Genomic DNA, 41,216 nt, shown 5'->3' with positions numbered 1-41,216 from the left:
TGGTGCTGGAGGAAGGATCTGGCGGAGTTCCGGGGCTTGTCGGCCCGGGAACGTGCTGGATTTCTGCTGGTGCTGGAATGGTTCGAGAACTTCCGGCTGCGCAACGAGCTGTCCGCCGGACGCGTGGGACCGGATGGCCGGGGGCCGGATCGCGGGTGATTGAAACCGGGCTTTCCGGGTCGCGGGAGACAGGAAATCATCGAGGCGGGATTCCCGGAAGCTGATTCCTAACACCAATGGCAAAAAAATTTTCCCGTTAAACGTGCTGAGACGACTCGCCAGGTCGAAGGATTTCGATTTGGCTTAGCTTCTTTTTGGGTCGTTAGCTGGATGTCGGCTTCCGTGACTGAAACTGGAGACGGTGGCGGGTGGTGACAGTCCTCCTTGGACCCAGTCCACCAATGCCTCGGATCCTGCGCCCCCCACATTGAGTGCAGTGCACCATCGCCTTGGGTCCGCTCCACCCATCTCTTGGGTCCACCGGACTCTGTCGATGTGTCCCGCCACGTCTTTCAAAGGAGAGATTTCCAAATCTCCGAAAATGGCGTGTCGGGTTCTGCCCGAGAAACTCGTCTTTCAATTTAGAGGGCGGTCTCCCGTCCCCGATCCAGAACAACCCACTATCTCCTGATGAAACCCAAAGTATTTGCTCATAAAGCCCTCGGACGCACCACGCTCCTCGCCTCCCTCATCACCATCAGCTTCGCAGCGCAGTCCGCATCGGCGGCGAATTTAGTGCTCAAGGCAAGCGACGCCGCCACCACTTCAAGTTTGACCAGTCCTTTGACAGGGGCCGCCGCCGGTTGGGTCACGACGGTTGGGACCGGGACCGGTGTCGCGGCGGTAGCTGGCAACAATTACTCCATCGGAAGTGGAATCGGTGTGCGGACTCCCGCGGCCACCGCGTCGGGAAACACCTACTCCTTTGTCGGCGACCAGTTGTCCGTCGAGTCGGGTGGCACGGTCCTTGGGAAAACTGGCAACAACGTGTTCGGCAACTCCGTGTCCGCCACCATCTCGGTCCCGGTTCTCATCCTGAATGGCGGAAACATGTTCCAAGGCGGCAGCAACAGCGACACCTCCGCCCTGACGGTGACCGGGACCATCGCGGTCAACGCCAACTCGGGGATCGGCGCCCTCGGGGCCGGGGTCAACGGCAGCGCCAGCTTCGAGAGCCTCAACATTGCCTCGACCATCAGCGGCTCTGCGAATTTGACGGTGGCCGGATCCATCAACGCCGGCGCGAACAGCGGGGTGGTGAGGCTCAATTCCGCCAATACCTACAGCGGCACGATCACCGTCGCCACGCCGGGCAATGGATTCGTCGCCAGCGCGGTGAACCGCCTGCTGCAGCTCAACAATCTGAACGCCCTGCAGAGTGCGACGCTCAATCTGACATCGGTGCCCAACGGCCTGTCGTTCGCGAACGGAGTCAATAACGGCACCTACACGATCGGGGCGCTTTCGGGCACCTCCAACCAGACCCTGACCGATACCGCCAGTGTTCCGGTGAAGGTGAATCTGGGTTCGAACAATGCCACCACCACTTACTCGGGGATTCTCTCGGGCTCCGGGTCCGTGACCAAATCAGGCAGCGGCACGCTGACCCTTTCCGGCAACAACACCTACACCGGCCCGACCACAGTCAACGCCGGGACCCTGAGCCTTGCCTTTCCCTATTTGAAAGACACCGCAACGGTATCGATCGCCAGCACTGCGATCTTGAACCTTTCGCACTCATCCACCGATGTCGTCGGCAAGCTGGTGATCAACAATACCGCGCAGCCCGATGGGGTTTACGGAGCCGTTGGCTCGGCAGCCCCCAACCAGACCGCCGCGATTACCGGCACGGGATTTATCCAGGTGACGACTCCAGCCGCTCAGAATGTTTCCCTAACCGCCACTGACCCGTTCGGAGGCACGTCTTTCAATACCGACCTGCGTTGGTCCGACGCGTCTCCTCCGAGCGCGCTGAACAACTATTTCACCGGAGCGTTTGGTTTGCGGACGCCATCCACGTCAGGGTCATTCACCTTTGCCGGCGCCTCATTGACCATTGATCCCGTGGGCGGAATGATCGGCAAGGGAGCTGGAGGCAGCACCACCCAGACCATCACCATCAGCAACCTCATCCTGAACGGTGGCTTGCTCTATCAAGCCCAGACCGGCAGCGACACCGCGGTGATGAACGTGCAGGGCGCGATCAACGTGATCGCCGCCTCCAGCATTGGCGCCCTTGGTGCCGCTGCCGACAACAATGTCAACTTCGAAACGCTCAACGTTGCCGCCCCGATCTCCGGTTCCGCCGGATTGACGGTGGCGGGCACGGCCAACAGCAGTGGGAACACCGGAGTCGTGAAACTGAGCGCCGCCAATCCATTTACCGGAAACATCACGGTCGCTCAACCAGCCAACATCGCTAGCGCGACCGACCGCCTCCTGCAGTTGAACCACCTCGACGCGCTTGCGAATGCCACCCTTACCCTCAACACCACGACGGCTAACGGCCTTTCGTTCGCTTCCGGAGTCAATTCGGGAGCATTCAACGTCGGTGCCCTGGCCGGAACCGCCAACCAATCCCTGACGGACACGATCGGTGGCGTGATCACCCTCAACGTCGGCGGCAGCGGTGCCTCCACCACATACTCCGGCATTCTATCAGGTGCCGGGGCTTTGACCAAGTCCGGAGCTGGAACCCTGACCCTCGCCGGCGTGAATTCATACACCGGTGCCACCAACGTCAACGCGGGCACGCTCGTCCTCACGAATTCCTACCAGTCCATCGGCAATCTAACGGTAGCGGACGGCGCGGGTATGGGCGTCAAGGTCGCCACGCCGGATGCATACGCGACAACGACAGGCATCACCCTCGGCACGAGTGGTCCAACCACCCTGGCATTCGATTTCAATGGTCTCGATACGACAGGAGGATCAGCCCTTCTGAACACTGGCGCCTTCACGGCCAACGGCAGCGTCAACGTGACCATGGCCAATGGCAACTTTCTCTCCGCCGGCACTCATCCCTTGATCGGATATACCTCGTTCTCCGGAACCGCTCTGGCCGGCACCTTTGCTCTCGGCCCCCGCAGCAATGGAACTCTGGTCAACGACATCGCCAACAATGTCCTGAAGCTCAACGTCACCGCCGACGTGCCGAAATGGACCGGACGCGACAATGGCAACTGGGTGGTCGGCTCCACCGGCGCTAACAGCAACTGGAAACTCGTCGCGGCCAACACCCCGACGAATTACCTCGAAACCGACGTCGTGCTGTTTGACGACTCGGCCATTGGCACCAAAAACGTCGTCATCTCCGCGGCCAATGTCACTCCCGCGAGCACGACCTTCAACACCGACGCGGGATATACCTTGGGCGGCGCGTTCGGCATCGCGGGTTCCGGCCCCCTGGTCAAGGACGGCTCGGGCACACTGACGATCACGAACGTGAACACCTTCACCGGAGCCACCACAATCTACGCGGGAACGCTGCAATTTGGTGATGGCATCACCGACGGCAGCATCGCAAGCACTCCTAACATCGCGAATGAAGGCACGCTCGTTTACAATCGTGTGGGCTCGTTCAGCTATGGCGGCGTGATCAGCGGCAATGGCAGCTTGGTGAAGAGCGGCCCCGGCACGCAAACCCTCACCGCGGCAAACACTTACTTCGGCACCACCACCGTCACGGCGGGCTTGCTCAAAAACGGCATCAACAACGCCCTCCGCACCACCACCGACCTGACGGTAAACGGCGGAACCTATGACCTCGCAGGTTTCGATCAGACAGTCACCAGCCTTTCAGACGGCGGTTCCAGCGCGGGAACGGTGACCAACAGCGGCGCGCTCAAGACCCTTGCCGTCGGCGGAGGTGACTCCACCTTTTCCGGCGAAATCAGCGGTGCCTTGAGTTTGAAAATCCAAGGTGGTGGCAAACTCACCCTGCCCGACTCCAACAGCTACACTGGAACCACCCTTGTTTCCTCCGGAACTCTGTCGATCGGCAACAACGCAGCAGCAGGCACGGGCACCCTGGACTTCGGAGGCGGCACGATCCAGTCAACCGACAGCACGGCGAGGACGATCATCAACCCGATCAATTTCTCGGCCAGTTCCAGCTTTGCCGGCACGGGCAATCTGACCTTCACCTCCACTCCTCCCGCCAATGGCACCGACAAGACTCTGACCGTCGACAATCCACAGACCGAGTTTTCCGGAGTCCTGGGCGGAGCGAGCGGACGCACCAAGGAAGGCACCGGCCTGCTAATTTTCAGCGGGCTCAACAACTACACCAAAGCCACCACCGTAAACGCCGGAACCTTGAGAATCACACATGCGGTTCTCGCCGATGCGGCACCTCTGGTGATCGGAGCCGCTGGTGTCCTGGATCTTCCTTACAGCGGCGTCGACCAAGTCGGATCCCTCACCATCAACGGCGTGGTGAAAGCTAACGGCACCTACAGCGCCACCACCGACCCGGGCTTCATCACCGGCACCGGCAAGATCCGCGTAGGACCCGAAGTAGTCGGCTACGACAGCTGGAAATCCAGCTTCGCCTTCACCGCTGGAGTGAACGACGGCGCTCTGAATGACCCGGATGGCGACGGCGTCAGCAACGTCCTCGAATACGTTCTCGGTGGCATCCCTATCGGAGCCGGCGCTGGCAATCCATCGATCCTGCCGAGCCAAACCCTGACCGCCACCGATCTGATCCTCACCTTCAAGCGCAGCGATCTATCCGAAGCCGATGTGGTGCTGAAGGTTCAATGGTCCGCCGATCTGGCGACGTGGAACGACTTCGCAACGGTCGGCGCGGTTGATGCGCTGCCGGCAGTGGATGTCACCGAGGATTCGCCGACCGCGGATATCGATACCGTGGTGGTCACCATTCCACGGAGCGTCACGGGGGGAGGGAAACTCTTCGGTCGTTTGCAAGCGGTGAAATAAGCGGCAATGTCATGCGTTCGGGTCCATGCCCGGCCGCAGACAGCTGCATGATTCTTCCATGGAAAAATTGCCGGTCGTCGCGGGTCTTGGGTTTCTCCGCGGCGGCCGGCATATTCATGCCTTCCTTTATCAAATGACTTCAAAAGGATTCACTAACACAAAGTTCGGACATGCCGCGCTTCTTATCGCCGCCATGACTATCAGCTTTGTCGCCCAGCATGCCGGGGCGGCCAACATTGTCATGAATGCCAGCAACGCGACAAGCACGTCGGGTTTCAACAGCGGCACCGGCTGGACAGGAGGAGCGCCCCCCGCGGGAGGCAACAGTTATTTCACCGGTGCCTTTATCCTGCGCACCCCGGCCGATGCGACGAGCCCGAGCTTCGCGGGGAACTCGCTGAGTATCGATACCGGCGGGCGCTTCCTTTTTAAAAACACCGGAACGACCGCGGTCATTACCGTGAACAATCTCGTTCTCAATGGCGGCACGGCCGATTTTGCAAATACCAACGGCGACAACCATGTCGTCACTCTGGCAGGTGGCATTGCCGTAAACTCCGCCTCGTATTTGGGCGCACTTGGTGCGGCATCCAACTCCAGCGCGAGTTTCGAGACACTCAATGTCAGCGCATCGATCAGTGGATCGGCCGGACTGACGATTGCCGGCACCACTAACAGCGGAGCCAATACGGGTGTCGTGAAACTCAGCGCGGCCAATTCCTACAGTGGCACGATTACCGTGGCGACACCGGGCAATGGATTCGTCGCCAGCACCACGAACCGTTTGTTGCAACTCAACCACCTGAACGCCCTGCAGAATGCGACGCTCAATCTGGGTTCGGAGGCCAATGGAATCTCGTTCACTTCCGCAGCCAACACCGGCGCTTTCAACATCGGCGCGCTTTCCGGCGCATCGAACCAGTTACTGACCGATACGGCGGGAAACGCCGTCACTTTGAATGTGGGCGGCAACCAGGCCAGCACTACTTATTCCGGAATTCTATTAGGTTCCGGAGCGTTGACCAAATCCGGCAATGGCATACTCACCTTATCAGGTTCGAACCTTCACTCCGGAAATACAACGATCCAATCAGGAACGTTGGCATTGAGCGGGGGTGGCACGTTGTCCTCGCCTAACATCAGCGTATCAACCGGAGCCACCTTCGATGTTTCCGCGCAACCCACCCCGACCTTGGCAGCCAACCAGTGCCTCCTTGGCAGCGGCACGGTGAATGGAGCACTGACCGTGGCTCCGACTTCCAAAATCTATCCCGCCACCGATGGAACCGCGGGCACGCTGACCTTCAACCACGGCATGACCATGGCTTCCGGCGCATCGTTCAACATGGACGTCAGTACCTCCGGCAGTTCTGGAAATGACACGGTGAACGTGGGCGGAGCGTTGGCACTCAACAACACGACATTCCGGCTCCACGCTTTGAACGGCACGGCAAATCTACCGATCAACGCCGACTATGTGCTGGTGACCGCCGCCAGCATCTCGGGCGGTCCCAATCCGGCCGTAACCTGGGTTGGCACGCCGCCGGCCAACGCGACCGACTTCCGGATTGTCGCCACCCCCACCCAAGTGAAACTCCACCGCGGAGGGTCGCCGCTTTCCGCTGTTGGATCTGTCAGCCCCGCCAGCATTACCGGCAGCCAGCCCGTCCTGCTAACAGTCACCATTACACCCGGCACTCTGCCAACCAGCACCGGCATCGCGGTCACCGCGGATCTGACTCCGATCGGTGGTTCATCATCCCAAACCCTATACGACGACGGCACCCACGGCGATGCGGCTGCGGGCGACAACACATTCTCCTTCAATGCGACCCCGACAGCGACTCCGGGCAGCAAGAATCTGATTGCAAACGTCACCGATACCGAAAACCGCAATGCTTCGGCGACGGTTTTGCTAACAATCCTGCCGGTCATTTCGACGTCCTATATCCCCGCTTCCTTTCTGCCTGTCACTGAAACGAGCGCCACCGGTTCGTTTCCTCTCGCCGCAGGCGGGCAGACAGCTCCCATCTACTATAGCTCCGGTGATGCGGCGGTGGTGGGCATCGCCGCCAACGCCTTGCGCGATGACATCCAGCGGGTGACCGGATTGCTTCCAACCGTTTCCACCGGCTCACCTGCGGCAGGAAACGCGGTGTTTGTCGGGACCGTGGGCAGCAGCGCATTGATCGATAGCTTGGTAGCTTCGGGAAAGATTGATGTCAGCGCGATCCAGGGAAAATGGGAGGCCTACACGGCGGCCGTGGTGGTGAATCCCGTCGCCGGTGTGAGCCAGGCATTGATCATCGCCGGAAGCGATCGGCGCGGTACGGCTTATGGAGTCTTCGGCCTTTCCGAAGCCATGGGCGTATCGCCGTGGTATTGGTGGGGCGATGTTCCGGCGCCGCAGAAGACGGCGTTGTATGTGGGCGGCGGAACTCGCACCGAGCCGTCACCGGGCGTGAAGTATCGCGGCATCTTCCTGAACGACGAGGATTGGGGACTGCTTCCCTGGTCCACGAAAACCTTCGAACCCGCCAACGGCAGCGTCGGACCTAACACCTACGCCAGAGTGTTCGAGTTGCTGCTGCGTCTCCATTCGAACTACTGCTGGCCGGCCATGCACGAAGCCACCAAGGCGTTCTATCTGTTTCCACAGAACAAGGTGGTGGCCGACAACTATGCCATCGTCATTGGCACCTCGCACCATGAGCCGATGCTACGCAACACCTCAGAGTATGATCCCAACACCCTCGGGGCCTACAACTACTGGACCAACCGGACGAACGTTTACAACTTCTGGGACCAGCGCGTGGCGGAAACCTCAGGTTATGAAAACATCTATACGGTCGGCATGCGGGGACTGACGGATGACGGCATGATCTCTCCGGCCGGGACAACCACCGTGCAGAAGAAAGACATGCTGCAGAATTCGATCATCCCGGATCAACGCCAGATGATCGCAAACCATGTGAACCCGAATCCCGCGCTGGTGCCACAGGTATTCGTCCCCTACAAGGAAGCGCTGGTTCAATATCAGGCGGGGTTGCAGCTTCCGGACGATGTGACTTTGGTCTGGCCGGATGACAATCACGGTTACATCCGGCAGCTTTCCAATGCCGCCGAGCGCGCACGCGGCGGCGGCTCGGGAGTTTACTATCACTTGTCCTATTGGGGATCGCCGAAGAGTTTCCTTTGGTTGTGCACCACTCCGCCTGCGATGACCTGCTCGGAAATGACCAAGGCGTGGGATTATGACGCCAGAAAAATGTGGCTGGTGAATATCGGCGACATCAAGCCCGGAGAAATCGGCATGGAGTTCTTCCTGCGTCTGGCACGGAATCCGGAAGCGTTCCGCAACTTCAATCAGCACGAATATCTCACCCAATGGGCCGCGCGGACTTTTGGTGCGGCGAATGCCGAAGCCATCGCGACGATCATGGATGAATATTACCGGCTGAACATCGTCGTTCGTCCGGAGCATCTCGACCGCACCACCAGCGGCTTCGATTTCACCGGCAATGGCGACGAGGCCCAGCAGCGGCTCGACGAATTCGCGGCGCTAACGGCTTCTGCCGATGCGTTGTATGCGCAACTGCCATCGGAACTCAAAGCGGCATTTTATGAAACGGTGCTTTATCCCGTTAGGGGTTCCAATCAATTGAACCGGAAAATTCTTCTGGCGGAGCGTAGCCGGTTGTGGGCGGCACAGGGTCGCGCGGCGACGTCCATCCCCGCGACCGCTGCCCAGACGGCGGACACTGCCATTCAAACCGAATCGACGTTTTACAATCAAATCAATGTCAGCGGGAAATGGGACAGAATGATGACACGAACGACCACTCAGGAAGCGTCCGCACCTTATCTCATGCCTGCTGTCGGCAGTTACTCCGTGCCCGCCGCTGCCGGTCTGGGCGTGGCCGTCGAAGGTTCGGCCGCCGTGCTCGCTACCGGCATCCCCGGCGTATTGCCGACATTCAATCCCGTCGCTAACAAAAACTACTTCGTCGATGTCTTCAATACGGGTTCCGCGGCCATGTCGTGGACGGCGCAAAGCAGCGCATCGTGGATCACCCTCAGCCAGACCGGCGGAACCGCGGACGCGCGGATCGCGGTCGGCATCGATTGGACGAAAGCGCCGCGCGGCCATGCCATTCCTGGCACCGTGACGATTCAAGGAGCGAACACGACCCGCACCGTGAGCATCAAGGCGTTCTATCCGCTTTCGCTCGATCCCGCGACGCTCCCGCCAGCGGTGGAGAACAACGGCGTTGTCACGATCGAGGCCGAGAATTTCACTTCCAAACAGGATGCCGCCAATGGAACGGGATGGCGCAAAGCGGAACGGGCAACGGCGTCGCGCGACGGCATGACGATCCAACCGGCCACCGCAGCGAGCATCGATCCGGCGGCCATTTCCAACAACACGCCCTCGCTGACCTATCAGTTTTATACTTTCAGTTCCGGCGCGACAGTGGTGCAGACGGCCTGTTTGCCGACTCACAAGATCACCTCGGATCATGCCGGTTGCCGTTATGCCATCTCGTTGAATGGCGACACTCCAAAGATTGTGGACATCAACGCGGACGAATACTCCACCGCGTGGAACGTCAACGTTCTGCGCGCCACCGCCTTGGGCTCGTCAAACCACTCGATCGCGACACCCGGCCTGCAAACGCTTAAAGTCTGGATGATCGATCCCGGAGTGGTGCTGGACAAGCTGACCCTTACCGTGAACAGCGGAGTCTATGAGGCCGAGAACCTCGACTCGACCTTCACCGGCCCCTATCACACTTTTGCGGAAGCCACCGCGAGTGGCGGCGGCGCGGTGTCCCTGGATGCGACGGCCATCGGCCAATCGATCACCCTGGCTTTGCCCGACGTCGCGGCAGGCACCTACGATCTGACAACACTCGTGAAAAAAGGACCGAGCCGTGGAATCGCGCAATTGTCCGTCAGTGATACCGCCAACGGAACATTCACGAACCTCGGAGGCACTGTGGACTTTTACAACGCATCGCTGGTTTACACCGACCTCGCCACGGTGCGTGTGACCTTCGCCACGTCCGGCACGAAGTATCTGAGATTCACTGTGACCGGAAAAAACGCGGCCGCGTCCAACTATTGGATCGTTCCGGACAGATTCACGCTTGTTCCTGTTAGCGGCACCTCAGGCCCGCTGGAAAGCTGGCGCTCATCCTACTTCGGCACGGGTGACGGTTCCGGTGTCGCTGCCGATGCCGCCGACCCCGATTCCGACGGTTTTTCAAACCTGCTGGAATACGCGACGGGCAGCTACCCGACCGCCTCCAACGCATCGATCTGGACAAGCGCAATTGCGAGCGGACACCTGACCCTGACATTTCCACGGCTGAAGGATGCCACCGACATCACCTATTTCGTGCTGGCAAGCAATGATCTCGCACAAGAAAACGAGATCTGGTCGAGCGCCACGGTGCCTTATCCGGGAGGGTCGGCGGCGAGTTTTCTCACCACCGTGATCGACCCTCAGACCACTGCTGCGGCTTCGTCACGTTTCCTGAGATTGAAGGTGACACGACCATGACTCCCGCCGGCGAGGCATCAGACCGGTTTACCACCCACTGACGCTCCTTCTCCGTTTCAGAATGCACATCACACCGATGACACCTAGCAGTGCGGTGCGCGGCTCGGGGATGACCAGGGCGATCTGGTTCATGCCGGGACCGTAGTTGTATTCGATGTGATAGTCCGCCGGGAGATTGTTGATTGTGCCGAAGAGATTGTTGCCAGCGCTCAGGCTGCCGTAGGTGGCGAAAACGTAGGCGGACTGGGTGAGTGTCCCACCCAGGCTGGAGAAGGTGAGGCTGGAGCCGCTTTGGAGCGAAAGCAGGTTGGTGACATCGACATGGTCGATGAAATTGGAAGTGCCGTCCCACTGGATGAGCATGCTGTTGACGAGATCGAGACTGTTGAGTCCGAGATTGCCGATCTCCGCGTCTTCCCCAGGCGTTAGAGTCCCGGTGACCGTCACGTTGCCGCCAATGTTTCCGGCTCCGCCAAGAGTGGCTCCGGCGGCAACGCTGACGGCCGTGTTTCCAATGGTGCCATTCACAAAGAGCGTGCCGGTCGAGACGGTGGTGCTGCCGGTGTAGGTGCTGCTGCCAGTGATGGTGAGAGTGCCGAGGCCTTGCTTGACCAGCGAGCCGGTTCCGGCGGCTCCGAGCGCGAGGGTGGAGCCGAAGGTCACATTCTGGCCATTTGTGTCGAAGGTGGCGGTTTTCCCATCCTCCATGACGATGCGGGGGCTGTAGTCCACGGTGTTGGCGGCGGAGAACTGAAGCGTGCCTCCGTTCATGGAAATGGTGCCGGTGGAGCCGAGTGCGCCCGGGCTGGCAAGGGCGAGTGTGCCGAGGGAATTCGTTGTGCCACCTGTGTAGCTGTTATTACCCGAGAGAGTCAGGATTCCGGTGCCTGTTTTCGTGAGGGCCACGGTGCCGTTGCCGTTCTGGAGGGTGCCGGCGAAGGTGCTGGTCTGGTCGTTGGCCCCGGCAGTTAGACCCACGCTTCCGGTCTTGGTATTGGAGACCGTTCCGGTGCCCGAGAGGCCGTTGGTAACGATGCTGAAATTGTTCAGATCCAGGGTGCCATCGACGGTGAGGTTGCCGTGACCGGCTCCGGATGCCATCGCCAGAGTATTGCCAATCTGGAGGGTGCCGGAGGAAATCAGCGTGTCGCCGGAATAGGTGTTCACGTTTGTTAGCGTGAGCGTGCCGGAGCCTGATTTGACGAGACTGCCGGTTCCGGAACCGTTGTCGGTGATGACGCCGCCGTAGGTAAGGGTCTGGTTCAGCGCGACATCGAGCCTGCCGGTGCCGGATGCGCCGACGCCCGCGGGGCCGATGACGATGCCGCGTTTCGGATCGAGGGCGAAGGTGTTCACTGCGGAGAGCGCGCCGCCGTTGAGGACGATGTTGCCGGGAGTGTTTGCCAAAGGAAGGAAGCCGAGGACGTTGTCGGCCGTGATGGCCAGGGTGCCGCCGGTGACGGTGGTGCCGCCGGAGTAGCTGTTGAAGTTGGTGAGGGCGACGGTGCCCGCACCGGTTTTGACGAGGGCGATTTTGGAAATGCCGTCATTGAGCGTGCCGCCGAAGGTACCGGAGCCGCCGCTGGAACCGGTGGTGAGGGTGACATCGGCCGCTCCATTGTTCGTTAGGGATCCGGTTCCGGCGAGACCGTCGATGGCAATGACGCGGCCGTTGAGATCGAGGGTGCCCGCGCTGCCGATGGTGAGGGTGCTGCCGGGGGAAAGGGCGGTGGCACTGCCAATGGTGACAGAACCGGCGGAAATGGTGGAGGCCCCGGTAAAGGTGTTGTTTCCTGAGAGAGTTAGATTTCCGGTGCCGGTCTTGGTAAAGCCGATGGTGCCGAGGCCGTCCTGGATATTTCCGATGAAGGTGGAGGTCTGGTCGTTCGCGCCGAGTGAGAGGATGGAAGCTCCGGCGTTGTTGGTAACGAGACCCGCGCCGGTGAGACCGTTGAGGGTCATGTCGTAGTCGTTGAGATCGAGCGTGCCCGGGGCGGCGATGGAGATGTTGCCCTTGTAGGTGCCGGAGGCGAGGGCGGCGGCGTTGGCGATCTTGATCGTTCCGGAGGAAATGGCGGTGTCGCCGGAGTAGGTGTTGGCCCCGCCCAAGGTGAGGGTGCCGGTGCCGGTCTTGGTGAGTGAGGTGGTGCCCGCGCCGTCCTGGACGACACCGGTGAAGGCGGAGGTGGCGTTGTTGTCGCCGACAGTTAGAAGGACCGGCGCGCCCTGGCTGTTGGTGACGGTGCCGCTGCCGGAGAGGCCGTTGAGGGTGAGGCTGAGGTTGTTGACGTCGAGGACGGAACTGCCGTTGACTGCGACGTTGCCTTTTCCCGTGCCGGAGGGAATGGCGGCGGCGTTGGTGACCTGGAGGGTGCCTGCCGTTAGAGTGGTGTCGCCGGTGTAGGTGTTCACCGAGGAGAGGAGCATGGTGCCGGTGTTCGACTTGGTGAAGCCGCCGCTGCCGGAGATGACGCTGCTGACCAAGGCATTTCCCGCGCCGCCGACGGTGAAGGTGCCGGTGGTGACGATGCCGCCGGTCTGGAGTGTTAGCATTCTCCCGCTGGAGGTGATGTCGATTTCCCCGCCGCCGTTGTTGACGGTGAAGCCACGGGTGAAGGCGAGGTCGGCGTTTCCGGTGTAGGAGAGGATGCCCTTGTTCGATAAATCACCGAGGATGATGGCGCTGCTGGCGGTGCCGAGGTTTCCGCCGGCGCCGGGGTTGGCGACGCTGACGGTGCCGTTGGCGATGGTGGTGGTGCCGGAGTAGGTGTTGACGCCGGTTAGAGTGAGGGTACCCGCGCCGCTCTTGGTGAGGGCGATGGTGTTGGTGCCATCGGCAATGACGCCATCGAACTGGGTGGAGGCTCCACCGGCACCGGCGTTGAGGGTAGAGGGTGAGGCTCCGTTGTTGTTGAGGGTGCCGGTGCCGAGGAGTCCGTCGATGGTGACGTCGTAGCCGTTGACATCGAGGAAACCGGCGGCGGCGATGGTGACAGTGCTGTTGGCGGAAAGCGCGGTGGTGCTGCCGACAGAGAGGGTGCCGGTGGAGATGGTGGTGGCTCCGGAGTGGGTGTTGTTTCCGGAGAGGGTGAGCGTGCCGGTACCGGTCTTGGTGAAACCGACGGTGCCGGTGCCGTTCTGGAAATTTCCGGAGAAGGTGGAGGACTGGTCGTTGGCTCCGGCAGTTAGAATGGCGGCGGTGGCGGAGCTGTTGGTGACGGTGCCGGTTCCGACGAGGCCGTTGACGGTGGTGGCGAATCCGTTGAGATCGAGGTTGCCGGTGAGGGCGAGGTTGCCCTTTCCAAGACCGGACGGGAGGGCGGAGGCGATGCCGAGTTGGAGGGTTCCGCCGGAGACGGTGGTGTTTCCGGAGTAGGTGTTGAGGCCACCGAGGGTGAGCGTTCCAGTGCCGGTCTTGGTGAAGGAGGTGGTACCGTTGCCGTCCTGAATGATGCCGCTGAAGCTGCTGGTGGCGTTGTTTCCGCCGGCGGCGAAAGTGACGGCACTTGTGAGGCTGTTAGTGACGGTGCCGCCGCCGGTGAGGCCGTTGACGGTCGGGCTGAGGTTGTTGAGATCGAGCGAGCTGCCGCTGGCGAGGGTGAGGTTGCCCTTTCCACTGCCTGAGGGAATGGCGGCGACATTTCCCAACTGGAGCGTGCCGCCGGAGATGGTGGTGTCTCCGGAGTAGGTGTTGGCTCCGCCGAGGACGAGGGTGCCGGTGGTGTTGGACTTGGTGAGGCCGCCGGTGCCGCTGCCGTTGTTGGCGATGATGCCGTTGTAGGTGAGCGTGATGCCGGTGGCGGGAGCCAGGGTGCCGAAGCCGCTGCCGCCGGAGGGACCGACGGCAATACCGCGGGTGGAGCCCAACGTGAGGTTGGAGGTGGTGGAGAGGATGCCGCCGTTGATGACGAGGCTGCCGGGGGTGGTGGAACCGGGGGCCGCGCCGATGTTTCCATCCGCACTGATAGAGAGGGTGCCGCCGGAAATGGTGGTGGTGCCGGAGTAGGTGCTGATGCCGGAAAGCGTGAGGGTGCCGGTGCCGGTTTTCCCGAGGCTGACCGTGCTGCCGCCATTGCTGATGATGCCGGAGTAGGTGCTGGTCTGGTCGTTGGCCCCGACGGTGAGGGAGGCGGCGGTGGCGGAGCTGTTGGTGATGCCGCCGTTGCCGCTGAGGCCATTGATGGTGACAACCTTTCCAAAGAGATCGAGGGTGGCGACGCTGGTGGCGGAGGTGTTGATGGCGACGTTGCCCTTCCCTGTGCCGAATGGAATGGCGGCGGCGTTGGCGAGCTGGAGGGTGCCGCCGGAGATGGTGGTGTCGCCCGCGTAGGTGTTCGCGCCGCCGAGGGTGAGGGTGTTGGTGGCGTTGTTTCCGGAATTGCTTTTGATCAGTCCGCCGGTAGCGCTGCCGCTGTTGGAAATGACGCCGTTATAGGTGAGGTTGGAGCCGTTCGGAAGGGCGATGGTGGCGGCGGTGGCCCCGCTGGGTCCGATGGAGACGGGGCGGCTGGCATTCAACGTGAAGGTGCCGGTGGGGAGCAGTGTGGCTCCGCCGGTGATGACGAGGCTTCCACTGGTGGCACCAAGATTGGCATCGGAGGTGATGGAGAGCGTGCCTGCGGAAATGGTGGTGCCGCCGGTGTAGGCGTTAGTCCCTGCTAGAGTGAGTGTGCTGGTACCGGTTTTCGCGAGGGCGATGGTGCCACCGGTACCGCTGTTGTCGGCGATGATGCCGGAGTAGGTGCTGTTGCCGACGCTGCTGACCGTGAGGGTTTTGTTGGTGCCGACGGCGTCATTGTTGATGCGGCCGCTGGCGTTTCCGGTGAGGTTGGCAACGGTGGTGTCGAGTCCGTTGAGATTGAGCGTGGACGAGTTGATCGTGAGGACGGAGGCGGAAGGAAGCGCGCCGTTGATGCCGAGGGTGACGGTGCCCGCGGAGAAGGTGGTGGCACCGGTGTAGGTGTTGGCGACGTTGAGGGTGAGGTTTCCGCTACCGGCCTTGATGATGGCGCCGCTGCCGGTGATGGCGCTGTTGCCGAAGGCGACGTTATTGGCTCCGATATCGAGGGTGGCGACGGTGGCGTTGGCAGTCGTGACGGCGCGGGTGGTGATGTCTGCGGCATTTCCGGAGGCCCACAGGAGGGTGCCACCAGCGAAGCTGATGGCAGTGCCCAAGCCGAGGTCGTTGATGCCGGTGAAGCTGGTGATACCGGCGTTGAGATTGGTGGGGCCGGTGTAGGTGCTGCTGTTCCCGCTGAGGACGAGAGTGCCGGTGCCTGTCTTGGTGAGAGCTCCGGTGCCGGAGCCGTTGTTGGCGATGATGCCGGCGTAAGTCAGGGTGCCGGAGGCGACATCGAGGGTACCGGTGCCACTGCCGGACGCGGGTCCGACGGCGATGCCGCGATTCGCGCTGAGGGTGAAGGTCGCGCTGGAGGAAAGCGCGCCGCCGTTGAGCACGATGTTTCCCGCGGTGGGGCTGCCGGGGACGGCTCCGAGACGATTGTCGGCACCGATGGAAAGGGTGCCGCCGAGGACCGAGGTGATGCCGGTGTAGTTTTGTGAATTGGAAAGCGTGACGGTGCCGGTGCCGTTGGTGCCTGCGAAGCCGACCTGGACGCTGTTGGAGCCGGTGAGGACATTTGCCGTGGAAAGGGTGAGCGCTCCGTTTCCGCCACCGAGGCGATAGAGATTGCCCGCGCCGACGGTTAGGGTGACTGGCGAGTAGGTGCCGGTGCTGGCGCTGCCGAGGAACCAGGTGCCGAGGGAGGCACCACTGCCGAAGGTGGAGAGATTGAGCGCGGTGGCGTAGGTGATGCCGTTGTTGATGGAAAGCACGCCGCCATCGCTGCCGGTGTTGTCGGTGAACATGCCGGACAACTGGGCCTGGGTGAGGGCGATGTTAGAGAAGCCGATGCCACCCTTCGCGCCAGAAGTGCTGTTGACGGTGATGGTCTGGACAAGACCTTTGTTGGCGGTGGCGCTGAGAGAGAGATTGGCACCGGCCACAACGTCGATGTTGTTTCCCAGAGTATTGGCTCCGAGAGGAGTGCCGGTGGTGGCGGTGACATTGAGCAGGCCGCTGGCGACGCTGGTGCCGCCGGTGTAGGTGCTGGCTGTGGAGGAGAGGGTGAGGATGCCGGTGCCGCTCTTCACCAATGAACCGGAACCCGAGCCGTTGTCGGCCATGATTCCGCCGTAGCTGAGGGTGCGGGTGGCGGCGACGTCGATGGTGCCGGAGCCACTGCCGGAGGTGGGTCCGAGGGCAATTCCCCGGTTGGAACTCAGGGTGAAGCTGTTGTTTGCCGAGAGGGTGCCACCGTTGAGAACGATGTTTCCAGCACTCGCGGAGACGGGGACGAAACCGATATTGGCATCAGATCCAATGCTAAGGATGCCTCGGGAAAGAGTGGTGCCGCCGGTGTAGGTGTTGGTGCCGGAAAGCGTGAGTGTTCCCGTGCCGGTCTTGGTGAGGGAAAGTGCGCCGCCGGTGCCGTCGATGATAACTCCGGCGTAGGTGGTGTTGGTGGATTGGCTGACGGTGAGGCCTGCGGCGGTGGCGTTGGCATTTTCAACGGTGGCGCTGCCGGCGGTGGTATTGGTGCTGAGCGCGCCGATGGTGATGGTGAAACCGTTGAGCTGGAGCTTGGTGCCGGCGGCGACCGCCGAGCCGAAGGTGATGCTGTTAGGAACGGTGCTGTTGAGCGCGCCGGAGTTTCCGACCTGGACGATGCCGGTGGTGTTGATGACGAGGCCACCGGTGAAGGTGTTGTTTCCGCTGAGGGTGAGGACGCCCGCACCGGCCTTGGTGAGGATGAAGTTGTTGTCGTTGGCAGTACTGCCGCCGAGGATGCCGGTGTAGTTGTTGGAGCCGGTGTTGGTGACTGTCAGGGTGGCGACGGTGGCGCTGCCGTTGATGACGCGGTTGTTCGTGCCGGTGCCGGTCGTGAGGAGTCCGGCGATGTTCTGGGTCCTGGCGTTGAGGCTGAAGATGCCGCTGTCGTTGGTGGAGGCATCGCCGAGGGTGAGCGTGGTGGCGGTGGGCAGACGGTCATTTCCGGTGCCGAGGGTGAGCGTGCCGTTTTTGATCTGGGTGGCTCCGGTGTAGGTGCTGACGCCGGTGAGGGTGAGCGTGCCGGTGCCGACCTTGGTGAGGCCAAGGGTGCCGCTGCCGTTGGAAATGATGCCGCCGTAGCTGCTGGTCTGGTTGCTGTCGCCGACGGAGATGGTGGCCGCACCCGCGACGTTGCTGGAGATGCCGCCGGTACCACTGAGTCCGTTGATGGTGATGCTGGTGCCGTTGAGATCGAGGGAGCCGGTGAGGGCGACATTGCCTTTGCCGAGGCCGGTGGGAATGGCGAGGGCATTGCCGATCTTGATTGTGCCGAGGGTGACGGTGGTGGTGCCGGTGTAGGTGTTGGCACCGGAGAGGGTGAGGATTCCCAAACCTGCTTTTGTTAGAGAAACGGTGCCGGTGCCGTTCTGGACGATGCCGCCGAAGGTGCTGGTCTGGTCGTTGTTTCCGACCGTGAGTGTTTTCGCCCCGGAGACGCTGCTGGTGACGAGACCGGTGCCGGTGAGGCCGTTGATGGAAATGCTGTTGGCAGCGAGGTCGAGCGTGCCGGTGGTGCCGATGGAGACGTTGCCCTTGCCAACGCCGGACGGAAGCGTGGTAGCGATACCAATCTGAAGGGTGCCGTCGGAAATGGTAGTGTCGCCGGCATAGGTGTTGTTTCCGGAAAGGGTGAGAATGCCGCTCCCGGTCTTGGTGACGGCGAAGGCGTTTTCATTGGTGCCGATGCCACCGAGGATGCCACTGTAGGCGTAGTTGCTGGTGTTGTTGATCGTGAAAGTGGCGGCAGTGACCTTGCCGTTAACGACGCTGTTGGTACCGCCACCGGAAGTGGTGAGTCCGGAAACGGTTTGCGAGTTGCCGTTGAGAACGAGTTTTCCGCCGTTGGCTCCAGCGCCGAGGGTGAGCACAGTGGCGGTGGGCAGGGCGTTGGCGGCACCAAGGGTGAGGGTGCCGTTCTGGATCTTGGTGCCGCCGGTGTAGGCGTTGGAGGTGCCGGAGAGAACGAGGTTTCCCAGACCAGTTAGATTGAGCGCTCCGGTGCCGGAGATGACACCGGTGTCGGTGAGGATGACGCCGGTGTTGATGGAGACGGCGGAGGCGGGGTCGGTTAAGTTGAGCGTGCGGCCGGACGAAAAGGTCGAGGTGATCTGAAGGGTTCCTGCCCCGATGTTGAGCGCGCCGGAGGCATTGCCGAGATTGTTAGAGGCGCTGATGGCGATCGTCCCCGCGGAGATCGTGGTACCGCCGGTGTAGGTGTTGGTGCCGGAAAGGGTAAGGATTCCCGCTGCAGTCTTGGTGAGGGCGAGGTTGTTTTCGTTAGTGCCGGTACCGCCGAGGATGCCGGCGTAGGTGACATTGCCGGCATTGTTGAGCGTGAGGTTGCTGAGAATGGAATTGCCGCCGACGACGCGGTTGCCGGTGCCGTTGCCGGTCTTGAGGAGGGAGGCAAGGGTTTGCGAGTAGCCGTCAAGTTTCAGAACGCCGTTGGTATTGGCGGTGGCATCGCCCAGAGTGAGGGTGGTGGCGGCGTTGAGGCCGGTGTTGTTGACGGCAAGGATGACCGTGCCGTTTCGAATGTTAGAAACACCGGAGTAGGTGTTGTTTCCTGAGAGAGTGAGAGTTCCCGCGCCGGTTTTGTTGAGGCTGCCGGTGCCGGTGACGTTGCTGGTGATGCTGGAATTGCCCGCGCCGCCGAGGGTGAACGCGCCGGAGGCGGCGACGTTGGTGGTGCCGAGGGTGAGGGTTTGGCCGGAGACCGTGCTGTCGATCTGTCCGCCGCCCGCGCTGACGGTGAAGCCTCGGGTGAAAGTGGCGCTGTTTCCGGTGTAGGAAAGGGTGCCGGTATTGGAGGCATCGCCGAGAACGATGACGGACGCGCCGCTTCCAAGAGCGGTGGTTAGATTTCCGGCGGCGAGGGCGCCCTGACTGATCGAGGTAGTGCCGGAGAAGGTATTGGTGCCGGAAAGCGTCAGCGTGCCTGTGCCCGTTTTGATGAGGTTGAAGTTATTCTCGTTGGTGCCAGGCCCGCCGAGGATGCCGCCGAAGCTGCTGTTGTTGGAAGAGTTGTAGGTGAGCGAGACGGTGGTGGCGGAGCCGTTGATGACGCGGTTCGCGGTGCCGGTGCCGGCAGTGGTGAGTCCGCCGAGGGTCTGGGCGAAACCGTTCAGGCGGAGGATGCCGCTGGTGTTGGTGGTGCCATCCCCGAGGGTCAGCGAAGTGGAGGTGGTGAGGGCGTTGACGATGCCGAGCTCGATGGTTCCATTGCGGATGGCGGTGGTGCCGGTGTAGGTGTTGGCATTGGAAAGCGTGAGAGTGCCGGTGCCGGTTTTCCCGAGGTTGAGCGTGCCGCCGGTGCCGGTGTTGTTAGTGACGAGTCCGGCGAAGGTGGTGGTGGCATCGCCGCTGCCGATGGTGATCGTTTTGGTGGTGCCGGTGCGGTTGTTGACGATCCGTCCAAGCGTGGCTCCGGTGGTGCCGGCGAGGCCGTTGATGCTGACATCGAAGCCATTGATGTCGAAAATCCCGGCGGTCGCCCCGCCGTTGATTACGACATTTCCCGTGCCGGTGCCGGAGGGAACGGCGGTGGCGGCACCCGCCTGGAGCGTGCCTGCGGAAATGGTGGTGTTGCCGGTGTAGATGTTCGTCCCGGAAAGGGTGAGAGTGCCCGCGCCGGACTTGGTGAGGGAAAGCGCGCCGCCGCCGGTGCCGTTCTGGAGGACTCCGGCGAAGATGGTGTTAGATGCTTGGTTGATCGTCAGCGTGGAGGCGGAGGCATTGGCATTTTCCACGACAACGGTGCCGGGAGCGGCGTTGGTCGCGAGGCTGCTGACGGTGGCGCTGTTGCCATTCAACTGGAGCTTGGTGCCGGAAGCCGCATTGGCCCCGAAGGTGATGCTGTTAGGCGCGGAACTGTTGATCGCCCCGGCGTTGGCGAGTTGGACGATGCCTCCATTGATCGTCACTCCGCCGGAAAAGGTGTTGTTTCCGCCGAGGGTGATCGTTCCGGTGCCGGTCTTGATCAGGCCGAGCGTGCCCGCGCCGTTTTGAAGGATGCCGTTGAACGTGCCGCCCTTGTTGTTCCCGCCAACGGTGAATGTGACGCTGCCTGCCTGGCTATTCGTAATGGTGCCGGTGCCGGCGAGGCCGTTGATAGAGGCGTTGAAATTGTTGAGATCGAGGGTGCCGTTGACGGTGAGGTCGCCTTTTCCACTGCCGGAGGGAATGGAGAGAAGACTTCCCATCTTGAGCGTGCCGGCTGAGATCGTGGTATTGCCGGTGTAGGTGTTCGCGCCGTTGAGGGTGAGCGTGCCGCTGCCGGTTTTGACGAGGTTGCCGGTGCCGCTGCCGGTGTTGCTAGTGATGATGCCGCCGTAGGTCAGCTCGCCGGAAGTGACATTGAAGGTGCCGTCGCCCTGGCCACTGGTCGGGCCGATGGCGATGCCGCGATTGGCATTGAGGGTAAAGGTGCCGCTGGTGGAAAGGATGCCGCTGTCGATGACCAGGCTGGAGGCGGTCGCCAGGCCTGCGGCGGTGCCTAGATTGGCGTCCGAGGTGATGGAAAGCGTGCCGCCGGTGATGCGGGTGGTGCCGGTGTAGGTGTTGACACCGGATAGAATCAGAGTGCCGCTGCCGGTTTTCAGTATGCCGCCCGAGCCACCGACCCCACCTGAAATCGTGGTGTTTCCCGCGCCTGCGACGGTGGTAAGGAAGCCGCCGTTGGTGATCGAGCCGCTGAACGTGAGCAAACCTGAGTTACTCGTGATGGTGCGGGCGCTTCCCCAAGTCGAATTAATCGCCCAGGTATTGGTTCCGGCATTTGTCACATCGCCATTCAATGTCAGGGCATTGCCACTGATCGTGAAGCCGGAAGATGTGAAATTCACCGCGCCCACAGAGGTCAGCAGATCATTGGTATTCGCCAGTCTGGACGCTCCGCTGAATACGAGCGCATCGCCATTGACGGGAGCAACTCCACCCCAGTTTACAGTGGTGGACCAATTATTGTCTCCGCCGGAACCATTCCACGTGACGGTGCTGGCAAAGAGAGGAGCTACGAGTAAATGGCCGCCAATCGCCCATTTCAAAAACGGAGTGAATTTCACGGGCGTTTTGGAACGAGCCCGCCCCACAGGGAATTCTTGTCCCTTGATTGTTCAGGATGTCGTGTGCGCGTTGTCATGTCTGAGGTGAAATGGGTAATCTCTATTAAATGTGAACGAATCCTAACTAACCACGACTCCCATTAGACTCTAAAAGCGGCCAAGTAGTCCCAAAAGCGGCCACAGCGATCTTTATTTGAACATTTGGACGGCTCTATTTCAAAAGTTGCCACTTACTTGAGTGAAAGGAGTTCCCTCCCCTGCATTCCGTCTATCTGACAGCAACGCCCGAAACCCAACCACCTCATCCCCTGGACTGGAGCTCAGATCCTTGCCGCCCACCTTGAGATTGCAGCGCGCTTCGTCAGCCCCCGACACCGCTTGGGAATCCCGCTTGCCGCCGCGCCAGCCCGTGCCTATTCTTCCCGCCCCATGTTGAACCGGATTGCGAGAAAATCACGTTTGCCTGTTGCCCGTGCGGGCTTTGCGGCCTTCCTGTGGTTTTCCGCACCGGCTTATTCGCAGGCACCCGCGCCCCTTGCTCCAGCGCAGTTCGATCCCTCGGACGTCTATTTTCAAGGCTACCTTTCCACGCGATCCGCCGATCAACTCGAAGCCAGCGGCGACTTTGTGGGAGCTGCGGAGAAACTCAAGAAAGCCCGCGAAATGTTCGAGGCGGTCAGCCATTATTATCCGGACTGGAAGCCGGAAATGGTGACCGGACGCAGCAAGATCAACTCCGAAGCCGAAATCCGGGTTCATCCGAAAGCCGAGGAGCAGCGCCGCAAAAACCAGAATGCCGTCGCCGAGCTCGAAGGCGGCGTGAAAAGCTCCGGCACTTTCATTGATCCGGCGGAAGGCGTCGTGCCCCTCGCCCCCAGCATTCTTGAGGCGGACCCGGTTGCGACCCGCAATCTTGCCGCCGCGGAAGCCGAGGTGAAACGTCTTCACGATCTGGCGAAAAACAGCGTCACTCCCGATGCCGATCCGGCACGCAACGAGTCCCGAATCCGTGACATGGGCCGTCAGCGCGATGCCATGCAGGCGCAGTTGAATGCCGCCGAGAAAAACCTGGAACTGCTCCGTTCAAAGCTCGCCGCCAAGCCGGTGGAAAACGAGACGAAGCAACTCGACCAACGGATAGCCGATCTCGAACAGGACCACGAAGCCATGCGAATGGCCCTCAAGCAGAGCCGCAGCGAACATACCGAAGCCTTGGCCAAGATCGCCACCCTAACGGCTGATCTGGAGGTGATGCAGCAGAAATATTCGGACCTCGACCGCAATATCAAAACCGAGCGGGGCGTCGCCAACGAAGTCGTCAAAGGACAACGCACCCAGCTCCAGGCATTGGAAAAGCAGCTCGCGAAAAAGGACGAGGCCCTCGGAAAGGCCAACGAAACCATCGCCAGCCTCAAGAAACAGCTCGACGAGAGCGACGCCGCTTTCGACCAGATCCGTACCGAGCGCGATTCACTTTTGCAGGAACGCGACCAGATGAAGGCCCTGCTCAACCTCAATGCCGACAGCCGCATTCAGGATCTCATCCAACAGAACATGGGCCTCGCCAAGAACCTGCGCGAAGCAACCGAGAAGGTTGAAATGCTCAACCGCGACAATAACAGTTCGAAGGACGAGCTCAATGAAGCGAAGCGCGACCTGTCCATGACGAAAGCCCAGATCAACCGGCTCCATCAGGAAAAGCGCGATCAGGACGAACGGCTCGCCGAAATGGAAAAACGCCTCAAGGGCGAGGAAGCGGCTCTATCCAATGGCCAGGCGTCGGCCGACCCCGCCGAAGTCACGATGTTGCGCGACATCATCCAGCGCCAGCTCCGCGTCCAGGAACGCCGCCGCCAGGCGCGCGATCTCCTCGTCGAGGCGGTGAGGGACATGGGCACCAAGGACGAACGCCTCGATCAGGCGATCAAACTTTTCGACTCGCAGGAAATAGCGCTCTCCCCTGAAGAACAGAGCATCGTTGACGCCAGCCCGGTGGACGTCACGCTACGATCCCTCGTGACTCAGGACAAAGCGACGGTTGATAAAAACACCAGCGCCCTGAACCGCGACATCGCCGTTTACGAACGCACCGCGGAGAAAACCTTCGCCGCCGGTCGCTACGCACCCACCCGCGAGCTGTTCCAGATGATCATCGAGCAGCATCCCGGCCACGTTTCCGCGTTGTGCAAACTGGGAGTCGTCGATCTCAAGATGAACGATCCGGCAGCCGCAGTTGATACCTTCCGCCGCGCGGTTGAGCTGAAATCCGACAATCCTTATGCCCACCGCATGTTAGGACTTTCCTTCATGACCATGGGCGATTTCCGCTCCGCCGAGCAAAGCACCAAGGAGGCCGTTGCGCTCTCGCCGGACGACGCGCTGAGCCTTGCACTGTTAGGTGCGATCAGCGAAAATCTCGCCAAACCGGGGGAAGCGGAAGCTTACTACAAGGCCGCCATTTCCGCCGACCCCATGCCGAGCGAGCCCTATTTCAACCTTGCCCGCCTCTGTGCGAAGAACAAGCGCTACGACATCGCCAGGGAATACTATCAGAAGGCCCTCGAACGCGGCGCCGTCCCCGATCCCAAACTCGAACAACGCCTCCAAAAGTGAAACCCATTCGCTCCATCGCATTCCTGCCCCTCATCCTGCTGGCCTCCTGTGGCACGAGCTCGGACAAGAATAAGTCATCCGCCGCATCGTCGTCGGGACCGGCGCACGTCCCGTTCAGCCAGCGGATCGGCAGCGGCGGCGGGCGCGATCCCAACAGCTATCAGAAGGACTCGGCCGGCAAATACTACATCAAGGAGGAAAAGCGCAGCCCTTACGAAAGCAAGGGTGAAGCAAGTTTCGCCAGCAAGAGTTACAAGAAAGAGGAATACAAAGCCGGCGACTACGCCAAGAAATCCTGGTGGGGAAACAAGGAATACGATCGCAAGGCCTACTCCGGAAATACCGACGCCAGCCGCTTCCAAACGCCTTCGAATCTTGATGGAAAGGGTGCCCGTGAAGCCGGCAACCAGGCTGACATTCCGGACAAATACAAGACCGGCGGCTACGCCACCGGCGACGCCCGCGAATCCACCGCCGCTCAGATTCCAAAAGGCACCAGCGCCGCCATCGAAAATCGCAAGGACTCCTACGAGCAGCCCGAGATCATCGGCTGGAAAGAGCAGCGCAACCTCAACGTGGATCAGGCGAAGAGCATTCTGGGGCACTGACCGGCGTCACCTCGGCCACCACCCGGGCCAGCGACTCCAACAAAAGTTTCTTCAGCGTTTCCCAACGCCACGGCCGCCCTTCCAGGAAAAACGTCTGCGAGACCGAGAGCCGGATCTGGGCATATCGGTTCGCCGGAAACTCCTTAGTTAGAGAAGCACCCAACGGGGTGGTTCCACTCCCCGATACCTGCCGGACATCCACCTCCGCCGCCGCCAAATGCGCGCGCCACGCTCTGGCGAATTTCTCCGCCAGATCTCCACCCGCCGGCGTTTCCAACAGCACTAGGCCGTCAGTCGCGGAATCCGTGTGGATCATGACGTGCAGCACCATGTCGTGACGCCGCAGATCCTCCGCGATGCGTTGGTTCAGTGAAAGGCGATAAGGTCGCTCATGCCGGTCCACCACTTTCAAGCGGGTCGTCTCCGGCAGTTTCAGGGAAAACTCACTCCAGCGGGCATCGCCGTCTTGCTCGAAATCGATCAGCAGCCGGGTCACGTCGCCATGAACCAGCGGCGTGCGGAATTTCATCGCAAAGCCCTGCGCGAGATTCAGAGATCCCGGCTCCCATCCGCGTTTCGAAGTCAGCAGGTCTTCGGACCCGCGGAAGATTTCCCGATAAGCCTCCGGAACCGCGCAGGTCGCATTTTCACAACTGAATAGAAGGGCCGTCATTCGCTTGAAATTTCACAAAGCGAAAGAGTCTTTCCCTAATTTCCAGCGAGCGCAATCCCGCATCACAATGCGGGGAGAAACAGGCACCAACCCTCACTCATTCCATTGCGAACCAAACAGCAACCGGTTTGCGGCAGGCGTCTCAGGATTGATGGCCACCGTATTGTATCCCATCCAGGTCGGCTCGGTGAATCCTTCGCTCCCCTCGTAGAAATAAATCGTTAAACCTTCAACCGCCTCACCGGAGAGGGAGGTGCTGTCAAAAACATTCCCCCCCATCAGCGCCGGGGCATCGCCCTTGAAATAGACGTTCTTGATATTCCGGGAGTACACGAACGCATAGCCACCGATCCGGTCAACAGTTGCCGGAATGGTCACGGTCGCCAATCTCGTGTGGACGAACGCATGATGCCCAATATCGGTGAGCCCGTCCGGGAGGTTCACCTCTTGCAGATCATTGCACTCGTCAAATGCGCGGGCCTCGATGGAGAGAAGCCCCTTCGGCAGCTTAACCGATGTCATACGCCTGACTCCGTAAAACGACTTCATATCCAACCGTCTGACCCCCTCAGGGATTTTTACCGCACCGGATTTCTGGGCGGGGCAGGAAATCAGCCGGGAGTGGTCCTTTGTATAGATAATTCCGTCGGCACTGGAATACCGGCGATTTCCAGCGGCCACGCTGATCTCCTTCAGATAGGCCTCAGCGAAGGACTCGGTCGTCACGTTGCTGATGCTCTCCGGCAGCGATACGGTCTCGAGTCGGGAGCAATAGCCGAATGCTTGGGATTCGATGACCCGGACGCCGTTGGAAATTTCGACATTGTTGAGGCGGAAACAACCGACAAAAGCCCTGGCACTGATCGTTTCCACGCCAGCAGGAATCTTCACGCTCCTCAAGTCCGTGTTTGCGAAAGCGTCGGTTCCGAATTTCTCCAAGCTGGCGGGCAATTCAATTTTTTTAAGCTTCGAGCAGTTGCTGAACGCGTTCATGCCGATCTTGGTAACTCCCCCGGGAATCGTGACTTCCGTGACATCCCGGCAATAGTAGAAAGCATAGTCGCCAATTTTCGTCACCGGCTTGCCTTCGATCTTTGCGGGAATCACCACCGGGCCGCCGACCTCTTGGCGAAATCCCGTGATCGTGACGGCCGAATCTTTGACGTCATAACTGAAATCTCCGAATTTTTTGTCGGCGAAAGCGTTATTTGCAAGACCCCACGGGGCGATGGCAGCGGTTAGACCCATGAGGCCACGGGCGATTTGTTTGGATTTCGATGCGAGGTTCATGGTTTCCGGTTTGACCGGGAAACATGCATCGCTGCTCGCGCGAGTCCAACGGAAAATCAGAGATCCTCAAATCTCCGATTTCCGCCAATCTTCCAACCGCCCGGCAAGTGCCGCGGCGGTCGCGGATTCGGTGATGCCATCCACCAGCGTCGTCTTCTTTCCGAATACATCCTCCATCCGCACCCGATAGAAAACCGTGTTGCCGGAGTTCATGTTCGTGTCGTGGCTGAAGCCGATGATTTGGGATTTTTCAAGCTTCCGTGAACTGGCCAACGGACCGGTCTCGTTCGTCACTTCCAGCCCCATGACACTGAAGGTGACCGTGCGCCGGTGGAGAAGTTGATAGAGAACGGCCAGCCAGATTCCCGCCGCACTCACCGGCCAGACGATGCGAAAAATCAGCGGAGCATGTTTGTGAATCAGAAGCGCGGCGACCGCGGTCCAGATCACATTGAAAACAACGAGGAAAACGATCAGCGAGCGGAGCCTGGCCGGCGGACAGACGATCGAGCGGGGCAAGCCGTTGCCATCGAAATCCGCGCGGATGCTTCTCGCAGCTAACAGAATGGGAAGATCCGCTGCAGCGACTTCCTGGATCGACGCGGCGGCAGATATCGTCGTCGTCACGACCGGTGATTCTCCCGTATGGAAAACCGGCACTTCGAACACCGGACCAATCGCTGTCCCGGGCACCTTGAGTTGAAGTTTCCAGACATGCTTGATCGCCGGATCATCGCCGGCATCGCTCTGCGGAGCATCCGCCGGCAAGGAGAACGCCACTGGCAGCCGGAAGCCTGAAACATCCCGCGTGATCTGGTCGAGCGTTACGTTTTGTGCGTGGCTCCAGATTTTCTCCGTGGTGGTCGAATCGCCGTCGCCGGTCTTGCGGGTGACCTTTTTCTCGCAGGTCAGCGTGAGTTCCGCATCGCCGCGCATCGGCAGCGGCTTTTCTAACATGATCGCTCCGGCCAGCACGCCACCGGGATAGGCGGGCGATTGGGTTGGCTCGAAACGAGTTACGCCGATGGCCAGCCGTTGCCTGAACCGTTTGAGCGAAAACCACGCCGGCAGGCACCACAGCGCGACGAGGATCAACAATAGCCAAGCCATTCGGTTCGTCTGGAAAGCTCCGGTCATCGCCGTTGTGAAAATCAATGGGACGATGATCAACCCCGACCATAGGGTATAGAGATAGAGCGCCTTGCTCCATCCCGCCGCGCTCTCGGGGATCGACGACCCCGCCCAGTTGGATTTCCATTTCCACGGCTGCCCGGGATGATTGGCGACCAATTCGGCATCCTTCTTCGCGATGCGGACGGCAATCAATCCGCCAGCCACCAGACCGGCGCCGATGGCGGGAAACGTGAGCGCGAATATCGCCATGAATGCCTGCATCTGCCATCGCAGCACGCGGTAAAGCACGGATTCGTCCGGCTTGTTAGGATTCACGTAGCAGCGGAACGGTTTCCGGTTTCCCTGCGCTCCGGCATCTTCCAATCCCGTGGCTTTTCCAACAACGTAGCCCCGGAGCTCGCGATGCGTCTCCTCATGGAAATTCCCCACGTTGTCGGAACCCTTGCTGAACGTGACGCGGTCTCCGTGATACAAGTGTCCCTCGTATTCATAGCGGTAGGACGCCAGCACCTGATAGGTCGTGGAGTCGTCGCCATCATGGGCCTTCAGTTCCGTGGATTCGATCCAGCACGGCACCTCCACCCAGCTCCGCGCCCGCCACCACTCCGAGTAACCCGAGAAATACAGCCACGCCAGGAAAAGCCCGGCGAGAAGGAAAGGCAGCCCGAACAGCGAGAGACAACCGCCGGATAGTTGGCTCGGAGCTTTGGATTTGAATTTCGCCATCGGGTCTTGAAGCTGCATTTCCCTACGGAGTCACGCCAAACCTGTAAAGACCGGCGTGGTGAATACACCGCCCCGGAACGGCGCAAAACGAGCTCGGAAACTTTTTTCTCGTCCTCCCGCCCGCCCTTCCCCCACCCTCCCGCCGCAATGCTCAAGGCCGGAATCGTAGGACTACCCAACGTCGGGAAATCGACACTCTTCAACGCTGTGACCCGCACCCGTAAGGCGGAGGCGGCGAACTATCCATTCTGCACCATCGATCCGAACGTCGGTATCGTCATGGTCCCGGATTCGCGGCTGGCCGTGCTTTCGAAGATTTCCGGGTCGCACAAACTGGTCCCAACCGCGATCGAGTTCGTCGATATCGCCGGTTTGGTGAAGGGCGCATCCGAAGGTGCCGGCTTGGGCAACCAGTTCCTCGCGAACATCCGTGAAACCGACGCCATCGTCCAGGTCGTCCGTTGTTTCGAAAACGACGACATCATCCACGAACTCGGCACCGTCGATCCCATCCGCGACATCGAGATCATCAATTCCGAGCTGATTTTGGCCGACATGTCCTCGCTGGAAAAACGCCGCTACTCGCGCGAAAAGAAAGCCAAGGGCGGCGACAAGGAAGCGAAGAAGGAAGTCGAACTCATCGACATCATCATGCCGCATCTCGATCAGGGGAAACCGGCGCTGACCGTCGAATTGAGCGATGACGACAAAGCCATCGTAAAGGACTTTTTCCTGCTGTCCTCGAAGAAGACCATCTACGCCTGCAACGTCGCCGAAGACGAACTCGCCGATGCGATTGAAAACCCGGATTCACATGCGCAAGTCGCGCGCGTCCGCAAGTTCGCCGCCGAACACACCGGCTCCGAAGCCGTCGTCATTTCCGCCCGCATCGAAGAGGAACTCAGCGACATGCCCGTTGAAGAAGCCAACGAATTTCTCGCCGACATGGGTGTGACCGATTCCGGCGTCTCCGCTCTGATCCGCGGCGTCTATCATCTCCTTGGCCTGCGCACCTATCTAACGACCGGCGTCCAGGAAACCCGCGCTTGGACGATCATCGCCGGCGACAAGGCCCCCGCCGCCGCCGGGGTCATCCACACCGACTTCGAGCGCGGCTTCATCGCTGCGGAAATCGTCCACTACGACGACCTCGTCGCCGCAGGTTCCATGTCCGCCGCGAAAGTCGCAGGCAAGGTCCGGATCGAAGGCAAACAATACGTGATGAAGGACGGCGATGTCGTCGAATTTCGATTCAATGTCTGAGGCCCCGCCAACCTGCGAAGGCTGTGGCAAAGAAGCGGCTACGGTCATCGACGGCAAGGGCTGGTGCGTCGATTGTTTCCACGAAAGCGGGTCGTGCTGCTCTGGAGAATAAATTTCGTTAGATCGATTGCCGAAACTCCATCCGCCATATGTCACCGGAAACGTGTCCGGAGTTCACGGTTCACCGTGCTCTTGAAGAGGCAATCTGAAGATTGAACTCCCGACAGCGAAACGAAACTCCTCACTGGGAACGGACTTCCGCAATCGATCCGACTTCAGCCCTTTTTATCCAGATTCGCCGTCATTTCCTCGTCGGTGGGAGTCTTGGAAGGCACGCCGGTTTTCGGAACTTCGAGTCCGGAGATCCAGACGATCGCGTTGAGAACCAGACGGCGCGGATCATCCTGCTGCCAGTTCTTATGATAGTGGCCGCCGCAGTAGCCGAACCCGCGTCCACCTCCCGCAGCGGCGGGCCGTTCGTAAACCCACATCGTATGTTGGGGTTCCTTGCGCTCGATGACCGCCGCACGGACTTCGGGATTTCCTTCGTGCGGGCCATCAGGACGGGTGAGAGTACTCGGCGGCGGAAGGTCGGTTAGAATCGGGGTGACGCCTTTCATTTCCGGGCGGAAACGCATGTGATAATACCATTCGTCATAGCCCTTGAAATCATTGATTCCACGGGTGACCGGGTGTTTCGGCAGCTTGTAAGAGGCGTCCCACGTGGGGTTTACCGACCAGTTGCTTTCAAAGAAGCCGCCGATCGAATCCAGAAGCACATTGCCGGGTTCGCCCGCGGGAATTTCCACGGCGTAGTGGATGCAGCCGATGCCGACGCCCTTCGAGACAAGCTTTTTCATTTCATCAAGCTGCTTCATGGCCGGGTGGCCGTCGCCGCCATCGGAGTAAATGACGACTGCGGAAGCGCCGTCGAAGATCGCATTGTCCTTCGGCCAGCCGTTGGTGGTCACCACGGCATCGACCGGCAGGCCGCTTTTGTTCAACTGGTCGGCGAGGAGCATGCAACCGGCGCGGTGCTCGTGTTCGCCGTGCGGGTGGCTCGGATTTCCAGCGACGAAAACGATTTTCTTTTTCGCGGCGGTCGCGGGCTCAGCTTGGGAAAAAGTCATCGAGGCCGCGAGCATTCCGGCAACATAGGCGATGGAACGAAGGACTGGACGTGGGGTTCTGGATTTTTCGCGCATGGAGGTTTGGTGACTCCGCAAATACGGAGCGAATCATGAAAAATTGCAAGCGGAACGCCTTCTGCTCATCGGTTTCCCTATCACGGTTCGACAGACGGCCCGTGAATGCTAGGTTCCCGCCCTATGTCGCTGAAAATCGCCTCATTCCTGCTCGTCGCCCTGGCCACGCTGGCCCAGGGAGTGGGATTCCGGGCGGCAGCTTTCAACATCGGGGCGCACCTTGTGATCCCACCCGGCGGCGGAGCCACTCATTTCGACTATGGCATCGGTGCGCCGGGTCAACCGGACTACGACACGGTTCGCGATATCCTCGACCGGATCGACCCCGATGTGGTGTCGCTGGAGGAAATTCACGGCGCGGATTACAACGCGGGATACCTCACCACACTCGCGACCAGCCTCGGCTATCCTTACGTCTTTTATGCACCGGCGACCAACACCTTCGACACATCACTGCACGTCGCCTTCCTATCGCGCTTTCCATTTCTCTCCCAAACCTTGATCACCTCGCCGGCGGGAGCGAAGGAAATGAACCGGCTCATCCCGGTGGTAAAAGTCGATGTGCCGGGCACCACCCGGGATCCGGTGCTGATCGGGGCGCATTTAAAATCCGGATCCGATGCATCCGACATGTTTCAGCGAACGGTGGAAATGCGGCGTCTCACCAATTATCTAACTGACCAAGGACTGGCAGCGAATGACAATTTCCTCATCATGGGCGATTTCAATTTGTCGGATAGCGATCGAATCTTCACCACCGCTCCTTCCAGCGGGCTGCCAGGCAGTTTCGTCCTAGGTCCGGACATCGTCTTTCCAATCAACTATTTCATCACTCCGACGTCCTATTTCAGCAACCCGGCCGTCACCCGGATCATCCCGCGGCAGACTGACAACTCCATTGTCACCTTTCCTTCAAGCGGATCAACCATCGACCTTTTCCTGACCTCTCCCCTCGTCGGAGCACGGCCCTTGCACACGGAAATCTATAACTCCGCACTCGATACCTCCAACGCCGTTGGTCTTCCGAAATCCGGCTCACCGCTTGCCACCGGAACCTCCGCCGCGGCCTCGGACCACCTCGCGATCTTTGGCGACTTCGAACTCGATCCCGCGGTTCCCTACACCTTCACCGCTCCCGGACAAACCGTCAGCGAAACATTCACGGGCTTTACCGGAACCTACGATCCTTATCCGTGGACCATCACGGGCGGCACCTGGCAGGGAACGGATCCCGGAACGTCCACCTTATTGGGCTTCCGCGCTTACGGATCCCCCTCCGACCCGTCGCTCGGGTTTCTTCCCGGCACTGCGGGCGGCAGCGTGACGGCGACCTTCGTGAACCAATCGACGACAACTCTAACCGCATTGCAGATTTCCTACACAGCGGAGCAGTGGAGATCCTCCAACGCGGGAACCGCCGACACGCTGAGCGCGGAACTGATCGTCGGCGGCGTGCCGAAACCACTACCCGCGCTGACTTACCAAGCATCAACCAGTCTTCCGGACGGCGCGATCACCGGCGGCACATCCACTCCGAAAAACATGATTGTTAGCGGACTCGCGGTGGCACCCGGAGCCACATTCCAGCTTCGTTTCACCTCCACGCCCGGCGCAGGCGGAGGCGCGTTGCCAGCGGATGTTTTCATCAACGAGTTCAGCTATATCGGCAGCGGGGAATTCGTCGAAGTCGTTGTCGGGCCGGGTTTCACAGGCGATCTTTCCGACATTGTCGTCATGTTCTACAACGGGAACGGAGGCGCTACCTATACCGGCTCGCAGTCCCTAACAAGTTTCACCGCCGGGGCCGTGACACCGTCGAAACACCGGATTTACTCGAAATTGATCTCCGGAATTCAAAATGGCGATCCCGATGGATTCGCCCTTGTTGTCGGGGGGACGGTGACGCGTTTCATTTCCTATGGTGGTTCGTTCACGGCAACCGCAGGACTTGCGAATGGAATGGTCTCCACCGACATTCTTGTGAAGCAGTTGTCCACCGATACGGCGGGACAAGCATCGCTGGGACTGACCGGCCCGATAGGCGCATCCTCCAACTTCGCTTGGACCAAATTCACGGGCATCCCCCATTCCCCCGGCCAACCCAATTCCGGCCAAATACTCACGGCACCGAAGCAGCCGCAGGGAATCGCAATCGACAATCTCGCCGTCACTTTTCTATCAGGCTACGATGCCGACGGTGATGGATCGCCTGATGCGGACGAATTGGTCTTCGGCACCGACCCGCAGGACCCGGCGTCGCATTTTGTCGTGACTTACGCAAATCCATCGCCCGGAACGGTGCGGCTGTCCTTCCCGACCTTATCGGGACGGAATTACACCGTAGAAAGCAGCGTCAGCCTATCCGGATGGAGCGTTGTCGGGACCTACGCGGGAAGCGGTTCACCGAAGCTTGCCGACTTTCCAGTATCGCCGTCGGAACCCGCGCGGTTCTATCGCGTCCGAGTGACGTGGCCTTAAGCAGCGGAATCAATAGCCGTTGGCAAGTCGCGACACCAGGGCAACCCCGGCGCGGTCGAGAGCTTCGGGAAGCGCGTTGTTTTTCGCCGTTTGCAGGTTATCTGAGACGAAGAGCTGGCTGGTGCCGTTGGAGGTTCCGGAGGCGAGGATCTTGGTCGGATCCTTGCCGTCGCGGAGAATCCACTTGAGGGTGACCGTGTTGGCGAGTTCTTCCGGAGCGAGAGTGTTGTATCGCCGTCCGCGGATGGGAGCGTATTTGATCCCGCTGAGACTGCCTTCGAGAACCGCGTCGCAGTGGTCCCTGTCGCTGATCCGATAGGTGCCGTCCTGAACGAACGCGGCGGCCACTGCGGAGGTCGCGAGCGCTTCCGCACGCGGGTGCAGGGTCGAGTTTTCAAACATCGGCACAGCGATGGTTTTCACCCGTTCAAGCGAAACGGGTTTCGATTCGCCGAGGTGATAGCCGGCGCAGGAGACGAGCAGCAATGCCGGGGCGAGCAGGGCGAGGAATTTCATGGTCCGGGGAAAAGGAGATCAGCCGCCGAGCACCTTGAGACGGGCGAGCGCCTTGTCGTGGAGGTCGCCGGATTTCGTGCCTTTCACAATGTCACGGTAGTAAACCTTGGCCGATTCGATTTTGCCGGTTTTCTCGTAAAATTGGGCGATGTCGTAGGAGCGCTGGAGGTCGCGGCTGTCGATGTTGGCGATCATCCTGCGGGCCTCCGCATTGCGCGAATCGCCGGGGTACTGAATCAGATAGTCGTTGAACGCCTCCTTGGCGAGGTCGAGGTTCGCTTGGTTCTGGTTGCCGCGGTCGGCCTCGGCAGTTAGAATTTTCCCGATGCGGAAGAGCGCTTCAGGAGCCTGTTGGCAGGTGGGCTGGTCCTTGACGAGCTGGCGATAGGCGGCGATGGCCTCCTTCGACTTGTGCTTGCCTTCGTAAAGCTGGCCAATGGTGTATTGGGCCTTGGCGGCGGCGGCGGACTTCGGCGCGTTGTCACGGACCTTGCCGAGCATTTCCACGGTCTTGTCGAGCGAGAGTTTGGTTTTAAGACCGAGCATGCTCTGTTTCACATCACCGTCGGCGGCGGATTGCGCCATGGCGATCTGGCGGTTCAGCGCCGTGGTGTAGAGACCAGTGCCTTGGAAACGGGTGAGGAAAAGGTTGTAGGCATCGAAGGATTTCAGGATGTCGCCTTGTTGCTCAAGCAGCTCGGCCTGGCGGAACCGTGCCTGCGGTGCGGATGGCGCGAACGGATAACGGGTCGCCACTTGGTCGTAGAGCTTGATCGCTTTGGAGGTTTTCCCGGCGGTATCGGCGCTTTTCGCTTCCTGATAGAGCTTCTCGCCCTCGCCGGTGGCGGCATGGGTATTTCCCGCCATGATCGGCATGTCATCATCATTGCCACATGAAGAAAGATGAAAAGCGGAGGCCGATAACAACGCCAGGACGATCAACCGATAGGTCATGTGGCGGAGCATAGGAGGACGATGGGAGTGGGGAAGTCCAAAATGGATCACTTCCCAAGTTCCGTGGCACGCCGGGTGGCGGCACCCACCGCCTCGATCAATGCGGAGCGCAGGCCGTTTTTTTCAAGAGCCGCGAGGCCGGCAATCGTGGTGCCGCCGGGGGACGTCACCATGTCCTTGAGCACGGCGGGATGTTCGCCGGTTTCCAAAACCATCGCAGCGGAACCGAGCACCGTCTGCGCGGCAAGCCGAACCGCGTCCGCCCTTGGAATTCCGGCACGCACACCACCGTCGGCCAGCGCATCGATGACCACGTAAATATAAGCCGGTCCGCTGCCGGAAAGCCCCGTAACAGCATCCATCAGCCGCTCGGGAACCTCGATGGCGATGCCGACCGCTTCGAGAAGCGCCTTTGCGGTTTTCGAATCATCAGCCGTCGCACGGGATCCCAAGCAATATCCGGCGGCACCATGCCCGACCAGCGCCGGGGTATTCGGCATGGCACGGACGACGCGGAAATTTTCCGCAGCAGCAGCTTCCAACGCGGCGAGCGTCACGCCGGCGGCGATGGAAATTACGAGCCGTGGCTGGCCTTTCGCCATTTTCACGGCCTCTCCCAGCGCTGTGGGAATGTCGTTCGGCTTGGTGGCAAGCAGCAGCACGTCGCAGGCGGCGAGTGCGGCAAGGTCCGCGGAAACAACAGCTCCGGTGGCTTTGGCGAACGCTTCACGGGATTTTTCGTAGGGATCACAACCCATCACATCCGCGGCCGCGACGACTCCCGAGCGGATCGCCCCTTGAATCAACGCCGTGCCCATTTTCCCGCATCCAACAACTCCAAGCTTCATGCCCGGAGACTAAGCAAGGCCCGGCGGAGCACGCCAGCGTCATTTTGCTTGGTAGCGCGGGCCGCCCGTGGCCATCTTCCGCGCATGAGACATCGGTTGCTGGCGGCATGGTTGATGGGTTGCGCACTTGCGGCGGGCGAGGAACCCAAGGCCCCTGAAAAATCGGCGAAAACCGTCGAAATCCCGAGCGTCGAATCCGCCATTCCCGATCCGGTGAAAGCGCTGGGAGAACCGGCGATGGTCAATTTCCCGGGCGGCATCCGGATGGCGGTGACGGCCGCGACGGAGAGCGCCCAAGCCCACGTCAACCAAGGCATGAACCACCTTCACGGCGGGTGGGAATTCGAGGCCAGCCGCCACTTCGCCGCCGCGATGCGGGAGGATCCCGAGTGCCTGCTCGCACATTGGGGGATGGTCATGTCGCTGCTCACGCCATCGCCGGAGACAGGTCCCGCGCGGAATGCGGCGAGCGAGCGGTTGCTCTATCTGATCGACCAGGGAAAAGGCAGCGAACTCGAGCGCGGCTATGCCTACGGATTGATCAAATACATGGATGACGGACCTGCGGGTGGAGCCTCGGCCTTCCGCAAGGTTGCGGAAAAATTCCCTAACGATATGCAGGCGGGTATCTTCGCTGCTCTATTCGGCCGCAGCGGCTATGATGAATTGGGAGACGCCACTCCCGATCAACAAAAAGCGGAGGACAGTCTCCAGGCGATGATTGTAAAAAACCCGCTGAGCCCGGTTCCTCTCAACGCGCTCCTCACCATCCGCGCGGAAGCTCCGGATCTAACCGGATCCATGGAGCTCGCCCGCAAGCTCTGCCAGATGTCGCCGGAATACGCTCCGTATTTCCATTTGTTAGGACACTACGAATGGCGTTGCGGCCAGCACGGCAAGGCGGCGTCCGCCTTCGGCCGCGCTTCGTCTTATTTCGAAAAGTGGATGAAGGAAAACAAGGCCTCCGTCGCCGATTGCCCGGAGTGGGTGAAGGCCGAGTGTTACCGCATCGTCGCGCTCGTTTCCAAGGGGGAATTCGATACCGCCTACGCCGCAGCGCGCCTTGTAGCCGCCACTCCGTTGGATAAAAAGCGCCTCGCCTCACCCGGCGCGCGACTGCTCCTTTGGGATGCGAAAACGTTGCCCGCCCGCGTTCTTCTCCATCGGGGATTGCGTGGAAATGCCGAAGAGGCTCTGCACTCGTTGCCGGATCCCGCCGAGATCAAGGACACCCACAAAAACTCGCTCGCCTATTGGTGGATCGACGGGCTCCGCTTCGCCCTCGAAGCCCGCCGCCTCATCGACGAAGGAAAATTCCAGGAAGCCCAGGACGTTGTCGCGGCATTTACCCAACACGGTGAGGGAATGTCCAAGACCCAGGCGATTGCAGGTGGCAACGGCGAACGATCGGCCTGGACCCGATCCTTCCGCGCGTTGGAAATTCTCTCCAGCGACCTTCGCGGCAGCCTCACCATGGCGGGCCCCAAAGACAGGATCGGCACGGCTTACAACTGGTTTGCATCCGCCACCGACCACCAGCATCCCGCCACCATGATGTTTCCGCCGATGATCCTCACCCCGATGGCGATCCATCTCGGCGAATACTGGCTGGCAGTAAAAAATCCGCCAGACGCCATCGAATCCTATCAGCGCGCGCTCGCGGCATTTCCCAACGACATGAACGCCCTGCTCGGCCTGAAGAACGCCTACGAAAAAGCGAACCTCCCCGCAGACGCGGCCAAGACCGCCACGCAGATCGAGGCGCTGCGCGCGCAGTAGCGCGACAGCGCCGGCCCCGGAAATGGCACGCGGTTCGGCAAAAACGACCGGAGCGTCTCCCTCCGGGTTGTTTTCCGAGAGGGCTTTGTTTTCAGAGTTGGCTCAGGGCCTTGAGGGTTTCGAGGCGGGCGAGGAGCGTGGCCCTTTTTTGTTTGAGATCGCTCGACCCATACGCTTCCAGCACGGCGGTGTGAGCCGAGGGAAGTCTGGAATGCTGGGGTTTTCATGAGTCCAAGGGAGTTCAACCGCCTTAGCCATTTCAGGAACAATTTCACTCGCGTTTCGCTGGTTCTCCCCAAAACGGTTCATCGCCAATTCTTGATCCGTGATCATCCGCGAAATTTGACGAAGGATTTCAATCAGCCAGTTCGTCCATGTCCGCTATCGCTCCCATTGCGGTTAAAAATTCTTTGATTTTCCCCAGTGTCGGAACCCTGCCCCCCGCCGGCTGGATTTCCGGATTCTCCGGTTGATTCGGGCGGCGGTTTCTGAGAGAAAGCGAAATGGAATGTCAGCTCCGCCTAATGAAGCTCGCCGCAGCGGCTGGCGTGATCGCATTCCTTTCCAGCGGTGCGGCCTCCGCGCAGGTGCGGGTGAACGAGGATCACCACATCGCGAGCGGGAACGCGTTCGGGATTCCGTCCGATCCCTATTTCGCGAGGACTCCCTACACGATCCTCTGGAAGGCGGACAAAAGCAACCAGCTCTACGAGCAGAACGGCAAGGTGGTGAGGCTGAACGAGGTGACGGTGGAAGTCTATGACGTGGCCAGCGGGAAAAAGATCGCGTCCTCCGGCTGGAAACCCTTGAACGGCGAAATGAAGGTCCCGATCGGGGGAAACCACCACATCCGGGTTTACGCGCCCGGGAAATGGACGGCGGATTTCAAGGAGGACAAGGAAATGCTGCTACAAGCGGCGAGTCGTGGCGAGTTGAAGGATGGCGTCACCGTGCGCGAAGCCAGCAAGACCAGCCTGCGGACGAAGAAAGAGCGCGTGGAAGCGGTGAAGGCGGGAATGATCAAGCGGATCGAGGCCGGCCGAGCCAATTTCGGCGACGCCGGAGTCGCGGCACTGACGGCGGATTTGGAACGCGCGGCACAGCTTGCTTCCGATGAGGTGGACTTCGCCGCGCGCTTCGAGGCGCTGAGCAAGGTGACGATCGCAAAAATCAGCGCGGAGCGGGAACAGGGGGCACAAGGCAACCCCAAGGCATCCAAATCCACACCCGCCGCCCCATCGGCCACACCGGGTTCCACTTGGACCGGAAACGGCCTGCCACCTGGCATGCAGCGCCGCGCGGATCAGAAAACGAATTGAGAGATCGCGGGAAACTGCTTCAGCTCCGGATTTTTCCATGGTGCCCTAATTTCAGGTATCACGGACTGGTTTCCTGCTCTAGGGGAGACTAACGAAAATTACCTCAACGCTTTGCAAAGAGTCGGAGCGAACAATAGCTCTTGAAACCTATGAATTACGACTATTCATTCTTTAAAAAGCACGCTGAGAAGCGAAGAAATCTGCGGTGTCCGTCTGTAGCGTATGTCGGTTCTGCGTTGGTGGATTTTTTTGATGGCGATCTGTTAGAGATGGAAAATTACGAGATTCTAATTCCGGCCGACGAGAGGATGGCTCATCAACGCAGGGTGCCCCGCAATCCAATCGTCGCTCACGGTCATCCGCGCCTTCACCAGCACCGCGCAGGCCACTGTCCTGGGATTGATCATCTTGCGGCCATCGCCGCGGGCCATCATGTGATAGACCGCCCCGGCATATTGAAATCTCGGTTACCTCGCCATGGATGAAAGGATTGAGACGGGATCGAGGTGCCATCAATCTTGAAACCCAAGGCCTGACCCGTTCATATAGGATTTATTTCAATCGACTGGCCAGTTGTATTCATTCAAAATATTTTTCACTTCTATTTTAATAGAATTCAATTCATCGGCCCGCTCTTCCGTGATTCCTTCAGGCAGGCTTTTCAATTGTGAGTAAATATCTAATAGGATTTCACTTCCTGTACCTCCATACAAGGCCGCGTCAAGTTTGTTTGCATAGTCATTCATTCCTTCTTCACGTAATTTCTCGACTTGAGGATTTATTTTTTTGAAAATATTCATAATTTCTATTTAAAGACCTTCCGGGTTAAAAAGCGATGATATTGTATCCATAAACCCCTGCCCGACGACAACTTCCAAATCCCCGCCCAAATTATCTCCTACTGGAGGCGATCTACGGACTACGAATGGCACGCCACGCGGAACTCTCCCTGTCAGCATAAAATTAATACTTTCTGCATTGGCACTTGGCATTCCACTTCCACCCGGTGAAGCAGGAGCAAATGACCAAAACTGAGAATCAAATATCTTACTTTTGGTAGAATTCCCAATTTTATACAGTGGTGCGCCATTTCTTACTTTCCAACGCGCTAAAAGAGCTTCCAGAGAAGCTTCTTGGCGAGCCAAACCTCCCGCATATGCTGGTATTTCAATAGTTTGAAAAAATTTTGGAATTAGCTCTCTAAATAAAGCTTGACCTCCAATACCCAGTGCTCGGAATCCGCTCGTGAGTTCTTGTGCTATCGCGGAATGTTCACCTCCAGCCAATACTGTTTCTCTGTATTCCTCATTTAATACAAAAAGGACTAAATTCATGGCATGCCCAAATTGAACAAACCCTGAAAGAACAGGGCTTGTTGTCACAGCAATTTCGACTCTTACATAGATGCTTAAGCTTAGCTCATTAAGACTGAATTTCCCGCTGGGATCTATGTACGTAGCGGGGTTTCCGTTTGCATACAAATATTTATGAAGTGTCAAAGGTTCCCCATTGATTCCTTGGTAAGAGTCCTGCGTATGGAATCGCCCGGTATTTGTGTTCAAATACCTCGCCCGCAGGGAATACATTCCCAGATCCACGTCCCATTGTTCGCCAGTAAAAAGAAACTCCGTTTCTGTGACTGGAGATGCGTGATTTGATATTAGGGATGATTCAAGAACACCTGTGGACGGGTTGCGTTTTGCTAGGCCGATAAGCGAGCCGTAAGCATCGTAATCGTAGGTCTCCTGGAGGTCGCCATTCTCATCAGCAATACCGCGGACGGAGCCGAGGCCGTCATATTGGTAGTAGATTTTGGAAGAGGAAGAGGCGGACTGAAGATCCGCGCTCCGTTCAGAGGAAATTAAGTCGTGGCCGTAGAGGTGGACTTTTTTGAGTTCCTGGCCGGCATTCGCCTGCGGGTCTTTTTCCTCGATGACCTGGGCGTAGCCGGTGGGGTTGTTCGCGTCGGTCAGGTAGGTGGCGATGCGCTGGGTCAGGCCGGAATGGCACTGACTTAAGCGAAATTTCGGGGTTTACCGCGATGGGGGATTTCTTTGAAAATTGACCTGGCTGCGGTGAGGTAGCTGAAGTTCTTCGGCCGCTTTTTGATGGCCCGGGGTTCGTG

Annotated in this window: 20 protein-coding genes; 10 read left to right on the top strand and 10 right to left on the bottom strand. The window is 59.8% G+C overall.

Annotation, left to right across the window (positions count from 1 at the left end):
- Nucleotides 1-630: 630 nt before the first annotated feature.
- The gene (locus ABIQ96_RS19200) at nucleotides 631-4,944 is read left to right on the top strand and encodes an autotransporter-associated beta strand repeat-containing protein (RefSeq protein ID WP_348216253.1); all 4,314 of its coding nucleotides are present in this window, start codon (nucleotides 631-633) and stop codon (nucleotides 4,942-4,944) included.
- Nucleotides 4,945-5,137: 193 nt separating this feature from the next.
- Nucleotides 5,138-10,510, top strand: coding sequence for a glycosyl hydrolase 115 family protein (locus tag ABIQ96_RS19195; protein WP_348216252.1), 5,373 nt, complete (start codon nucleotides 5,138-5,140; stop codon nucleotides 10,508-10,510).
- Nucleotides 10,511-10,537: 27 nt separating this feature from the next.
- On the opposite strand, the gene ABIQ96_RS19190 is transcribed toward ABIQ96_RS19195, so the two are convergent.
- A complete protein-coding gene (locus tag ABIQ96_RS19190) occupies nucleotides 10,538-21,685 on the bottom strand; it encodes an autotransporter-associated beta strand repeat-containing protein (protein ID WP_348216251.1) in 11,148 nt (3,715 codons plus the stop codon).
- A gap of 429 nt (nucleotides 21,686-22,114) precedes the next feature.
- Here ABIQ96_RS19190 and ABIQ96_RS19185 point away from each other — a divergent pair, with 429 nt between their 5' ends.
- Together ABIQ96_RS19185 and ABIQ96_RS19180 are read left to right on the top strand one after the other, a co-directional pair.
- Nucleotides 22,115-24,298, top strand: coding sequence for a tetratricopeptide repeat protein (locus tag ABIQ96_RS19185; protein ID WP_348216250.1), 2,184 nt, complete (start codon nucleotides 22,115-22,117; stop codon nucleotides 24,296-24,298).
- A complete protein-coding gene (locus ABIQ96_RS19180) occupies nucleotides 24,295-24,906 on the top strand; it encodes a hypothetical protein (RefSeq protein WP_348216249.1) in 612 nt (203 codons plus the stop codon). The genes ABIQ96_RS19185 and ABIQ96_RS19180 overlap by 4 nt, the downstream gene beginning before the upstream one ends.
- On the opposite strand, the gene ABIQ96_RS19175 is transcribed toward ABIQ96_RS19180, so the two are convergent.
- The 3 genes from ABIQ96_RS19175 to ABIQ96_RS19165 all read right to left on the bottom strand — a co-directional run bounded on the left by ABIQ96_RS19175 (nucleotide 24,869) and on the right by ABIQ96_RS19165 (nucleotide 28,747).
- The gene (locus ABIQ96_RS19175) at nucleotides 24,869-25,579 is read right to left on the bottom strand and encodes a hypothetical protein (RefSeq protein ID WP_348216248.1); all 711 of its coding nucleotides are present in this window, start codon (nucleotides 25,577-25,579) and stop codon (nucleotides 24,869-24,871) included. The genes ABIQ96_RS19180 and ABIQ96_RS19175 overlap by 38 nt on opposite strands.
- 93 nt (nucleotides 25,580-25,672) lie before the next feature.
- Nucleotides 25,673-26,869 (bottom strand): leucine-rich repeat domain-containing protein, encoded by a 1,197-nt coding sequence (locus tag ABIQ96_RS19170; protein WP_348216247.1) that lies wholly within the window; start codon nucleotides 26,867-26,869, stop codon nucleotides 25,673-25,675.
- A 66-nt stretch (nucleotides 26,870-26,935) separates the two neighbouring features.
- Nucleotides 26,936-28,747, bottom strand: a complete 1,812-nt coding sequence (locus ABIQ96_RS19165; protein WP_348216246.1) for a DUF3592 domain-containing protein — start codon at nucleotides 28,745-28,747, stop codon at nucleotides 26,936-26,938.
- A gap of 129 nt (nucleotides 28,748-28,876) precedes the next feature.
- On the opposite strand from ABIQ96_RS19165, the gene ychF reads away from it, so the two are divergent.
- The gene (gene ychF / locus ABIQ96_RS19160; protein WP_348216245.1) at nucleotides 28,877-29,992 is read left to right on the top strand and encodes a redox-regulated ATPase YchF; all 1,116 of its coding nucleotides are present in this window, start codon (nucleotides 28,877-28,879) and stop codon (nucleotides 29,990-29,992) included.
- Between the two features lie 275 nt (nucleotides 29,993-30,267).
- On the opposite strand, the gene ABIQ96_RS19155 is transcribed toward ychF, so the two are convergent.
- The gene (locus tag ABIQ96_RS19155; protein ID WP_348216244.1) at nucleotides 30,268-31,197 is read right to left on the bottom strand and encodes a ThuA domain-containing protein; all 930 of its coding nucleotides are present in this window, start codon (nucleotides 31,195-31,197) and stop codon (nucleotides 30,268-30,270) included.
- 123 nt (nucleotides 31,198-31,320) lie between these two features.
- Here ABIQ96_RS19155 and ABIQ96_RS19150 point away from each other — a divergent pair, with 123 nt between their 5' ends.
- Nucleotides 31,321-33,675 (top strand): endonuclease/exonuclease/phosphatase family protein, encoded by a 2,355-nt coding sequence (locus ABIQ96_RS19150; protein WP_348216243.1) that lies wholly within the window; start codon nucleotides 31,321-31,323, stop codon nucleotides 33,673-33,675.
- Between the two features lie 9 nt (nucleotides 33,676-33,684).
- Here the strand turns inward: ABIQ96_RS19150 and lptE are convergent, their stop codons facing one another.
- Genes lptE through proC form a run of 3 tightly spaced genes read right to left on the bottom strand, consistent with a single transcriptional unit; the run spans nucleotide 33,685 to nucleotide 35,993 of the window.
- On the bottom strand, nucleotides 33,685-34,191 hold the full coding sequence (gene lptE / locus ABIQ96_RS19145) for an LPS assembly lipoprotein LptE (RefSeq protein ID WP_348216242.1): 507 nt from the start codon (nucleotides 34,189-34,191) through the stop codon (nucleotides 33,685-33,687).
- Nucleotides 34,192-34,209: 18 nt separating this feature from the next.
- Nucleotides 34,210-35,157 carry a tetratricopeptide repeat protein gene (locus tag ABIQ96_RS19140; RefSeq protein WP_348216241.1) on the bottom strand — a complete coding sequence of 316 codons (948 nt, stop codon included), beginning with the start codon at nucleotides 35,155-35,157 and terminating at the stop codon, nucleotides 34,210-34,212.
- 35 nt (nucleotides 35,158-35,192) lie between these two features.
- Nucleotides 35,193-35,993, bottom strand: a complete 801-nt coding sequence (proC, locus tag ABIQ96_RS19135) for a pyrroline-5-carboxylate reductase (RefSeq protein ID WP_348216240.1) — start codon at nucleotides 35,991-35,993, stop codon at nucleotides 35,193-35,195.
- Between the two features lie 84 nt (nucleotides 35,994-36,077).
- Between proC and ABIQ96_RS19130 the strand changes: the two genes are divergently transcribed.
- The 3 genes from ABIQ96_RS19130 to ABIQ96_RS19120 all read left to right on the top strand — a co-directional run bounded on the left by ABIQ96_RS19130 (nucleotide 36,078) and on the right by ABIQ96_RS19120 (nucleotide 39,576).
- The gene (locus ABIQ96_RS19130; protein ID WP_348216239.1) at nucleotides 36,078-37,772 is read left to right on the top strand and encodes a hypothetical protein; all 1,695 of its coding nucleotides are present in this window, start codon (nucleotides 36,078-36,080) and stop codon (nucleotides 37,770-37,772) included.
- 524 nt (nucleotides 37,773-38,296) lie between these two features.
- On the top strand, nucleotides 38,297-39,091 hold the full coding sequence (locus tag ABIQ96_RS19125; protein WP_348216238.1) for a hypothetical protein: 795 nt from the start codon (nucleotides 38,297-38,299) through the stop codon (nucleotides 39,089-39,091).
- Between the two features lie 149 nt (nucleotides 39,092-39,240).
- Nucleotides 39,241-39,576, top strand: a complete 336-nt coding sequence (locus ABIQ96_RS19120) for a hypothetical protein (protein ID WP_348216237.1) — start codon at nucleotides 39,241-39,243, stop codon at nucleotides 39,574-39,576.
- A gap of 72 nt (nucleotides 39,577-39,648) precedes the next feature.
- On the opposite strand, the gene ABIQ96_RS19115 is transcribed toward ABIQ96_RS19120, so the two are convergent.
- Together ABIQ96_RS19115 and ABIQ96_RS19110 are read right to left on the bottom strand one after the other, a co-directional pair.
- Nucleotides 39,649-39,891 (bottom strand): hypothetical protein, encoded by a 243-nt coding sequence (locus tag ABIQ96_RS19115; RefSeq protein WP_348216236.1) that lies wholly within the window; start codon nucleotides 39,889-39,891, stop codon nucleotides 39,649-39,651.
- A 9-nt stretch (nucleotides 39,892-39,900) separates the two neighbouring features.
- Nucleotides 39,901-40,425: a hypothetical protein gene (locus ABIQ96_RS19110; RefSeq protein ID WP_348216235.1), complete on the bottom strand. Its 525-nt coding sequence runs from the start codon at nucleotides 40,423-40,425 to the stop codon at nucleotides 39,901-39,903.
- Between the two features lie 534 nt (nucleotides 40,426-40,959).
- Between ABIQ96_RS19110 and ABIQ96_RS19105 the strand changes: the two genes are divergently transcribed.
- Nucleotides 40,960-41,109 carry a hypothetical protein gene (locus ABIQ96_RS19105; protein ID WP_348216234.1) on the top strand — a complete coding sequence of 50 codons (150 nt, stop codon included), beginning with the start codon at nucleotides 40,960-40,962 and terminating at the stop codon, nucleotides 41,107-41,109.
- Nucleotides 41,110-41,216: the final 107 nt, after the last annotated feature.

Origin of the sequence: Luteolibacter sp., from assembly GCF_039920825.1 — a bacterium.
Taxonomy (GTDB): Bacteria; Verrucomicrobiota; Verrucomicrobiia; order Verrucomicrobiales; family Akkermansiaceae; genus Luteolibacter.
This window is presented reverse-complemented; position numbering and strand designations above follow the sequence as displayed.

Excerpts from the sequence above, each read along its gene's own strand:
- proC (WP_348216240.1), bottom strand. The coding sequence starts at position 35,993 with ATGAAGCTTGGAGTTGTTGGATGCGGGAAAATGGGCACGGCGTTGATT.
- ABIQ96_RS19175 (WP_348216248.1), bottom strand. The coding sequence starts at position 25,579 with ATGACGGCCCTTCTATTCAGTTGTGAAAATGCGACCTGCGCGGTTCCG.
- ABIQ96_RS19115 (WP_348216236.1), bottom strand. The coding sequence starts at position 39,891 with ATGAATATTTTCAAAAAAATAAATCCTCAAGTCGAGAAATTACGTGAA.
- ABIQ96_RS19125 (WP_348216238.1), top strand. The coding sequence starts at position 38,297 with ATGAAGCTCGCCGCAGCGGCTGGCGTGATCGCATTCCTTTCCAGCGGT.
- ABIQ96_RS19200 (WP_348216253.1), top strand. The coding sequence starts at position 631 with ATGAAACCCAAAGTATTTGCTCATAAAGCCCTCGGACGCACCACGCTC.
- ABIQ96_RS19195 (WP_348216252.1), top strand. The coding sequence starts at position 5,138 with ATGACTATCAGCTTTGTCGCCCAGCATGCCGGGGCGGCCAACATTGTC.
- ABIQ96_RS19110 (WP_348216235.1), bottom strand. The coding sequence starts at position 40,425 with ATGAATTTAGTCCTTTTTGTATTAAATGAGGAATACAGAGAAACAGTA.
- ABIQ96_RS19130 (WP_348216239.1), top strand. The coding sequence starts at position 36,078 with ATGAGACATCGGTTGCTGGCGGCATGGTTGATGGGTTGCGCACTTGCG.
- ABIQ96_RS19185 (WP_348216250.1), top strand. The coding sequence starts at position 22,115 with ATGTTGAACCGGATTGCGAGAAAATCACGTTTGCCTGTTGCCCGTGCG.
- ABIQ96_RS19165 (WP_348216246.1), bottom strand. The coding sequence starts at position 28,747 with ATGCAGCTTCAAGACCCGATGGCGAAATTCAAATCCAAAGCTCCGAGC.
- ABIQ96_RS19120 (WP_348216237.1), top strand. The coding sequence starts at position 39,241 with ATGAATTACGACTATTCATTCTTTAAAAAGCACGCTGAGAAGCGAAGA.
- ABIQ96_RS19170 (WP_348216247.1), bottom strand. The coding sequence starts at position 26,869 with ATGAACCTCGCATCGAAATCCAAACAAATCGCCCGTGGCCTCATGGGT.
- ychF (WP_348216245.1), top strand. The coding sequence starts at position 28,877 with ATGCTCAAGGCCGGAATCGTAGGACTACCCAACGTCGGGAAATCGACA.
- ABIQ96_RS19150 (WP_348216243.1), top strand. The coding sequence starts at position 31,321 with ATGTCGCTGAAAATCGCCTCATTCCTGCTCGTCGCCCTGGCCACGCTG.
- lptE (WP_348216242.1), bottom strand. The coding sequence starts at position 34,191 with ATGAAATTCCTCGCCCTGCTCGCCCCGGCATTGCTGCTCGTCTCCTGC.
- ABIQ96_RS19155 (WP_348216244.1), bottom strand. The coding sequence starts at position 31,197 with ATGCGCGAAAAATCCAGAACCCCACGTCCAGTCCTTCGTTCCATCGCC.
- ABIQ96_RS19140 (WP_348216241.1), bottom strand. The coding sequence starts at position 35,157 with ATGCTCCGCCACATGACCTATCGGTTGATCGTCCTGGCGTTGTTATCG.